Genomic DNA, 57,671 nt, shown 5'->3' with positions numbered 1-57,671 from the left:
GGAATCCCGTTCGCCATATTTGCCCAGCGCTGCGTGCGCTGCCAGTTCATCACCGCATTGAAAACCATGCAGCGTCTGAAGCACCAGCCGCTGAATCAGGCGTATTCTCTGGACAACTCGATCGCCGGCAGTGGCCGGGACTACACCCTGATGGATATTCTGAGCAGCGCGGATGAAACCATCAATCCGGAATACTGTCTGCTCATGAAGGAAGATTACGGGTACTGCCGCAGCATCGTCGAAAAGGAACTCACCCCTTTCGACCTGCGCATCTTCCTGTGCTATATCTGCGGCCGATCCTATCAGGCCATCGCGACCGACACCGGCGTTTCGGTCAAAAGCGTGGACAATGCGCTGCACCGCTCCAAACAGAAATTGCGGCGCCATATTCTGCGACATCAGGACATCCAGCCGGAAATGTTCCGTCACTATCTCATCATCCAGCAGCTCCTGCTCCGCCTGCAGGAGGACGTCGACGAGAACATCCTCCCCCTGCAGCTGCCGGATCTTTTGCAGGATCTGATTGCCTGACGGACTGGGACCGTTTCCCCTTTTCTTTCGGATTGCACGGATGCTTCAATCGAAGTATAATCATATCATGACTAATTTCGTGAATCCAACAGGAAAAGGGGAATTTTTTTGAACAAAAACTGTCCGACTTATCAGACCTATCTGGAAATCCTGCGCCGCGAACTCATCCCGGCCATGGGCTGCACTGAACCAATCGCCATCGCTTACGGCGCCGCAAAAGCAAGAGCCGTACTGGGCGAGCTGCCGGACCGCATCGTCATCGCGGCCAGCGGCAACATCATCAAAAATGTAAAGAGCGTCATCGTCCCGAATACCAACGGCTGCAAGGGCATCGAAGCGGCGGCGGCCATCGGCGCGCTGGCCGGCGATGAAACGGCCGGCCTTCAGGTTCTCGCTCAGGTATCTGCCGCCGAAAAGGAACAGCTTCGCGGCTATCTTGCCCGGACCGACGTCCGGGTCGAAGCGGCGGAAACCGAACACGTTCTCGACATCCGCATCCGGGCAGAACATGGCGCCGATACCGCCGAAGTGCAGATAGCCGGCGAACATACCAACATTGTCCGGATCGCACGAAACGGCAGTCTGCTGTTTCAAAAAGAAATCGAAACGCCGTCCGGCGACAGCCAGCCGGACTACGACTGCATGACCATCGCCGACATCTACGACTTTGCCGAAACCGCCGACCTCGAGGATGTCCGGGAAATCCTCGACCGTCAGATCGCCTGCAACACAGCCATCGCCGACGAAGGACTCCGCCGCGACTACGGCGCCAACATCGGCAAAGTCCTGCTCAAAGCCTACGGCGCCGATATCCGGATCCGGGCCCGCGCACGGGCTGCCGCGGGATCAGACGCCCGCATGAACGGATGCGAAATGCCCGTCGTCATCAACTCCGGCAGCGGCAATCAGGGCATGACCGTTTCCCTGCCGGTCATCGAATACGCCAAAGAGCTGCACGCCTCCAAAGAACAGCTCTATCGCGCCCTGCTCCTCTCCAACCTCGTGACGCTCCACGAAAAAGAAGGCATCGGCCGCCTGTCTGCCTACTGCGGAGCAGTCAGCGCCGGAGCCGGGGCCGGCGCCGGCATCGCCTGGCTCCACGGCGGCGGCTACGATGCCGTCGTCCACACCATCGTCAATGCGCTGGCCATCACATCCGGAATGGTCTGCGACGGAGCAAAAGCCTCCTGCGCGGCGAAAATCTCCGCAGCCGTAGATGCGGGAATCCTCGGATTTGAAATGTACCGCAACGGTCAGCAATTCTACGACGGCGACGGTCTTGTCCGCAAAGGCGTGGAAAACACCATCCGCAACATCAGCCGGCTGGGCCGAATCGGCATGAAGGAAACCGACAAGGAAATCATCCGCATCATGATCGACCAGTAATCAGACGCCAAAAAGCCCCTGAGCCTTCATGCCGATTCGGGTTGCTCTGCTCACCCATCTCCCCCCTTAGGGGGAAAAGCTATTTTGCCGGGAATGGCAAAGCGAAGCGCATATCTTCTTTCCGAAAAGACATCCCCCGGGAGCCTGTAACGGTTCCCGGGGGATGTCTTTTGCTGCCTGACGCAGTCTTATTTCTGTATGATTACCGGACTTCGCCGATGTTGTTTTTGTCGATAATCAGCGGCGTGCAGAGGTAGGCCGGTACGGTGATGACGCCGTTGTTGTAGGATTTGACGTCGTTGATGTCCGGCTGGGTTCCCTCGACCACCGCTTTAATCATGCGGACAGACTTGGCCACGAGCAGTTCCGGATCTTTGTAGATGGTGATCGTCTGCTGCCCGCCGCGGATCGCCTCAAGCGCCTTGCTTTCCGCATCCTGCCCGGTCAAAAGCGGCATCGAGGTGTAGCCGCCCGCGGCCAGCGCCTCGCGGATACCGCCGGCTATGCCGTCGTTCGGCGAGAGGATCACATCCAGATGCTGTCCCGCATCGGGGCCGTTCAGCAAGCGGGTCATGCGCTCACCGGCGCGTTTCGGCTCCCAACCCTTCGTATTGACCTGTTCAAAGGATTGTTCACCGGAAGGGATAATCAGCTGTCCCTTGTCGATATAGGGCTGCAGAACGTCCATCGCCCCGGAGAAGAACAGATGCGCATTGTTGTCGGCGGGATCTCCGGCAAAGACTTCCATGCGAAACGGGCCTGCGCCACTTTTGAGATTCAGCGCGGCTTCGATGTAGTCGCCCATGGCCTCGCCGACGGCTTCGTTGTCAAAGGCCGCATAATACGATACCGCATCGGTGTTCATAATCAGGCGGTCGTAAGCAATCACGGGAATTTTCTTCTCTTTGGCTTCCGCGAGAACATCGGTCAGTGCCTCGCTGTCGACAGCGCCGATCACCAGACATTTCGGATGGGCCGCAATCTGTTTTTTTATCTGTTCAATCTGCTGGTCGGCGGTATCGGCAAACTGCAGATCGACGGTGAAGCCTTCTTTTTCCAGCATCTCCTGAATGGTCTGCCCGTTTTTCTGCCAGCTGGAAGAAGAATTGGCAAACGAAACCGCGACGCTTTTCTCCGCACCGCCGCTGCCGCCGCATCCCGCCAGCAGAAGCAAAACGGCGGCCAATGCGGCCAGACTGAACCATGTGATACATTTTTTCATGATCTGACCTCCTCAAATCCGGAACTTCGCCGTGGATGATGACAATTCCTGCGCCAGATCGGACAGCTTCCGGCTGGCGCCGGCCACCTCATCCATAGAGGCCGACTGTTCCTCCGTCGCAGCCGATACGGATTCGGTTTCCGCAGCGACGTCGCGTCCGGATTTGTCGATGCCTTCCATGACCTTTACCAGCGATTCGGCCCGCCCGGTGGATTCGCGGGCTTCCTGCAGGATCGTATCGGCCTGTGCGGTCAGATCGGTCACGGCTTCGGAAATATGTTCAAAGGCTTCGCCCGCCTCGGCCATGACTTCCCGTCCACTCTGTACGTCCGCGGTTCCTTTTTCCATGCGCTCTACGGCCTGCTCCGTATCCTGACGGATCGTGCGGATGAGCTCCGCGATCTTCTGCGCCGCCGTGTCGGATTCTTCGGCGAGCTTCCGCACCTCTTCCGCGACGACCGAGAAGCCGCGTCCGGCTTCACCGGCGCGGGCCGCTTCGATGGCCGCGTTGAGGGAGAGCAGGTTCGTCTGCTCGGCAATCCCCGAGATCGTGACGGAAATCTGCCCGATCTCCGTCGAGCGGTCCGCGAGTTTGCGGATCACCTCTGCCGAATCGGTCACGGAGTCCGCGATCTCCGCCATCTGTCCGACGGCTCCGTCGATGGCGGTTTTGCCCCGTCCGGCGATCTCCTCGACGCGGCGTGCGGCCTCAGCCGATACCGTCGCTTTATCCTGAAAGCCGTGCATGCTGTCGGACATGTTCTGAATATCGCTCAGGGACTGACTGACGGCCTCGCCCTGCTGGCTTGTATTGCCGGCTACGTTCGTGATGGACACGGCGACCTGCTGCGTCGCCTGCGCGGACTGGCTGGCATTTTCGGTCAGCTGCGCCGCAAAGGAAGATACCTCGGCGGCCGTTTTCTGAATATGCTCGATGAGCGTGCGCAGGTTCCGGATGGTGTCGCCGTACGCCGCAGTGAGCTCGCCGAATTCATCCTGCGTTTTCGGCACGGCTTCGACCGTCAGATTTCCCCCGGCGACTTCCCGGGAAACGTCCATGAGATAGCGCACGGATTTCATGATGCCGGAGCTCAGATAAAATGCCATCCCGCCGGACAGCACGACGACCAGCAGGATGCAGACGATCAGCGTCCACTTCGTTTGCTCGTATTTGGCCGATGCTGCCATACTCTCCTTATGAATGAAGTCCTTGCTGCTGTCGACGACGCGGTTGAGCCGGTTCGTCATGTCGGCATACCGGCTGCCGGACTGGTCAAGCAGCACGGCCGCTTCGGTCTGCTTGCCGTCCTTGGCCAGATGGATAACCTCCCGGGAATTCTTTTTATACGATTCCCAGTCGCCGCGCAGCGCATCGAAGTCCTCCCGAACCTCCGGCGCCACGAAAGCATCCATCGCGTCAAAGGCAATATCCAGCTGATCGGCTTTTTTCTTCGTTTCCTGCGCCGCATGGATGCGGTTCGGCAGCGTCGTCGCCGTGAGCACCGCGTACTCGCCCTGACGATAATCCGAAAGCGTCCGGCTGCTCTCCGCGCCGGTCATCACGCTCGACAGATGCTCCGTCGCGATGCGCAGCGCACCATTGTTGATGCGATTCAAGCTATACCCCGTATACAGCCCGTTTGCCACAAAAATGGCAATAAGCAGCCCGAATACAAGGAACAACTTATTGCGGATAGTCATATGATCCACAATCGTCCCCTCCTTTGTTTCCTAAGACTCTCCCGTAAGAAGAGCCTCTCATCCCTCATTCATCTTCCCAGAACGAATAATTTGATTATAACATAAATGCGCTTCGTCCGAAAGTTTTCCGCCGCAGCTCCGCCAATCCGTTGCCTTTTTTCGTATTTCCCTATAATATAAAGTGAGAAAAGGAAGATTTCGTCCGTTGCCACACGGCGACAGAAAGGATGTCAGGATATGGAAAAACAAACCGGGTTCACCCATTTCGACGAAAAAGGACAGGCCGTCATGGTCGATGTCAGCGGCAAGCATGAAACGAGCCGCACCGCCACGGCCAGCGGCCGCATCGCGGTCAGCCGCGCCGTCTACGAGGCCATCGAGCAGGGTACGGCCAAAAAGGGCGATGTGCTCGGCGTCGCGCGAATTGCGGGCATCATGGCCGCAAAGGCGACCAGCAGCGTCATCCCGCTCTGCCACCCGCTCCCGATCTCAACCTGCCGCATCGAGTTCCGGATGCTGCCTGCCGAGTCCGCAGTCGAAGCGCAGGCCACGGTCAAAGTGACCGGACAGACGGGCGTCGAGATGGAGGCCCTGCATGCCGTCAGCGTCGCCCTGCTCACGATCTACGACATGTGCAAGGCCATCGATAAGCGCATGGAGATTCAGTCCATCCACCTCGACAGGAAAAGCGGCGGGAAAAGCGGCGATTTCGTCCGCTGAACCTCTCCTGTTTCTGTTGCCAAACCGGTTTCTAAACGATATAATGATAATGCGGTCCTGCAAGACCGACGACATGTGAAACGGGAGGTTAAGCTTTTGAACAGGCTGGACGCCGACCGGACCACCAGCTTTGCCCTGCTGGAAGAGGATTTCTTCCTGCTGCAGGCAAAAGCGGAGGATGTCCTCCTGAGTACGGTGGGACTGGGTCAAAAGATGCAGGAAGCGTTCGAACGTCACGGAGACGGTATGAACTCGTCGGTGCTGTGGAAGGCACTGCAGCAAAAGAACTGAACCGCGGCAATCGAAAAAGGAGGCCCGCTGGCTCTTTCGAGTCAGCGGGCCTCCTTCGTTCTTTCGGAAGATGTGCTTTCACATCCCCCTGTGGTAATCGGATAAACGCCTGCTCCTGACGGATCAGATCGTGTATACGCGGATCATGTTCGTATTGTTGCCGACGGTCGTCTTGCTCTGGAGCTTCATGCCGGACGTGATGATCGTCATGTCGCCGCGCTTGACGAAGCCGCCCTTGACGGCTGCCGACGCCGCATTGTTGACCATTTCGTCGACGTCGTTCCAGGACGTGCCGAGGACCGGATAGACGCCCCAGCGGAGATTCAGCTGGCGGACGACCTTTTCATGCGGCGTGTAAGCGACGATCGCCGCTTTCGGACGGTAGCGCGAAACGATTTTCGTCGTGTAGCCGCTGTCGGTCGGCGTGATGATGGCCGGAACATCCAGCTCGTACGCCATCTGTACCGTCGCATGGGCGACGGCGCGCGTGCGGCTCTTGAGGTGCTCGAAGCCGCGCTCGACAAAGAGGTTCTTATATTCCAGCGAAGCCTCGATACGCTGAGCGATGCGGTTCATTGTGGAAACAGCTTCAACCGGATAATCACCCTGTGCCGTTTCGCCGGACAGCATGATCGCATCCGTGCCGTCAAGGATCGCATTGCCGACATCGGAGACTTCGGCGCGCGTCGGGCGCGGGTTGGTCGTCATGGACTCCAGCATCTGCGTCGCGACAATGACCGGCTTGCCCGCCTGATTGCATTTGCGGATGATCTCCTTCTGGATCAGCGGCACGTCCTCAGCCGGAACTTCTACGCCAAGATCGCCGCGGGCTACCATGATTCCGTCCGATACCGCGAGAATCTCGTCGAAGTTTTTGACGCCTTCGAGGTTTTCGATCTTCGGCAGAATCTCCATGTGGCCGTTGTGCTCCTCGATCAGCTTGCGAATGGCCAGAACGTCCTCGGGACGCTGGATAAACGATGCTGCGACAAAGTCCATATCCTGCTCGCAGCCAAAGACGATGTCCTTTGCGTCCTGCTCCGAGATCGGCGGCAGGCCGAGCGATACGCCCGGAGCGGCAACGCGCTTCTTCGTGCTCATCTTGCCGCTGTTCTGGATCGTCGTCAGGATGTCCTTGCCGCGAATCTCGTCGACTTTCAGCGCGACAAGACCATCAGAAAGCAGCAGGGTATCACCCGGCTTGACTTCCGTATAGAGTCCTTTGTGGTTAATGGATACATGCGTTTCATCGCCCGGAATGTCCTCGTAGGTCAGCGTGAACGGCTTTCCCTTTTCCAGCATGACCTTGCCGTCGCGGAACTCGCCAAGGCGCATCTCCGGTCCCTTCGTGTCAAGGATCAGCGAGATGACTTTGCCGGCGCGCTTCGCCGCCTCACGCACCATGTTGATGCGGCCGAGATGCTCCGCATGATCGCCATGAGAGAAATTAAAGCGGGCGCAGTTCATGCCGTTCTCGATGAGCGCATCGACTACTCCCGGTTTCTCCGTTGCAGGTCCCTGCGTGCAGATGATTTTCGTCTTTTTTAACATGTTTGAAATCCCCACCTATTCTGTTACTCCATAATGATCGGACAGCCCGCCTCCGGTCTCCCGGCGTCGCTGCGGCGGCTGTCCGCGGCCTTTGTGGAACAGGGAAAAGGTTCCCTTTGCTAGTTCTTATTCTACACGTTTTGTTTCTATAAGTAAAACAATTTCCACCGGTTCCGGTCAAAATAAATATTTTCAGAAAAGCCATCCATTGTTTTAAATTTATTGTTCGTGTTATTATAAATAAATCGTACTTATTGTTATAGATTGAACGCGTCCGGCGGAAAAAAACTTATCCCCCGGCCTGATTTCGCCGATATATCTTATAGGGAGTATTTGCTGCAAACTCCACATTTTCAGGAAAGGAGGGATAGTCATGACCACAATTTCTTCACTGGCCCGCAATACGTATACCATGTACCGGATGGCATCCGGCGCTTCTTCAGCCGGCAGTGCATCGGACCAGTCGTCAAAAACCGCATCCGACAGCACGGCCGCATCCGGCAGCACAGACCGCTACTCGGCCGCGGCCGATAACATCTCCGCACTGAGCAATCTCGTTCAGGCGTTTTCCGGAGCACACAGCACGAGCCGGAAGAACACGGCACAGGAGAATCTGACGAATCTCTGGTCGGCTTATACGTCATCCACGTCTTCGTCCTCCGGGCTGATGAATCTCAGCGCCATATCGGATCTGCGGACGAGTTCCGCTGCGCTGGTAAACTCGTACAATGAGACGAAAAGCACGTTCCGGACGCAGTATTCTTCTGTCATGAACGATCTCAAGCAGTCCGCGCAGACGGTATCAGGGATGAATTACAGCTTCAGCAGCAGCGATATTCGCACGGAATCCGACGGCAGCAAGACATACAGCGATTCGCTGAAGCAGGCCATCGCCAATGTCAAAGAGCTTGTCTCCGATTACAATGACGCGCTGGATCTCACCAGCGGGTACAGCAGCATCGGCAAGCGCATGAGCCGGCTCTCCTCGGCGTTCTCCGACACGACCTACCGCGCGGATGTTTACGCCAAGGCCGGTATTCAGGTCGACGGCAAGACGGGCGCACTGTCTGTTCAGGAGGATACTCTTGCCAAGGCTCTCGTCGAAAACGGCAGCCGGGTTCAAAACGCGCTGGGCAGCAGCGGTCTGGCCGGCAAAGCGGAAGATCACGCAGATTTTGCCATCCGCCAGCAGGACCGCGTGTTCCCGTCGATGAAGAACATGTTCGGCAAACAGCTGACGACCGCTTCCGCTTACACGGACCCGCGGGTTCTCCACGCGTCCGTACAGGCCAACCTCATCGGCAATCTGCTCAATATGACCCTGTGATTCCTCTGAGGAATCTCCAAGACGGCAGGAACCCGCGCCGCGGGTTCCTGCCGTCTTATTTTATCCGATGCGAAGGGGTGCTGAATAAGTCTCACGTTATTTGCTGCGCTGATCTGAAAATTGACACAAAAACAGGACTTTGGTACTATATATTATGTAGGAAAAATCCAGCCAGACAGAAAGGAACAGCGGTATGACTATGGAATCCGTCGCCCCGGAACAGGTGCTGAAACAGGGGCAGCCCATATCGATCACAGCCCGTTCGGGATGCTGCACGCTGAAACTTTGCGGCACGATCCGGGGCCTGTCCCATCAGGCGCTGACGGTTTCCCTTGCGGTCAGCGACCGCGAGTTCCTGCTGGTTCCGTCCGCGGGGGCGGACGCCGACTGCGCCATCATCGGCAACGGCTGTGTCTATCATTTCGCGTCGACAGCGCGCAGCGCCTCTGCTCTGCCGCTAAAGATCTGGTATCTGGAACGACCGCCCGTCGTATACCGGGTCCAGCAGCGCCGATTTGTACGAGTCCCTCTGGCCCTGCCGATGCAGGTCCGGCTCCCCGGCGCGCACGGTTCTCTTCACAATCCCGCGGACACCATGCTGGTCGACATCAGCGGCGGCGGGCTTTGCTTTGCCAGCGCGTCAGAGGTCCCGCCGGGCTCGCGCATCGCCCTGGATATCCCGGATCTGCCGCTCTACGGGCCTCTGCAGACCACCGCGCTGGTCCGGCGCTGCACCGCTGTCGCCATTCAGTCCGGCACCGTATTCCATGTCGGCGCATCGCTGGAAGACAGCCTGACCATTCGCCAGCAGGACAAACTCATCCAAAGCATCTTCCGCATGCAGCGCGATTATCTGGAAAAAGGGCTCCGCATACCGAACATCCATCATATTCCCGCCCGGAAGTTCCGGCGCTTCCGTTAACTCAGACAGCAAAAACGGTGCATCCCCTTATCACAGGGATGCACCGTCTTTATCGTCTTTATCGTCCGTTTTATTCGGCCGGCTTCATCCGGCGGATGGTGAAGCTTCCCGTCTCCACTTCCCGGCGATGGCAGTGCGGGCATTCATTTTCGATGAGTCCCGTATAGCCGCAGACCGGGTCGCGGTCTACCGGATGATTGATGGAGAAATACCCCATATCGGCATCGTGCATAGCGCGGACGACGCGCTCGAAGGCTTTGACATTTTTCGTCGTATCGCCGTCCATTTCGATGTAAGCGATGTGTCCGGCATTTTCCAAAGCATGATACGGCGCTTCAATGCGAATCTTGTCGATGGCCTTGATCGGATAATAGACCGGCACATGGCTGGAATTCGTCATATAGGAGCGGTCCGTAACGCCCGGGATGATTCCGTACTTCTTCCGGTTCGAACGCTGGAACTGCCCGGCCGTCGACTCAGCCGGCGTACCGAACGTCGACCAGTTCCGATGCTCTTCCTCCGTATATTTGTCGGTGGCCTCGCGCAGATGTCCGACGATTTTCAGACCCAGCTGCTGCGCTTCCTCGCTCTCGCCGTGGTGCTTGCCGATCAGGGCCTTGAGGCACTCCGCCAGACCGCAGAAGCCGATGGAATACGAGGCATGTTTGAGGACGTCCTTGATGCTGTCGTCCGGTTTGAGCTTGTCGCTGTCCATCCATACCCCCTGTCCCATGAGGAACGGATAATTGTAGACATGCTTCTGCTCGATGACATGCAGCCGCGCCAGCAGATAGTCATGCGAAATCCGGATGTATTTGTCGTACAGTTTCCAGAACGTATCCATATCCCCCTTGGACTCGATGGCCAGTTTGGGCAGATTGATGGTCGTAAAGGCGAAGTTGCCGCGGCTGCCAGATTCTTCCGGGCCGTTGACATTGCTCATGACGCGGGTACGGCAGCCCATGGTGGCGACTGTGCTGTTGTAATCGCCCGGCTTATAGTACTGCAGGTTGTACGGCGCATCGATGTTCACGAAATTCGGGAACAGCCGCTTGGCGCTCGTCTTGCAGGCCTGCAGGAAGAGATCGTAGTTCGGATCGCCTTCGTTGTAATTCACGCCGGCCTTCAGCTGGAACACGGAGATCGGGAAAATCGGCGTCTCTCCGTTGCCGAGTCCCGCCCATATCGCGTTGAGAACCTCGCGGACGGCCAGACGGCCCTCCGGCGAGGTGTCCATTCCATAGTTGATGGAGCTGAACGGAACCTGCGCGCCGGCCCGGCTGTGCAGGGTATTGAAGTTGTGGATCAGCGCCTCCATCGCCTGATGCGTCTCCTCCACCACGTCGCTGCAGGCCAGATGATAGATGGTCTGCGCCATGTCCTGCGCCGCTTCTTCCGGTTTCTGATACGTCTCGCGCAGAAGCGCGCTGACCGCTCTGGCAATCGTCCGAACGGACTGATGCGCCGCCTCGTCCGAATCGTGCTCCGCATAGCGGCAGGCATCAAAATCCATCACAGCCCGGAAGGCTTTTTTGAACGCGTCTTCGCTGCCGATTTCCGGACTGCCGAACCGGTAGCAGAGCGCCTTGTAGCTCTCGTCGGCCACCGCCTTGCGGAAGGACTTGCGCACGCCCTCCGCCATGGCGAAATCAAAGGCGTTGATGGACTGGCCGCCGAACATATCGTTCTGATTGGACTGAATCGCAATGCAGGCGAGGCTCGCATAAGCGCGGATGGAATTCGGCTCGCGCAGAAATCCGTGTCCGGTCGAAAAGCCGCCGCGGAACAGCTTCAGCAGATCGATCTGGCAACAGTTGAACGTGATCAGGGAAAAATCTTTATCGTGGATGTGAATCCAGTTCTCTTTGTCCGCCTCGCGGAACTCGTCCGTCAGAACATAGTTGTCCACGAAGTGCTTGGCGCCCTCCGCGCCGAGCTTCAGCATGATGCCCATGGACGCATCCGTATTGATGTTGGCATTGTCGCGCTTGAGGTCGACATCCACCGAATCCGCAAAGAAGATATCCCGATAGGAAGACATCAGATGCTTCTGCGCCGCACGGCGTTCCGCATGTTTCTGGCGGTAGGTGATGTATTTTTTGGCCACATCGTAGAAATCGTACTTCATGAGTTCACGTTCGACGATGTCCTGGATCTCCTCGACGCTGACATTTTCCCGGTCCTGAATATCCCATTCGACCTGACTCGTCACTTCGTCAATATCCCGGTCCGTCATGCGGCTTCCGCCGTCCACATTGGCGCCGGCAATCGCATGAAAAATCTTTTCACGGTTATAGGGCACCGTATGGCCCGAACGTTTCGTAACGGTTTTCAAATTCATAGACTCAATGACCCCCGCATACGGGGCATCATCTCACGCCTCCCCCTATATATTGTGGTTTTTGTATGTCGTGACGGTATATATTGTATCAGAGAAGCGCTTTTCTGGCAATGGGAAAAAATACCCGCCCCGACCTTTTTTCCCGGAAACCGGGCCTCGCCGCCTGTTTTCCCAAGGCCGGCACCGCTTATCGTCTGCCGCGCCGCGCGCTCCGCTGTTCATTGACGAAAAAATGGATTTCATGTAAAATTAGCATGTATTTTACCGGTTTGTTTCCTATAAATGTATAGAAAGAAGACTGACTTTGAATATTTCCACAGAACATCAGGATCATCTGATCCGCTGGCTCACGGCGGCCGCCGTTTATTTTCTCCTCCTGATCGCCTTTTATATTGATATCGGACAGGACATGGGCGCAGAATATTTTCTGCCGCTCCTGCTGCCCATGCTGGCAGCGCTTGTGCTAGTTCAGTACGGCACACGGGTCCCGCTGTTCAGCTGGGCGGCCCTTCCGAACCTGCTGACGGGCGTCGGCTGGTGTGTGACGTTTCCGCTGCTCTATGCCTGGACTTACCAGTCGACCTGGTATCAGTCGAAAATCTGCTTTGACTTCTGCGTGGGCACAGCGCTTTTCCTGCTGCTCACGGCAGTGGAGGGAGCGCTGCACCGGCTGGGACATGTGCGCCTGACGGCGGCGTTCCTGTCTGTCCTGAACTTCCTCGCGCTCATCATTCCGTTCCTGCAGGCCGCCTATTACTGCATCGTCTGGCACTGCCTTTCCCCGGCTTCTGTGATGGCGCTTTACCTGACCAATTACCGGGAGAGCATCGACTTTATCCAGTCCAATGTCGGCCTGATTCCCACGCTGCTGATCGTCGTGGGCTTCGGCCTGTTCCTCTTTCTCTGCTGGCGCGGACATATGGCATTCGCCCGCCGCACTCTGGCGGAAGATACGACGGCAGGCCGCATGGGTGCGATGGCGTTCCTCACCGTAGCCGCCATCGCGGCAGAAGCCTGGTATCTGCCGCAGACTTCCGTGGCGGATCTCTGGAACGATGTGCGTTCCTATGTCAGCCAGACGCAGGAATACAGCGTCGGGCACGATGAGCGTCTGGATAGTCTCATGATCGACAGCCGCACGACACTGGCCGCCAAGGCACCGGGAACCGTCATTCTGGTCATCGGCGAATCGGCTTCGCGCAATTACATGAAAGCCTATACGCCGGATTTTCCCTATGAAGATACGCCATGGCTCAGCCAGAAGCTGGCCTCGGGCGATCCGGGCTTTCTCCCGTTTGACAATGTGTATTCCTCCTGGTCGCAGACCGTCCCGGTCCTGCAGCGCGCCCTGACGGAGCAGAGCCAGTATAACGGCAAGGAGTTTTTCGATTCTGCGTCCATCGTGGATGTCGCCCGGAAGGCCGGCTACGAGACCTGGTGGTTCAGCAATCAGGGCCGCTACGGACAGTACGACAGCGCCATCACGCTGGTGGCCAAGACGGCCGACCATGCGGAATGGACGGATGACTCGTACAATTTCTCCGACAAATACGATGAGACGCTGCTGCAGTATCTCACGCGTCTCGATCCGAATCGGAATAATTTTGTCGTTCTGCACATCATGGGCAGCCATATCTACTACAACAACCGCTATCCGGCCTCCTTCGAGCAGTTCCGGACGGAGGAGGGCGATTCCGTCGTCTCCTCGCTGCCTTCGTATGCCAACAGCATCTTGTATACGGACTACGTTCTGTCTCAGGTCTTTGACTATGCGCAGAAGAACCTGAACCTGCAGGCGATGGTTTATTTCTCCGACCACGGTGAAAATCTGGAGATCTCGCACAATCCGGATGTGTTCAGCTTTGATATGGTCCGCATTCCGATGTGGATTTATCTTTCGCCGGCCTATCGTCAGGCCCTGCCCGGACATACACAGGCGCTTCGCCGGCATCGCAGCCGCTATTTTACCAACGATATGCTTTACGATACCATCTGCGGCCTGCTCAACGCCCCGTCCGGCCGCTACAACCCCGAACAGGATTTCGCCAGTTCCTCTTACGGCTTCTACCGCAAGGACCTGACCACCATGCTCGGCCAGCATCGTCTGACCGAGGATCCTGACGGACTGCCGGAGGAGCCCGCGCCGATGCCCTGACCGCTCTATGAATCCATGAAACATAAGGAGGAGCTTTTTGTGAATTACTTCCGTTCTTTTCCGGCTGTCTGTTTCGCCGCCGCGCTCTGCGCCGCCTTTCCGGCGGGAAGCGAAGCAGCAGCCGCTTCTGCTCCCGCTTCTGTGCCGGCCGCCAGCCGGACCATTGCCGGACGGCCGTCCTTTGCCGCGGAGCTTCCGGGCACGGTCAATCAAAAAGCGGTGCGGGAGGTCCGCTGGCATATCGCGGATGCTCATGATACGCCGATGACGACGCCGCCAGCAGCGCCGGAAACCATCTCCATCCTCGGCCCGGCCGAGGCGACGCAGGAGCAGATGGTGCAGTTCATCCTGCAGCGCAATCCCCAGCCGAAACTGACCTGCTCCGTACAGGAAATCGTCCGTTTCTACTATCAGGAGGCAGGACGCGAGGGCATACGCCCGGATGTCGCGCTTTGCCAGGCGCTCAAGGAAACCGGCTTCTTCGGCTATGGCGGCGATGTCGCCCCGCAGCAGAACAATTTCTGCGGTCTCGGCGCGACGGGCAACCATGAGCCGGGCCACAGCTTCGCGACGGCACAGCTCGGCGTCCGCGCCCATATCCAGCACCTGCTGGCCTATGCCAGCAGGAAGGCCCCGTCCGTACCGATCGTCGATCCCCGCTACCAGCATCTCGTCCGCAACCGCCCCGATCTTCACGGGAAAGTCGATCGCTGGACCGGGCTCAACGGGGCCTGGGCCGTGCCGGGCAAGAACTACGGTCAGGATATTCTGAGATTGTGGCAGCAGGCGCAGGCGCCGGATTCCTCCGATGCCGCCTTAGACGCCGCCGAGCGCAAGGTCCGGAACATGCCGGACGACGCGGGTTCCTACCTTTACCGGGGGATCGTCCGATACAAGCGCGGCGATTATCCATCGGCCCTGAGCGATTTTGAAACGGCGCTTCAGCGCGCGCCCGGAACGGCAGAGGCGCTTTATGACCACGCGCTCGCCGCGGTTCGTCTCGGCAAAGAACGGGAGGCCATGAGCGACTATGATCAGCTGCTGCGCTTCGCGCCGTCCTTCACGCAGGCATGGTACAACCGCGGTCTGCTGCGCTTTGCCCGCCGCGACTATAACGGAGCGATCCGGGATATGGAGCAGCTGCTGTTCATCGAGGACCGCACGGCCGACGCATACAATCTCATCGGCGTCGCGCACATCCGCCAGAAAAAATACCGCGAAGCATGGCATGACTTTTATACGGCTGCGGCCGTAAACTCAGCGAATTGGAATGTACTGGCCAATCAGTTCATCCTCGAAGCCTGCCTGAAATAACGACATGACAACAACCGGGACTGCCGCATGGAAGGTTCTTTCCTCCCTGCGGCAGTCCCGGTTTGCTCTTCTTATTCTTCCTATTCCTCTTCCGATAAAATCAGGCCAAGGTTCTTCATGACCTCGCGGACCTTTTCGGTGTCAATCGGTTTGGAAGCGTATGCATCGCAGCCGAGACGAAACGCCTGATTGATGTGCCCGATATCGTCCAGCGCCGTCATGACGATAACCCTCATATGTTTTTCCGGCGGAACGCTGTACTGCTCTTCCAGACCGCGGATGACCTTGAGCACCTTCAGGCCGTCCACCTTCGGCATCATGATATCGAGACACAGCAGGTCGTAGGGTCTTTCCTGCCGTATCGACTCCAAGCAGCGATCCAGCGTTTCCATGCCGTTGGCTGCCGAATCACATTCGCCATAGTCGCGCATGAACTCCTCCAGAAAGGTTCTGCTCATCCTGTCATCCTCTGCAATCAAGATTCTCATGGCGTTTCTTCCTTTCCCTTTTTCAATTTTTCCCGGCAATAGGCCATCAGATCCGAAACATCCGCCGTGCCGTCCCCGCCGGCCGCAAGACCGGGACAGGGGTTCATCAGCACTTCCTGCCCGCGCGGCTCCCAATCCGCCCGATCCGTCTCGATCAGCGGAATCCAGAAGCAAAACCGGCTGCCCTTTCCCGGAGCGGACTCCACCCGGATCCCGCCGCCCATGGCATCCAGCAGCTTCTGCACAATCATCAGTCCGAGTCCGGAGCCGCCGAAGCGGCGGGTCGGAGAGCTGTCCACCTGAGTGAACGCATGAAACAGCCGCTTCTGCTCCGCTTCGCTGATCCCGATCCCCGTGTCGCCCACGCAGCATTCCAGAACCGGCTGCTTTTCCCGCTCTCCCCGGCAGACCGTCAGGGAAATCTTTCCCTCCGTGGTGAACTTCAAGGCGTTGGACAAAAGATTGTGCAGAATCTGCCGCAGGCGGAGCGCATCTCCCCGGATAAACCGCGGCAGACGCCCCGTATCGGGAAGCTCCATGGCCAGCCCCCTGCTCTCCGCCAGATCCCGATAGATGGCGCAGATCCGCTGCAGCAGCTGCGGCAGGTCGAAGCCGGACTGTTCGAGTTTCATGCGGCCGCTTTCCAGCTTGGAAAAATCCAGAATATCGTTGATCAGGTGAAGCAGGTCCTCGGCGCACTGGCGCGCATTGTCCAGACAGACCTGCTGTTTTCCGGTCAGAGGCTCCCGCCCGGCCAGCTGCAGCATTCCAAGCATACCGTTAAGCGGTGTGCGCAGCTCATGGCTCATATTGGAGAGGAAGCGGGTTTTCGTGCGGCTGGCCTCTTCCGCGGCCTTCCGGGCCCGCTCCTGCTGTGCCTCATACTCCCGCCGGGCGGATTCATCGACGATGCTCACGATAATCTGCTTTCCCTTCAGCGATGTGGTCTGGGAAACGGACAGTTTCAGCCACAGGGCGCCATTGGTACGCATATTCCGCATAGACATGGCAAATTCTCCGCTGAACGAATCGTCGGCGGCCGCCGCTTCGATATGGTTGCGCACCGGGCAGTGACGGCATGCCTTTCCATGTCCGCAGCCATGCTCCAGACTGTTTTCACAGCGAAAGGCATCGCCGAACTGCAGGCCGACACACTCCTCATAGGTGGTCTGCATGACGCTGAGCGCCGCCTCGTTGATATCAACGACCTCACCTTCCGCATTGAGGATGCACAGTCCGGTTCCCGCCGCGGAAAAGACCGCGCGCATGTAGCGCTGATCGCTTTCCACCTTCATTTCCAGCCCGCGCATGCGCGTCACATCGCGCAGAATGACCGACCCGCCGAGCACACGGCCGCTGCCGTCCGGAGCCTTGATCGGGGAGCAGGTGGCGGAAAGAAACACCGGCTGGCCGTCACGCAGAATGCCGATGTTTTTGGCCAGCCCGACCGACCGCTCTTCGGTCACAGCCTGAGCCAGCGGATCGGGAAACGGCTGCCCGGACACCACGTCGACCAGAGGACACAGCTCGCTGAACAGCGGCCGTTCTCCCGGCTTTTCCGCATAGCCGAGAATCTCTTTGGCGGCCCGGTTCCCGTACAGGACCCTGCCCTCCAGATCTGTCAGCATAAATCCATCGCCGATTCCGCCGAGAAATCCCTGCAGGATTTCCGGCGAAAACAGCGTCATATCTTCTTCCATCATTTTGCTCCCCCTATACCGGACAGGCCGGCGCCGGACTGATTCGATTCTGCTGCCGGGCGGCCTGCGGCGCAGCCCGGCCAGATACAGTCAGCGTACCACAAAATTCCTCTTTTGTACAGACGCCGGAGGGCCTGCCGTGATATGACAGGCCCTCCGGCGTCTGTATGGTTTCAGGAAGAACGGACTTTCCCCGCCGACTCCCGCTCGACGAGTACATTTTCCAGCACAATGCGCTTGCTGCATCCGCCCCGGATCCGCTCGATGAGCAGCGATGCCGCATTGCTTCCCAGCTGAAACATATTCTGATCCATCGTGGTCAGCTTCGGCTCGATCATACGGGAAAGCGCAATGTTGTCATAGCCGACGACGGAAATATCCGCCGGCACGCGGCGCCCCAGCCTCTTGCAGGCATTGATGGCTCCGACCGCCATGAGGTCATTGCAGCAAAATATCGCGGTCGGGTCCAGATCGGGGATCACCCGCAAAAGCTGCTGCATGGCCGAATCGGCCGTTTCCGGCCCGTTCCCCTCGCCGATATTGATCAAAAAGCGGGAATCCAGACCGCCGTGCCGCTCCCGGTCGCGGCGGTACACTTCCTCTTTGATGGTATACGAATCGGAATGGTCACCGCGCACAAACAGGATACGCTGATGGCCGAGCCGCTCCAGATAATCCAGCGCCTGCTGCGTCCCCCGCTGCTCATCATTGGTCACATAGGATACGTCGGGGATATGATGATAGCCGTTAATAAAAACAAGCGGGATGCGCCGCGCCAGCTCGGCATAAAAGCTTTCCCGGATGCCGGCCATATTCGGACTGATGAGGATGATGCCCGAAACATTGCGCGAAACCAGCGCCTGTATGCCGCTCATCTCCTGCTGCGGATCGTTCTTCGCACAGTTCAGCAGCAAAGAGAAGCCGTCCTGACGCACCGCTTCTTCGATGCCGTCAATGACCTCCGCGAAAAACATATTGTGCAAGCCGGGGACCACGACGCCCAGAGTAGACGACTGGCGCGTATTGAGCTCCCTTGCCTGTACATTGGGCACATAGCGCAGCGCCTGAATGACCTTCTGCACCCGTTCTTTCGTTTCCAGCTTGACCGGGTAGTTGCCGTTGACCACACGGGACACCGTAGCCACCGACACCCCGGCCTGACGAGCCACATCGACAATCGTCGCCTTTTTCCTGTCTTCCATAATCTCCTGCTTTCTGCGGCAAACTCTCCGCTGCGCCTTGTTACTGCATGGCCTTCGCAGCAAAGCGGTCGAAGGCGGCCATACCCTGCTCATCGCGCTTGAACACGCCCGCATGGGTCAGCACCGTCCGGAATACCTGCCCGATTTCGCTGCGCAGAATCGCATGAACATCCTCCTCCAAAACAGACGGGTATTTCTCCCGCAGCATCCGGTACCATTCCGCATGAACGGCAATATCTTCCATGCCGGAAATATCCTCCGTCCCCCGGACGAGTTCCTCGCCGACGCGATACATCTCCGTTTTGAGACGGGCGGGCAGAACGGCCAGCCCCATGACCTCGATAAGTCCGATATTCTCCTTCTTGATGTGATGCACTTCGGCATGCGGATGAAAGATTCCAAGCGGATGCTCCGGACTGGTCCGATTGTTGCGCAGCACGAGATCCAGCTCGTATTCCTCGCCGCGGCGGCGGGCGATCGGCGTGATCGTGTTGTGCATCTGGCCGCCGCTTTCCGCCAGAATGCCGACCGATTCGTCGCTGTAGGCGCGCCATTCCTCAAGCACTTTGGCCGCCAGCTCCGTCAAGGCCTCGCGGTCTCGTCCGCGCAGCCGCAGCGCAGACATCGGCCACTTCACCCGGCCTGCCCGGACGCCGGGGTACGCCGGGCAGGGATAAACCTTCTCGACCGGCGCCTTGGCCATGGCAAAGGTATAGCGGCCGCCCTGATAATGATCGTGCGACAGAATGGAGCCGCCGACAATCGGCAGATCGGCATTGGAGCCGAGGAAATAATGCGGGAACATCGTGACGAAATCCAGCAGGTTCTCAAACGTCCGGCGCGACACCTTCATCGGGACATGACGCCGGTTCAGCACGATGCAGTGTTCATTGTAATAAGTATACGGGGAATACTGCATAAACCATCGGTGACCGGACAGGCGCAGCGGAATCAGCCGGTGCGTCTGACGGGCCGGATGTCCCGCATGCCCCGCATAGCCCTCGTTCTCACGGCAAAGCAGACATTTCGGATAGGAGCCGGACGGCGCCAGCTTTGCGCGGGCAATATCGCGCGGGTCCTTTTCCGGCTTCGACAAATTGATCGTGATGTCCAGATCGCCGTACTCCGTCGCCGTCTTCCAGACGATATTCCGATCGATCCTATCCTTGCGGATATAATTCGAAGCAATGCTCAGCTTGTAGAATTCATCCGTAGCCGCCTTCGGCGAACGCGCATAATCGTTTTGGAACCGCCGGACCACCTCAGAGGGGCGCGGCATGACACAGTTCATGATGCGCGTATCAAAGAGATCCCGCTCGCTGACGGTATCTTCGATCAGCCCCCGCTTCACCGCATCATCCAGCATGGCCTGCAGAATGGGGGCTGCGGTGTCCAGCTCCTCCTGCACCGGCTCCGGTTCAAACGAATCCGCCTGCAGGACGTCCAGCAGGAGATTCGCCGCATAGTAAAAATCGTCTTCATTGATAAGTCCGTGCTGCTTCGCAAAATGCAGCAGCCGATTGATTTCTGTTTGGATTGACATAATATTTTCCTCCAGCCTTCCCGCATCGGGACGGCTTCCTGAGTCCGTTTCGGCGTTTACTTTTCGTAGCCGTCAGGATGTTTCTGATGCCAGTTCCAGGCCGTGCCGATGACCTGTCTGACATCGGTATAGCGCGGCTTCCAGCCAAGGATGCTGCGCGCCTTCTCGCTGGACGCGATGAGCTGGGCCGGGTCGCCCGCGCGGCGCGCGCCCATCTCCACTTTGATTTCCCGGCCGGTCGCCTCTTTGGCCGCTTCGATCATCTCGCGGACGGAAAAGCCCTGGCCGTTGCCGAGGTTGAAAATATTGCTCTCGCCGCCCCGGCGCAGATACTCCAGCGCCAGCACATGCGCGTCGGCCAGATCTACGACGTGAATATAGTCGCGCAGGCAGGTGCCGTCGGGCGTCGCATAATCATCGCCGAAAATCGTAATATGGTCGCGCTTTCCGAGCGGGACCTGCAGGATAAGCGGGATGAGATGCGTTTCCGGATGATGGTCTTCGCCGATGGATCCATCTTCCAGAGCCCCGGCCGCGTTGAAATAGCGCAGCGATACATAGCGGATGCCGTCGGCGCGGCTGACCCACTTCATCATCTTTTCCATCGTGCGCTTCGTTTCTCCGTAGGTGTTCGTCGGATTCGTCTCATCGTCCTCCATGATGGGAACCCGCTTCGGCTCCCCATAGACCGCGGCCGTCGAGGAGAATACGATCTTGTCGACATGATGGCGCACCATGGCCTCAAGCAGCACCTGCATGCCATATACGTTGTTATTGAAGTATTTCAGCGGCTTTTCCATGCTCTCGCCGACCAGAGAATTTGCCGCGAAATGAATGACGGCCTCAATCGGATTTTCGGTAAAGATCCGGTCGAGAACTGCCGCATCGCGGATGTCGCCCTCGTAAAAGCGCGCGTCCGGATGAAGGGCATCGCGATGTCCCGTCTGCAGATTGTCGACAATGACGACCTGCTCTCCTTTCCCGATCAGCTGATGAACGGCATGCGAACCGATATATCCGGCGCCGCCGCAAACAAGAATGGCCATAATGGAACCTTCCTTTCCTTCGCCTGTTCCAAACAGAAATCTTCTCTATTTTAGCATGCTTTCTGCTTGTTTTTCTATTTATTTTCTATCCGTTTTCTATCAACTGTACCGGTCAGTCAATCCGGTGCGTCCCGTCAGCAATGCCGGCGACGTAGAAGCTCGGCGCATAGCCGATTTTCTCCGTGTAGCCCTGACCGACCCGCTCCTTAAACTCCGGTATCGCATCATTCTTCACCAGACTCACCGTGCAGCCGCCGAAGCCCGCTCCGGTCATGCGGGAGCCGATCACGCCGTCCTGCGCCCAGGCCAGCTCAGCCAGCGTATCAAGCTCCCGGCCCGTCACATCGTAGTCGTCGCGCAGCGAAACATGCGATTCATTCATCAGACGGCCGAACCGCGCCAAATCCTTCTGTTCCAGCGCCTCCACCGCCTGTAGCGTGCGGTTGTTCTCAAAGACGGCATGCCGGGCGCGCTGGCGTTCCAGCTGCTCAAAGATATGACCGGCCAGCCGGCTGTACTCCTCATTCGAAAGCGCGCCGAGAGCAGGCAGATCCGGCCGGACCTCGCGCAGCTCATTCAGCGCGTGCTCGCACTGGGCCCGGCGGACATTGTACGCGCTGGAAGCCAGACTATGCGGCTTATTGGTGTTGGTAATGACGATGCTTGCATCCGGCAGATCAATCCGGCTGTACCGGTAGTCCAGCGTCTGACAGTTCAGCAGGATCGCGCAGTCCTTTTTCCCCATGCCGACCGCAAACTGATCCATGATGCCGCAGTTCACACCGACAAAGGTATTCTCCGCCTTTTGCGACATCCTGACCAGATCCACCATAGAGAGTCCGAAGGAAAACGTTTCATTGAGAATCAGCGCTGTCAGCACTTCCAGCGAAGCCGACGAGGAAAGGCCGGCCCCGTTCGGCAGCGTTCCGTTCACGACAATATCCAGACCATGACTGCACGGATAGCCGGCTTCCTCAAAGACGCGGACAACGCCCGCCGGATAATTGGCCCAGTCCCTCTCCCGATCATAGCTCAGACCGGCCATCGGAAATTCAATGACGCCGCGGTCGGGAAGGTTCATGGAAAAAATCCTCATCCGGTAATCGCTGCGGCCGGCTGCCATCGCATAGGTGCCGAGCGATATCGCACACGGAAAGACATGCCCGCCGTTGTAATCGGTATGCTCGCCGATCAGATTCACGCGCCCCGGCGAAAAATAACTGTGCTGCGGCTCCTGATCGAACTGCCGGACAAAGACCTGCCGCATCTCCTGCAAGATTTCCTGTTCCACACCAAACTCCTCCTTTATTTAGTAAACGTTTTCTATTTTCGGTAAAAATCAGGGGAACAGATCTGGGGATTAAAAATCTGCTCCCCCTTCTTTCTTCAGTTTATCCCAGCGGTACTGACCTGTCAATCCCTTTGAGTAAACGTTTTCGCCATTATTTTACCGGCACCATCTCAAAATTATCAAAGGAACCCCAGTTTCCGGCATTGGCATCCACGGCCACGCCAAGGATGAACTTGCCGCCCTTGATCTCGACATTCTCGATCGTCCAGGTCTGCCACTTATTCCAGCCCGTATTGGCAATGGCCGCTTCTTTCCGCTGGCCGCTCACGTCGACAAACAGCTTGACGCTGTTTTCACCGCCGCCGCCCTGCGTCATCACGGAAATATTGTAAACGCCGTCCGGAACATCGGTGACTTCCTGCTGCGCCGTGAATTTAAACGCCTTGTCGCTCCAATAGTGCATCGCCGCGGTGCCCTGACAATCGCCATTTTTCGTCGCGATGTCCACGCAGCGGTCGCCGGTGATATCCCAGCCAACCGTCTTGCCGCTCTCAAAATCACCGTTCAGAATCGGCGATTCAAACGCGGCCTCCGCCGCCGGCATGGCAGAAACAAACGATGCGGCCAGAAGTCCGGCGCAGATTCCCGCAGTAAACGAACGTATCTTCATGAGTCATCCTCCCCTTTCTTTTGCTTTTTATTATACGTTATTGATTGCGCGCGATGTTTTCAGTTTTTGAAAAGATTTTCAACGCAAAAAACCGCTCCGGACCAAAAAGCCCGAAGCAGTTTTTTCCTCTGCGGGAAATCCGTTATTCCTGACGGTAGAATTCAAAGTTATCGAGCGACCCCCAGGTGCCGGGCGCGGCCTCCATCGTCACGCCGATCGTACACTGTCCGTCCCTGACTTCGACATTCTTGATTTCAAACGTATGCCATTCATTCCACTTCGTATCCTTGATGTCGGCCGTCTGCGTACCGGCTGCGGTTTTGGCGAAGAGCTGATACTTCGTCTGTCCGCCGCCGCCCTGCGTCGAAACGGCGACCGTGTATTTGCCGTCCTTGAGGCCCGTGAATTTCTGGCTGGCCGTGAAATGGAACGCCTTATCGCTCCAATAGTGCATGGCGCTCGTATCGAGTGCGTCGCCGCCCTTGGTCACGACATCGACGACCTTGTCGCCGTCAATCGTCCAGCCGTCCAGCGTCTTTGCGCTTTCAAAATCGCCGTTCTTGATGAGGTTCACCTTATTGACGACCGTCACCGCGCCCTTGACCGGATGCTTCACGCCGTCCACCGTAACCGTTCCTTTGATGGTATACGTGCCGGGCTGGTCAAAGGTCGGCGACGGCGTATCCCAGACGACCGGCAGATCGGCGGTATGATCGTCCGTATAAGTCACGCGCGTCTTGTCCGGCAGTCTCGCCGGCACGCCCCGGCCGGCCTCGGCCAGTACATTGTCAGCCTCCTTAAAGACCGGCTTGATCGTCGGCAGGCTCTGGTTGCTCACATCCTTGAATACCGACCACGACTCAAGGGCCTTGCCGTGATTATCGAACATGACGAGATTGTCCCACTCATCGCCCTGATCCTTGAACGCACCGGCTCCCGGCACGGCGTACCAGTCCGGCTCCCAGTAGAACATGCCGATGCCGCGGCCGTTCGGCACGTCCGCGAGACTCTGCATGACGGTGCGCAGACCCGTCGCCTGTCCCTGCGGCGTCGAGCGGAAGCCGCCGACATGCTCCGCCTGCGCATCGTACGGGTTCTTCGTATCGTCAAAGTTCTCATTCGTATAGCCGAAGGCCGTCTCAACGATGATGACATCTTTGTTGTAGCGCGCGGAAAGATCGTTGATATTCGCCCTCATCTGGTCCATGTTGCCGTGCCAGAACGGATAATACGACAGGCCGATGATATCGAAGTCATTCACGCCGTTGTCTTTGATGAGCTGATCGTAGAACGCCCGCGACGCCGCGTTGTCGCCGCCCTTGTCGATATGAATCATGGTCCGGATGCCCTTGTCCGTATCATGCACGGCCTTGAGGCCGCTCTGCACAAACGAAGCCAGTGTCTTGCCATTGTCGGCGGACGGCAGCTTGCCGAGCGGCCAGATCATGCCGTTTGTGATCTCGTTGCCGACCTGCACCATCTCCGGCAGCGCTCCGGCCTTCTTGAAGTCGCCGAGCACTTTCTTCGTATAGGCATAGACTTTTTTCTGCACTTTCGCGGCATCGTCCTTCGCCCATGCTTTCGGCGCCCACTGCTTGCCCGGATCCGCCCAGAAATCGCTGTAATGGAAATCGATGAGTACCTTCATGCCAAGCGCATGTGCGCGCTTCGTCATCGCCAGAGCGCGCTCCGCCGTCGTATAGCCGCCGCCGTTTTCATGAGATGGATTATTCCAGATTCGCAGACGAATCCAGTTGACGCCGTACTTCTTCATGATGGCCAGCTCGTCCATCTGCGTCCCGTCCATATCATAGAACTTGCCGCCCAGCGACTCCAGCTCCGGCAGCATCGAAACATCCGCGCCCTTGATAAAGTCAGCGGGAAGGTTCCGGATCGGGTTCACCTGCACCGCCGCATCCGCTGTGCCGCCGAAAGCAAACGCCCCCGCCGCAATCGCAGAAAGCACCAGTCCTTTTAACATCGATTTTTTCATAGTCCTTCACCTCATAAAAAGTTCATCGACAATCATTACGGAATTTCCCTTGATTTCTTCTTCTTTATTATTATAACGGATGAAAAAACATTCCTGTTTTCGAAGATTGAAAATCCTTTCAATCTTCCCCGCTCCTTCCGGCAGCGTCAGTTTGCGAACGTCACCGCATCGTCATTGACCTCTCCAGCCTTTTCATCCCTTACAGCAGTACGGGCAGGAACCGGCTGGCGGCTTTGCGGCTCTTCTTTCAGCCGGGCGGCAATCTTCTCTTTCTGCCCGGCATATACCGTCTCCGCCTGCTGCTTTTCTTCCTTCGCCGCCTGCTCGGTCGCCGCTTTTTCCGTCGCCGTCGCCGCAAAGGATTTCAGCCCCAGAGTACCGCCCTCGCTGCCGAGCGTCGCGCTGTCCGCCGCGACAAGCTGCAGATGTCCCTGCGTCCAGACGGGCGCCGTCCCTTCAAGCGTCTTCGTCGGCTCGATGTAAAGGTAGGTGTCCGGCGCGACGGTAACCGTCCTGCCGAGGATGGAAAGCGACCCCGTCGCGAGCACCGCGGACGTCGGCTCCAGACGCGTCGTATCAAAGTTCCCCGCGGCCGCTCGGGTTCCGAAAAAGTATGCCGATGCTCACCGGCTTTGCACATCGGAAAAGACCTTCCAGCTCTCAAGCGCCCGGCCGTTTTTATCGAACAGGGCGAGATTTTCCCAGCCGCTGAGCTGGTTATCCCTTACGGCGTCCGGTATCGCGACCCAATCCGGTTCCCAGTAAAAGACGCCGATTCCCCGGCCGTCCGGGACGGCCGCCACTGCCGCCATCACATCGCGCACAGCCTGTGCCTGCCCCTGCGGCGAGACGCGGTAGCCGCCCATCCCCGCTTCCTTCGCAGTGAACAGATTGCCCTGCCGGTCGTAATTGTCCAGCGTGAAGCCATAGGCCGTCTCCGCCACGCAGACCTCTTTCCCGTAGCGCGCGGAAATATCGGTCAGATTCTCCTCCAAAGCCTTTGTCCTTCCATTCCAGAACGGATAGAACGAAACCCCGATCACATCGAAATCACGAACTCCGTTGCGCGTAATCAGCTGATCGAAGAAACGGTGATAGAGCGCATTGTCGCCGCCGCGGTCGATATGAATCATCGTTTTGACCGCATGAGCCTTGTCCAGCTCATGAACTGCGGACAATCCCGCCTCGACCAGACCGGCAAACGCCCGGCCGTCGTCCTTTGCGGGGAGCTGGCCGACTGGCCATAGCATACCGTTCGTGATCTCGTTGCCGATCTGCACCATCTCCGGCAGTTCATCCTCATCGGCAAAATATTCCAGCGTTTCCCTGGTAAAATCATGAACATCGGCCTTGAGCTGTTCGATGTTATGATTTTTCCAGCTGGTCGGCGTGATCTGATGCCCCGGATCGGCCCATGTGTCGCTGTAGTGAAAGTCCAGCAGCACCTTCATGCCGAGCGCATGCGCCCGCTTCGTGACCCCCAGCGCCTTTTTCGCGTTCATCGCGCCGCCTCCGCCGCCCTGACTCGGATGGTTCCAGATACGCAGACGAATCCAGTTGACTCCATATTTTTTCATGATGGCCAGTTCGTCCATCTGCGTCCCGTCCATATCGTAAAATTTGACGCCGGCTCTCTCCAGATCCGGCAGCATCGAGACATCCGCGCCGCGGATAAAGGAGTCCGTCATGCCCGGCACCGGATCAACGGAGACAGCCGCCTCAGCCGGAGAAGCCGCAGCGGCCAGAACCAGCACAGCCGCTCCGGCCAGCATCTTTTTCCATTCCCGCAATTTCATCCTGCATCTTTCCTTTCTAAAAAAATCCTCGAAGCGCAGTACCCCTCTTCCGCCTCTCTTCGTTCGGCACCTTCCCCCTGAGGGGAAGGCTTAATCCTCGAAGCGCAGCCTTCCCCCTTGGGGGAAGGTGGGTGAGCGCAGCGAGGCCGGATGAGGGGCGTTGCTTTCCGTATTGTCCCATTCGGGGAAGTAACGCCCTGCGCAGTACCCCCTCTTCCGCCTCTCTTCGTTCGGCACCTTCCCCCCTGAGGGGAAGGCTTAATCCTCGAAGCGCAGCCTTCCCCCTTGGGGGAAGGTGGGTGAGCGCAGCGAGGCCGGATGAGGGGCGTTGCTTTCCGTGTTGTCCCATTCGGGGAAATAACGCCCTGCGCAGTCCCCCCTCTTCCGCCTCTCTTCGTTCGGCACCTTCCCCCCTGAGGGGAAGGCTTAAGGGAGGGCTTAGAAAAACGCCGGGGCCAAGAGGCCCCGGCGTATGAATCGTCGTCCGATGTGGAATTAAAAACTGAAAACGAACGCTGCATAGCCCTGATCACGATACGTACCAAAGCTCGTATCATACGGACGCATCTTGTAGTAGGCAAGATCAAGGTTGGTGTTCTTCGCCAGCATATAGGTAAGACCAGCACCCCAGCCGCGCGCACCGCCGTTATCGGAGCCATAGCCATTGCCGCCAGCGAAGTTCAAATGATGAGCCCAGCCGGTGGAATCAACGGCATAGTTGCCAAGAGCGGCATACTCAGCATAAATCTTCCAAGTATTCGCCTTACTCCAATCCTGTTTGCCATAGGAGAGGCGCGTCCAGAAGCCATCCTTGTTCACGCGGCCCGAACCGGCGACATTGTTGCGTACATATTCGGCATTGATGTGCCATTTCGGTGCGAGCTGCGACTCAAAACCAAACGCCATTTGGTTGAGATAATACTTCTGAGTTTTACCCCAGGAATGCAACCAACCATAAGCATCGACCGATGTGACTGTCCCATAGCCATCACTATTCGTTTTAAAGTAGGTTGCAGTCAGCGATGTCGCCTTGCTCAGGTTCAATTTTCCATCCGCGAAGAACGACGGACACCACTTATCATGAGCACTACCGGCGCCCCAGTTTTCCGCTGACATATCGCCCCAGCCAAACTGGACGTTGCCCTTATCGCCGAACCATTTCTTCAGCGAAATACCATCGATCGGGTTTTCCCAATAAACCAGTCCCTGACCGAATCTCTTCTGCATACGGCCGGCTGCGACTTCATAACCATTCTTGGCATGCCAAGTAAATTCGAGCTGGTCGTAACCAAATTTACCGTTGTTATTATCCTCGACGTTGCCGTTATTCCAGCCATCATGATTATCGGTGCTATCTTCAACCTTCAAGCGCCCCTGTACACTGACATTTTTCGCCGGTTCGCCCCACAGGCCCAAACGAATACGCTTATCAATCTTATGAGCAGATTTCTCGTACTCACTACCATCTGACAGTCCGCCCGGAGCTCTGCGCTCCTTAAAGTACATGCCGTTCTTATTATTCATATAGCGGAAACGTGCATCACCGTACCATTTGAAGCTCGACTGGTTTTTCTTGAGGTCCTGCACATCGCTTTCGACGTTGGTCAGGCGGAAGTCCATGTCTTTGAGTTCAGCGGAAAATTCTTTTTTCAGCTTGTTGATCGCGCCTTTGTCTTTTGGCTGAACCGAGCCGTATTTTTCTGCGGCTTTGGCGACGATCTGCGCCATCTCATAGCGGTTCATGAGCTTGTCACCGCTGAACTGCCCATCGCCGTAGCCGTCGATTACGCCGTCTTTGGCAAGCATGCTCACGGCATCATAGGCCCAGTGATCCTTCGGGATGTCCTTGAACGGATTCTGCGCGGCGAAGGCCGGCGCAGCCGACAGGGTCGTTGCGGCGAGAATGGCAGCAGCAAGTGCTTTCTTTTTCATAATGACTCCTCCTGTTTCTCTTTTTCATCTCTTTGCATTATTTTGAAAAATGCTTGTATTGAGAAATCCAAACCGCCATCTGTGTCCGTGTTTCCAGCTGCCGGCCCGGATATCTTCCTTTATAATATGTTCATATGATCTGTTGTCGGTTTGTAAATGGGTGAATAATCGGCTCCGGCCCCCTTTTTGGGGGAGAGGGCCGCAGTCATTATTCTGTTAAGAGGTTGTTAAGGGGTTATATAGGGAAATCGTTACAGGAGAAAGGATAACAGTGTACTGTCTTCTTCCTCCGGGGGAAGCAATTTAATGGGCCATGAGCGCCAGCGCAAAGTCGAGGGCTTTGTCCGGGTCGCGGGTCAGGCTGACGTATTCGCGGCCGCTCGTCGTCGCGCTCTTCACGCCCTGCGCATCGCAGTCGTGCTTGAGCTCGTCGTACATGGAGGCCATCTGCGGCGCCAAGACGATCAGATCAAAATCGTTGATGATGTCTTTGTGCTGACCATAGGCCATGGCGATGGATTCGACCGGCGCATCGTGTTTTTTCGCGCCTTTTTCGATGGCTTTCGCGAGCATGGAGCTGGTCGCGCCGGAGGCGCAGAGCACCAGTACTCGTTTTTCCTCCTTCGGTACGGCCTCCTGCGTAGGAGCAGGTTCTTCTTTTTGGCCGGCCTCTATGGCTTCTGCCGCGAGGACAGCGTCTTCCGGCGTCGCGGTCTCTTCGTCGTCGGCGGCGATTTCGCCATTGGCGATGGCCGTTTCACGGGCGACGAGCTGCGAATCGTAGACGCGGAAGAACGGATAGTACAGGACGGCATCGACGATCAGGAGCAGCGGCGCCAGAATAAAGGCGAGCTTGGCAAAGCCGGTCGCGATGACCAGACCGATCGGCGCCGGCGTCGTCCATGGCAGAATGTAAATCATGGAGTTCATGCCGAGTTCGTCGACGAAAAATTTAAAAATCCAGACATTGGCAATCGGAGCGAGAATGAAGGGGAAGAACAGAACCGGATTCAGTACAATCGGCGCGCCGAAGAGAATCGGTTCGTTGACCGCGAAGCAGACCGGAATGATCGATGCGCGGCCAACCGCTTTGAGCTGTTTGGATTTCGCGATGAAGGCGCACATGGCGCAGAACATCAGCGTAGCTCCGGTGCCGCCGAGCGTGGCGACAAAGTAGGACGTCGGATGTGTAAGGATGTTGGTCGCATGACCGCCGGCACTGACGATCTGCAGGTTTGCTTCGATGTTGGCAATATAGATCGCCGTCACGGCCGGCTCGACGATGGACGGCCCGTGGATGCCGACGAACCAGAACATAGCCATGGCGCCGTAGATGATCGCCACGCCGATGTAGCCGTCCGCCGCGACAAACAGCGGTTTGAATACTTCGAGGATCCATGCGCCGAACAGCATGCCCGTGACGTTCTGGAAGATGATGCTGCCGATCCAGAATACGAACACCGCGACAGAAAGCGGAATGAGGTCGGCAAAGGTCTGCGCGATGTAATGCGGAACTTCTTCCGGCAGTTTGATGGTGATGTTGCGGCTCACAAAGAACTTATAGATGTTCGGAACCGTAAAGGCTACGACAAACGCGGAAAGCAGTCCTTTCGTCCCCATGAATTCCATGGAGATGCCTTTCTCGACCTGCCCGACCGCGAGGAGCAGCAGGCAGATGATCGAGACGATCATGACCGAGACGTCGTTGATCTGACGCAGCTTCGGCAGTTTGTGGTTGATGCTGTCCGTCAGGCTTTTCGCGATGGTCGCCACCATCAGGACGGACAGGATGCCCATCGAATAGTTGTAGGCCTGCCAGAGATGCTTGGCGATATTGTCCGGCACCTTGACGCCGAAAATTTCCGGCACACTGGCCACCAGAATGAATAATGAGGAAAAGAGGATTACCGGTATGCAGCTGACGAAGCCGTCGCGGATAGCCCTCAGGTAGATGTTGTTGGAAACCTTTTCAAAGAACGGTTTCATGGTCTCTACCATTTTGATGAGTTTGTCCATGATGATTCCCTTTCTTTCTCTAAATCAACGTCCCGTTGTTTTCGTTCTATGGTTATAGTATAGGCGAAAATCGTTTGTTCGTGTTTTCATGTTTTGAAAATGTTTTCAGACGGTTTCCGCCTGTTTTCCCGACGAAATAGAAACTGGCAGCCCTCGGCGTATCCGGGCTGCCAGTCTGTTGTCAGGAAAAATATCGGTTCGAAGGATCAGTATGTCACGTCTTCGATCGGCACCAGCTCGCCCCGCTGCGCCATGAGACGGTACCAGTATGCGCTCTTCTTCGGATAGCGCTTCTGATCCTTGTAGTCGACGTAGAAAAGGCCGTAGCGCTTGTTGTAGCCGTTGCTCCATGACAGCACGTCCATGAGGCTCCAGATATAATAGCCCTGTACATTGACCCCTTCGTCAATGGCCTGCAGGATGGCTTCGAGATGGCGGGAAACGTAGTCGATGCGCGGCGTATCGTCAATCCTGCCGTTTTCAAAGGTATCTTTATAGCCCATCCCATTTTCCGAAATGTAAATCTTTTTATAGTTCGGATAGTCGCGCGCAATCCGCCGCAGCTGATCGTGCATGCCCTGCGGGTAGATTGGCCAGTCCCAATCCGTAGTCGGCACGTCGGGATTCGATACGCGGGCGCCGATGCCCTTCAGGGCAAAGACGCTCGTCCCCTTTTCGCCGGTGCTGTTGTTGAACACCTTGCTCTCGCCGTCCCATGCCTGCAGGAAATGGCTCGAATAATAATTCATGCCGAGGAAGTCGATCTGGCCGGCCGCAGCGGAAAAGTCTTCAAAATCCGACGGCTCTGTGACCAGCGTGCCGTGGTTCTTTTCCAATATTTCGCCGATCAGCGCCATCGTTTCGTCCGAATAATGTCCCAGGAAGCAGGCGTCGAGCATGAAGCGGTTGGAAATCGCGTCGTCCAGATCGCGGGCATGGCGGTCTTCCGGCTTGTCGGAAATCGGCACCTTGCCCTCAAGGGTATGGACGATGCCAATCTCGCCGGGCAGATTCATACTCTTGTAAAGGGAGAGCGCCCGTGCATGAGCGACCATGAGATTGTGCTCGATCTGGATGGCCTTGGCGATCTGGAACGTCTCATTCGGCGGGAAATTGCCCGCGATATAGCCGTTCTGCGCAATCGACCACGGTTCGTTGAAAGTCGCCCACTTCTTCACGCGGTCGCCGAACGCTTCAAAGCAGATTTTGGCATAGTCGACGAATTTGTCAATGAGCTTCCGGTTCAGCCAGTGCCCGTCCTGAAAATACGGCAGCGGCGTATCGAAATGATGCAGGGTCACGAAAGGTTCCACGCCCTGACGGATGCACTCGTCGATGAGGCTGTTGTAATAGTCGATGCCGGCCGGATTGACCTTGCCCTCGCCGTCCGGCAGGATCCGCGTCCACGAAATGGATATGCGGATGCCGTTGACGCCGAAATCATGGCAGAGCTGCAGGTCGTTCTTATACTGATGATAGAAATCGCTGGCCGGATCCGCCTGAAAGCGGCTGCCCGGACGATTCATATACTCATCCCATACGCAGGGGCCCCGTCCATCCTCGCACGTCGCTCCCTCGACCTGATACGCCGCGGTAGCGCCGCCGAAGATGAAGCCCTGCGGAAATTTCTTTGCCATACAAAACGCTCCTTATTGATCCCGGAACATCCGGAGAAACCGCTTGTCCATATCCGACAGCAGCATGGCCGTCATCAAATGATCCTGTGCATGCACCGTGAGGAATCCGATCTCGATATCCTCGCCGGCCGCTTCCTTCGTGATGAGCTCCGTCTGCTGGTTATGCGCGCCGAGGATCAGCTCATCGCCTTCCTTGATCAAGGCTTCTGCCTTATCAAAGTCTTTCTTGCCGATCGCGTCCATCGCATCGAGGAATTTCGTGCGGGCGTCGCCGGAGTAGGCGACGATCTCCATCGCGACCATCGCCATATCGTCCTTTGTCATTGCCATATCTATTCACCCTTTTTATTGTTTTCTATTATGTAATCGTTTTATATAGTATAACACGTTCAAGGATTGCGAGCAATTACGCAAATTCGTTCCGTTTCCGTCAGATTCCGTCATCTCAGTCGTGATAGAATCCTTCATCCCATTTTTTCAGGCATTCGTCAAAGAGATGATCGTTTTCGATGCAGTCATTTTCCGGAATCATCGCGTCAATTTTTGCGATCAGCGCGTCTTTTTCCGGCGTCGGCTTGTACTCCGCCTTGAGGAACGCGTCGAGAATGTATTCGATCGTGCCGATGCCGACCACGCGCCCGCCGCAGCCGATCACGTTGGCGTTGAGGTTTTCTTTGGCGGCTACGGCCGTCTGCACATCCGTCACACAGGCCGCGCGGACGCCGCTGACCTTCTGCGCGGCGTTGTTGATGCCGATGCCCGTACCGCAGATGCAGACGCCGAGGTCTGCCTCGCCGGTAGCGACCAGCTTGCCGACTTTGCGCCCGTAAATCGGGTAATGCGTGCGGATGAAGTCGTGCGTCCCGACGTCGATGACCTCATGGCCCTGTTTTTTCAGAAACTCGGCAGCCTTTATCTTGATATCCGTGACAATATGGTCACAGCCGATTGCGATTTTCATAGTCTTTTTCCTCCTCTGTCTTCCGATCAAAGCTCACGGTTCAGCATGTCGATGCGAATCTGATGGCGGCCGCCGTCGTATTCCGTCTTGACGAAGTTCTCGGCCAGCTGGCAGGAAAGCGCGTCCGCCGTGATGTTTGCGCCCAGCGCGATGATCTGCGTACTGTTGTGATGGCGCGTCATGGACGAGGTATAGTCCTCATAGGTCGGCGCGCAGACGATGCCGTGGTTCTTCGACGCGATCATAAACGGCGCTACGCCGTAATCATCGATGACGATGCCGCGCGTGGTGCCGCCGTCCTGGATGGCATGGACGACATTCATCGTCGCCGTGAAAATATCCGCATCGGAAAGATCTTCCATTTCATAGCCCTTGCCGGACAGATATTCCTTTACCGTATCTTTGAGTTTTGCACCAGCCTGATTGGCTGCAATCGCTACTTTCATCTTCTCCGTCTCCTTTATCGATCATGGATTTGCCGTAGATTCAGCTTATGGTTTTATTATAGGGCTGCCCGAAGGCCTTTTGTTTTCATGTTTTGAAAACGTTTTCGGGACAGACATCCCGCCCTGATGTCAGGCGCCGGAAAAACGTGATATAATAGCGGTAAGGGATTGTTTTATCATCAGGGAACCGCCTTTTGCAGGCGTCCCGCCGGGCGAGGGGAGATTTGGCCCGGTCATCAAGGGGAGAAAATGTCTATGCTGATTAAAATCGACCATGACTTTCACGAGCATCTGACCGATACGGAAAAGAAGGTCATCAATTTCATCAACATGAACACGGACAAGATTTCGTCCATGTCCATCAGCGATGTCGCCGAAGCGACGTATTCCTCGCCGGCTACGGTATCGCGCACGATCAAAAAATGCGGCATATCCGGCTTCGCGGAGCTGCGCTATCTGCTGACCCGTCAGCCGGAAACCGAGCGGGACGATATCGAGGTCAATGAAATTTTCAACAAGTCGCTGATGGAGGTGTCCAACACCATCGATCATCTGAACATCGACACCATCCTGTCCGTCGTGCGGGAGATTCGCGGCGCTAACCGGATCTATCTGCTCAGCCGCGGCCTTACGGAGCATGTTGCACAGGAATTCGCGCTGAAGCTCCAGATCCTCGGCATCAATGTCTTTTCCAATTCCGATCCGTCCATCATGCAGGAGATCACCAGTCATGTCAAGCGCCGGGAGCTGGTCATCATTTTCACCTTGTCCGGCAAGACGCCGGAGCTGGTGCAGGCCGCGGAAAACGCCGCTTCGCTCGGCGCCCGCATCATCACGATCACCTGCGGAGCGCCGGACACCCCGCTCGCGCGCCTTGCTCAGGTCACGGTATTCGGCTATAAGCATCAGCATGTGTCGATCAAGAGCGTCGATGCGACTTCGCGTCTGCCGCTCTACGTCATCAGCCGCATCATCATCGATTATCTGACCATGCAGCAGCAGCAGGAAAAAGAAAAGGCCGCCCGCAAGGAAGCCGCCTATCGCAAAGAGCACTATTTCTGAGGCCGCCGGACGTCACCGCGGCACATTCCGATAAACAAAACATGGGCTGTGGAATCAGGCCAACTGGTTTCCACAGCCCATGTTTTGTTTATCGGATTTTTTCCACGCGAATCCGCGGCAGAAGCGATTCGACGGTTTCTCTGCGCACAAAGCCGCTCTCTTCCTCCATGGCGTTGGCGGTGCCGCAGGCCGCGCCGAGGCGCAAAACCTCCTCCACCGAAAGATGGCGGGCCAGACCGGCGGCCACGCCGGCTACATAGGAGTCCCCGGAGCCTACCGGATTGCGGCAGGAAACGGCGGGAACGGTCACCCGGTAAAGCCTGCCGCCGGCGCCGGCGATCGATCCCTGCGCGCCGAGCGAGACGACAGCCAGCGAAATCCCTTCGTCCAGAAACTCGCGCACCGCGCGGAGGATGTCTTCTTCATCCTCTGCCGCGCAGCCGCGCAGCGCCTGAATCTCATCCTTGTTCGGCTTGATGAAATACGGGGCCGCCTCAATGCCGCGCGCCAGAAGGCTGCCGCTGGTATCCAGAAGGAAAGGCTTTCCCGCGTCCTTCGCTGCGCGGATCAGGCCGGCGTAAAAATCGTCCGACACGCCGCGCGGAACGCTGCCCGAGGCAACGACGACATCGGCCTGCGGCAAAAGCTGCCGGTACTTTTCCGAAAAGAGGTCCAGCTCCCGGGCGCAGATTTCAGGCCCCGGCTCGAGGATCTCCGTCTGAGCGCCGTCCGGGGTCAGAATGGCCAGACAGGAGCGCGTCTCGCCGGCCACGGGGACAAAATCTCCCCGGATGCCGTATTCCTTGGTCTTTTCCGCGATAAATTCGCCGGATTTTCCGCCCAAAAAGCCGGTGACCAGCACATCCTCGCCCAATATCGTCGCGACATTGGCGACATGAAGGCCTTTGCCGCCCGGCGTGTTGTCGACGGACTGCGCGCGCATGACCGTTCCTTTCGTCAGCGACGCAAGCTGATACCGCTTGTCCACCGAGGCGTTCAGATTAATGACCAGTATCATAAGATGTCCTCCGCAGTCAGCAGCGGTTCTGGCTGCCGCAGACTTCAATCTTATGGCGCACGATGGCTTTCATGGCCTCTTTGCCCGGCGTCATGTATTTGCGCGGATCGTTGGCCTCTGGGTTTTCCTTAAAGAAGGATTTGACGGCGTTCGAGAACGGAATCTTGAGGTCGGTCGCGACATTTACCTTGCAGATGCCCAGCGAGATGGCTTTCTGCACCAGTTCATCGGGGACGTCCGAGGCGCCGTGCAGGACCAGCGGAATGTCTACGCGGCTGCGAATCTCCTTCAGGCGCTCAAAGTCCAGTTTTGGCCGCCCCTTGTACAGGCCATGCGCTGTGCCGATCGCCACGGCAAGGCTGTCAATGCCCGTGTCCGCCACATAGCGGACGGCATCATCGGGGTTCGTATAGGCGCTGTCTGCATCCGCCACGACCAGATCGTCCTCCTGCCCGACCAGCTTGCCAAGCTCCGCTTCGACCGAAGCGCCGCAGGTATGCGCGAAGGCCACGACCTGCTTTACCTTGGCGACATTTTCCTCATAGGGGAGGCGGGACGCATCGATCATCACGCTGCGGCAGCCCGCTGCCACCGTCGTCTCGATTTCCTTTACATCCTCATGATGATCCAGATGGAACGACATCGGAATGTCATATTTTTCCATGGCCGTGCCGGTCAGGGCGATCAGGTAATCCTTGTCGGCATAGCGGACCGTCGACGGAGTCGCCGCAATGATGACCGGCGAACGCATCTCATGACAGGTATCCACGACGACCTGAAAGGTTTCCAGATTGTGAATATTGAACGCCGGTACCGCGTAATGATTGCTTTGCGCGTCGCGCAGCATCGCATTGGTGTTATGTAATTTCATGACAATCTCTCCTTTGAGAAACAGATAGAGCCGTATCAGTGCGCCAGCACGCTGGCGCGGAGCGCATCAACGGTGAGCATGATGCGCCGCGCAGAAAGGTCGCGGAACCAGAATGCGCTCTTCTTGGGGAAGCGCCGTCCCGATTCATCCACATAGAACAGGCCGTAGCGCTTATCGTAGCCGCCGGTCCATGACATGGCATCCAGCATCGACCAGACGAAGCAGCCGCGTACATCGACGCCTTCTTCCATGGCGTCCAGCACCGCGCTCAGGTGCTGACGCAGGTAATCGATCCGGTCGTCGTCCTCGATCATGCGCTGGCCATCCGGCCCGGGAGCCGGCAGGCTTTCATGAAGCCCCAGCCCGTTTTCCGTCACATAGATCGGCCGGTGCGGATATTCTTCATGGATGCGCAGCAGCATATCGTAGAGCCCATGCGGAAAAATGGACCAGCCCCAGTCCGTCGTCGGTACATCCGCCCGCCCCAGACGGCGGCTGATTCCCTTCAGCGCATAGCTACCGGTATCGGCCGGCTGAGCCGCTCCGTCCCGCCATGCCTCGCAGAAATGGCTGGCATAATAATTGACGCCAAGAAAATCCAGCTGGCCGGCCGCCTTATCCAGCGCGGCCAGATCGTCCGGCGCGGGATCAAAGAACTCCGGTTCCTGACTCAGAATCGCGCGGATCCCCGCCATCGTCTCCGCGGAATATCCACCGGCCAGTACGCCGTCCAGCAAAAACCGGTTGGTCAGCGTATCGTCCAGAGACGCCGCCCTCTCGCTGCCCGGCGAACCGGCCAGCGGATAAACGGACTCCGCGCGATGGACGATGCCGATTTTCCCCGGCAGTCCCATTTCTTTATACCGGATGACAGCCCGGCTGTGCGCCGTCAGCATGCTGTGCAGGGCAAGGACGGCCTTGCCGGCAGCAAAGCGCTCCGCCGGAGGGAACTGCCCGGCAACATACTCGTTCATGACGAGGGAAACCGGGTCCTTCATGGTAATCCAGTACCGCACCATACCGCCGAAGCGCTCAAAGCATACCTGAGCATAATGAAGAAACTGCTCGGCAGTCTCAGGCGCCAGCCATTCCCCGCGGTCAAAGAGAAAGAGCGGCGTATCAAAGTGATACAGCGCAACATACGGCTCAATCCCATTCTCCCGGCAGCACCGAATGACATCCTGATAAAAGCGGACTCCTTCTTCATTGACCGTTCCCTGCTCATCCCGGATGATGCGCGTCCAGGCAAGGGAAATCCCCAGCGCCCGGATATTGAACGCGCGGCAGCGGGCAATGTCCTCCCGGTAAGAGGTATAGAATCCGCTGGCGTTCCTGGCATCAAAGGTACTGTCCGGACGCGCATACCAGCGGTCCCATGCACAGGGAATCCGGCCCGCCGCATCGACCGCACCTTCGGTCTGATAGGCGGAAATCGTCGCGCCCAGCACGAAATCACGGGGCAGCATGCGTATCATAGACGTCCTCTCCTTTCCACAGTTTTCATTATAGGGATTGTGCCGCCCGGTTTGTTTTCGGCTTTTGAAAATGTTTTCAGCACGCAAAAAAGGCCTGCCGCATGATATGCTCATGCGGCAGGCCTTACGTTTTCTTCTGCCTTAAATGCCTTAAAATTGGAATTTCTGCAGCGTCTCCTGCAGCTGGCCAGCTAAATGGGCCAGCGCCTCACTGGCCGTCGCGATCTCGCTGGCCGAAGCGGACTGCTCTTCGGACGCGGCCGAAACCGTCTGCATCTCGTCCGCGACCTTCCGCCCTTGCTGCTCAATGACCGCCATCTGCTTTGTGATGCGCTCCGTATCTTCACCGGCTGACTGCACCAAAGCCTGCATGGTTTTCACCGCCTCGCCGACCTCCTGAACCAGCGTCCGGATTTCCCGGAATACAGCGCGCAGCTCATTGACGGACTGTGCACCGGCATCCACAGCGTCGCGCCCCGTCTTCATCGAAGCTACCGCCTCTTCCGTATCCGTCTGAATCCCCGTGATCAGTCCGGTGATCTGCTGTGCTGCTTCGCCCGACTGCTCCGCCAGCTTGCGGACTTCCTCCGCCACCACAGCGAAACCGCGGCCATGCTCGCCAGCCCGGGCAGCCTCGATTGCGGCATTCAGCGCGAGCAGATTTGTCTGTTCGGCAATGCCGGAAATCGTTTCGACAATCGTGCCGATTTCCTGTGAACGCTCCCCGAGCTTGTCCACGATCTGTGCGGATTCCTGCACATTCTGCACGGCGCTCTGAATCTGCCGCACGGTGCTGTCTACCGAATGAGCACCCGTACCGGCCTGTTTCTCGGCCGAATCCGCCCGGTCCGAAACGCGGCCGGCCTGTTCGCGGATCGAAGCCACCGACTCCGTAATCTGCCGCACGGCCTCATTGCTGCGGTTGACCGACTCCTGCTGGTTCTCTGCCGCGCCGGCAGCATCTGTCACCGATTGCGCGACCTGCGCCGAAGCCTGTGCGGACTGCTGCGAGTTCGCGGTCAGTTCCTCGCTGGAGGCAGCCATCTGCTGCGTGGATTCATTGGTCTGCCGCATCAGATGATTCAGTTTTTCCCTCATATCCGCCACGACATCCGCCATTTCGCCAAACTCATCGCCGCGCGTCACTTCCCGCTCTACGATGCGGAAATCCCCGTCTCCCATACGGCGGCACGAATCCATCATCTTATGAAGCGGATTCGTGATCTCACGGGAAATCCAGAATGCTCCGCCAAAGAGCAGAAGAAGGGCCAGCAGACTATAGATCAGCATCGCCCGTCCGGCCGCCTGCTCCGTCTCTTCAATCTGTTCATAGAGGGATGCGGCATCCTGCTGGACCGTCTGCTGCTCTGCTTCCAGCGATTTCCGGAAGTCCGTGGTCGCATCTGCCGCGTCCTTGCGCAGATACGCCTCCGCACCGGTCATGTCGCCGGCCTTTGCCAGATCCATGACATGATGCTGCGCCGCATAAAACGCCTTCCAGTTCTTCTGTATCAGCTGGCTGGCCGCCTGAGACTCTGCCGAGCCGTCCAGGACCTGATCGAACGCCTTCTGATTGTCCTCAAAGCGCTGCTGAATCTCCGCCGCATCCTTGTTCAGATCCGCAAACCGTGCCTCATCATGCGCCGACATAGCCAGCGCCGCCCTCGACTGCATATCGCGCATCATAAACTTGGCCTCGCCGATATAGTATAGCTGCTGCATATTTTGCTGATACATCGAGTTCAGCATCTGCCGGGACTCCTGAATCGTAGAGTACCCTCGCCAGCCGATGACGGCCATGCCCACCGCGGCGATGACCACCAAAATCAGAATCTTGAAAGCCACCCGGATATTGTTAACAAACTGCATACGTTTACACTCCTTCCCTTTCTGTTCCTTTCATTACATTCTTTTCTATTCTTCCGCAGCGAATAAAATCCTTTCCCATCGAAAAAAATGATGAAACAGATTCTTTCTCCATTCCAAAAAATCTGCTAAAAATGGATAAAATGGGAAAAATCACTCGAGCAAAACGCGCTGCCCGGCAACGCGCCGGCCATGCAGCTGCGCATGTCGGCTGCCCAGCCGTCTCTCAGCCGAACCTGACCGTATGGATTACCTTATATCCTTTGGCCTCGATTTCCTTCGTGACCTTCTCCACATCGGGAATATCGCCGCGGACGACAATCTCATAAGTTCCGTCCTTCTGGCGGCAGGTGACCAGACTGTCAATCGACAACCCGTTCGCCGTGAACACGCCTGAGATGTCGTTGACCACGCCGACCTTGTTGTCGGTCATGACCGTCAGGCGCGTTTTGCCCGCGGTCAGATCCATAACATCCACAAACGTCTTAAAGATATCGGTTTCCGTGATGACGCCGACCACAGCGCCGACACGCGAGACGACCGGCAGGCCGCCGATCTTCTTGTCATACATGATGAGCGCCGCTTCTTCAATCGTCGCGTCCTCGCTTACCGAAATGACGTCCTTCTGCATGATGTCGGCTACCTTCATCCGGGCCAGCAGCGATTTCTCCTCGTAACGGGACAGCGTAGTGGCCGGCGAGGGAGAAACACGCATGAGATCCTTATCGCTGAAAAAACCGACCAGTCTGCCATTCTCAACGACCGGCAGGCGGCGGAAATGCCCCTTCTTCATGGCCAGAGCCGCATCATCCAATGAGGTGTCCGGCGTGACCGTAACGGGATTTTTGGCCATTCGATTTGCTACAAACATGGTATTTTCCTCCGTTTCGCGCACAATATTTCCTGATATAGAAGGGATTCGCCAAAATACGGCGAATCCCTTTTTTCTCAACCGCCCAGATAGGCTTTGCGCACTTCCTCGCTCGCCGCCAGTTTTGCGGCATCGCCGGACAGGGTGATGCGCCCCGTTTCCAGCACATAGGCGCGGCTGGCGATGGAAAGCGCCATATTGGCATTCTGCTCGACCAGCAGCACCGTTGTTCCCGCCCGGTTGATGTCTTCAATGATATGGAAGATTTCCCGGATGAGCAATGGCGCCAGTCCCATGGACGGCTCATCGAGCAGCAGCAGCTTCGGACGGCTCATGAGCGCACGGCCCATGGCGAGCATCTGCTGTTCGCCGCCCGAGAGCGTACCGGCGACCTGACTTTTGCGCTCCTCCAGACGCGGGAATAGCTCGAACACCCGCTTGAGGTCCGCCCGTATCCCATCCTTGTCCTTGCGCGTAAAAGCGCCCATATCCAGATTTTCCATCACGGTCATCTCGGCAAAGATACGGCGTCCCTCGGGGACCTGCGAGATGCCCTGCCGCACGATCTCATGCGCCTTGACCCCCGCGATCTCTTTTCCCTCGAAGGAAATCGAGCCGCTTTTCGGCCGCAGCAGTCCCGAAATCGTGCGCAGCGTCGTCGATTTGCCCGCGCCGTTGGCGCCGATCAGCGTGACGATCTCGCCCTGATTGACCGTGAGACTGATATCCTTGACGGCATGGATGGCGCCATAATAGACGTTCACGCCTTTGAGTTCCAACATGCTGCCCATTATGCTTCGCCTCCCAAATATGCGCGGATAACTTCCGGATCCTTCCGAATCTCCTCCGGCGTGCCCTGCGCGATGATCGTGCCGTATTCCAATACATAAATGCGCTCACAGATCCCCATGACCAGACTCATATCGTGCTCAATGAGCAGAATCGTCAGCCCGAATTCCCGGCGTATCCAGGAAATCATTTCCATGAGTTCCTTCGTCTCCTGCGGATTCATGCCGGCCGCCGGTTCATCGAGCAGCAAAAGCTTCGGCTTCGCCGCCAGCGCCCGCGCGATTTCCAGACGGCGCTGTGCGCCATACGGAAGGTTTTTCGCCAGTTCGCCGGCCTGCTTTTCCAGATGGAAAATCTCCAGCAGCTTCATGCTTTCGGCTTCGATCTCTTCCTCCTCCCGGAAATAACGGCCGGCCCGGCATACCGCTTCAAGCAGGCCGTACTTCACATGGAAATGAAACGCGATTTTGACGTTGTCCAGCACCGTCAGTTCCGAGAACAGCCGAATGTTCTGGAACGTGCGCGCAATGCCGCGCTGCGTGATCTGATAAGGTTTGAGTCCGACGATGCTCTTGCCGTCAAAAACGATTTCGCCCGTCGTCGGCTGGTAAACGCCGGTGAACAGGTTGAACGCCGTCGTCTTGCCCGCGCCGTTCGGGCCGATCAGGCCGACCAGTTCGCCGCGGTCGATATGGACATTGAAATCCGAAACCGCCTTCAGGCCGCCGAATACCTCCGAAACGTCCGTTGCTTTTAATAATTCGCTGGCCATCAGTTATGACCTCCCTTCCGGAAAATCCTGCGGAATATGCCCATATTCGTAACCTCCATGTAGCCGAAGAGTCCCTGCGGACGATAGAACATCAGCAGGATCAGCGCGAGCGCATAGATAATCATGCGGAATTCGGGCCAGCTGGCCAGTGCCGCCGAAATAAAGGTGACGACAAAGGCGCCGGCGATGGATCCGGTGATCGATCCCAGACCGCCCAGTACGACCATGATGAGATAGTTGAAGGACTGCATAAAGGTAAACGAGGCCGGATTGATGATATAGAAGCAGTGGGCAAACAGTCCGCCGGCCACTCCGGCAAAGGCCGCGCCGATGGTAAAAGCCATGACCTTGTATTTCGTCGTATTGATGCCCATGGACTCCGCCGCGATCTCATTTTCCCGGATGGCCAGGCAGGCGCGTCCATGCGTGGAATTTACGAAATTCTTGATAAAGAACAGCGCGAACAGCATGAGGAAAAAGACCCAGGCGAAATTCGTATGATGCGGGATGCCCTTGAATCCTGCCGCACCGCCGACATACTGGATATTCATGATAACGATGCGGATGATCTCGCCGAGGCCCAGCGTCGCGATGGCGAGGTAATCGCCGCGCAGACGAAGGGTCGGAATCCCGATGAGAAAGCCGAGGAACCCGGCCGCCGCGGCGCCGGCCAGCAGGGCAGCGGCGAACGGCGCATGAAAATTCGTCGTCAGCACTACGCCCACATAGGCGCCGACCGCCATGAATCCCGCATGGCCCAGCGAAAACTGGCCGGTATAGCCGTTGATGAGATTCAGGCTCACGGACATGATGACATTGATGCCGACGATCAGCAGGTTGAGCTGCCAGAAAGAATTCAGCACGCGCCCGGAGATCAGCCCCTGCAGCACAGCGAACAGGACGACGGCAAAGCCCAGCATGATGAAGTCATTTTTGCGTAAATATTTCATGATGCGCCCTCCTCAGACCTTTTCCTTGGTATTCTTGCCGAACAACCCGGTCGGCTTGAACAGCAGGACGAGAATCAGGATGGCGAACGCCGCAGCATCGCGGAACGTCGACGAGACGAAACCCGAGACAAAAGCCTCGACTACGCCGAGAATCAGTCCGCCGACCACGGCGCCCGGCAGGATGCCGATACCGCCCAGCACCGCCGCGACAAAAGCCTTGAGGCCCGGCATGATGCCCATGAGCGGATCGATTGAGTTGTAGTATACGCCGACCAGTACGCCCGCGACGGCCGCCAGCGCCGAGCCGATGCCGAACGTGATCGAAATGATGCGGTCCGAATCGATGCCCATGAGCTGCGCCGTTTCCGTATCAAACGAAGCGGCCCGCATGGCTTTGCCGGTTTTGGTTTTCTGCACGACATAGGTCAGGATGACCATGAGCACGGCCGTAATGCCGAGAATCAGCATCTGCTGGCCGTTGATGACGATGCCGCCGACCGTCACCGCCACATCGCCGAACATCGCGGGGAACGTCCGCGGCGTCGGCGATACGAAATACATGCTCGTATATTCCAGAAAAAAGGATACGCCGATAGCGGTGATGAGTACGGAGATGCGCGGCGCATGGCGCAGCGGCTTATAAGCCAGCTTCTCCACCACCATGCCGAGAATACCCGTAACCACAAAAGAAATCAGGAGCGCCGGCACAATCGAAAGATGCGCCTGCGTAATAGCAAAAAAGCCGATATAGGCGCCGACCATATAAATATCGCCATGCGCGAAATTGATGAGCTTGATGATGCCGTAGATCATCGTATAGCCCAGCGCGATCAGCGCGTAGATGCTGCCCAGCGATATGCCGTTCACCAGCTGCTGCAGGATCTGCTGCGTCACTTCCATAATTTGTCCTCCTCAAAGCGTCCGTCTGCAATGGACAGGCTTTCATAGTACAAGAGGCCGCATTCCTGCGGCCCCCTGAATGTTTCTTATTCCATCAGTTTCCGGCATCCGGCATGATCTTTGCCACCATGACGCGGTCGCCGTTCTTGTTCTCCAGAATCACTGCCTGCTTGATCGGATTATGATCTTTATCCATCGTGATCGTACCCGTGCCGACTTTCAGATCCTTCGTCTCCTCCAGTGCTTTCTGGATCTTCTCCGGATCGTCGCTGCCCGCACGCTTGATCGCGTCAGCAAGCATCTTGCCAGCATCATAGCCCAGCGCGGCGAATACGTTCGGAGCATGGCCGTATTCCTTCGTGAAGGCATCGACGAAGCCCTTTACCTCTTCGTCCTTATCGGAATAATGCGTGCTGAAATATGTGTTGTTCAGGGCGTCCGCACCGGCGATATCCGCTACTTTCGGATCATCCCAGCCGTCCGTACCGAGGAACGGCTGCGTAAAGCCGAGCTCGCGGGCCTGTTTGACGATCTTGCCGACCTCTTCATAGTAAGCCGGAACGAATACGACATCCGCGTTGGCGGTCTTGAGCTTCGTCAGCGCCGCCTTGAAGTCCTGATCCTTGGCCAGGAACGCTTCTTCCATGACGACCTTGCCGCCGGCCGCCTCAAACTTCTCTTTGAACACTTTGCCGAGGCTCTTGGAATAGTCCGAGCTGTTGTCTACATAGATGACCGCCGTCTTTGCCTTGAGTTTTTCCACGGCGAATTTCGCCATGACGGAACCCTGCTGCGGATCGATGAAGCAGCTGCGGAACACGAACGGCTTGACGCTGCCGTTTTCCACCGTCACATCCGGGCTCGTGGCACACGGAGCGATGATCGGCACTTTGTTGTCCGTCGCAACCTGCGTTTCCGCGATGACATTTGCCGTTACGGCCGGTCCGACCAATACCTTGACCTTATCGTCCGAAATCAGCTTCGTCGCAGCGTTGACGGCCTCGGAAGCCTCTGATTTGTTATCCGCCTCGACCACCTTGATTTTCTTGCCATTGATGCCGCCGGCATCATTGATTTCCTTGATGGCCAGATTGAATCCGTCCAGCGTGGCCTGTCCGTAGTTCGCGACATTGCCGGTGCGCTCGAAGTTGGCGCCCACCTTGATCTCATTCTCGTTTTCGCTGCTGCCGCAGCCAGCCAGTACGCCGCCCATGAGCATCGTGCCAGCCAGCACGCTCATGAGCTTCAGACTTTTCCTGCTGAAATTCATACGAAATCCTCCTCTGCATTCTCCTGCTTCGTGTCTGTCAAACGATTCAATGATGAACTTTATTATAGGTTACAGGTTTACATAAGTCAATACCTTTCCGGCAAGATATCCTGTATTCTTTATCCATTTGTTCCCGCGAGGCAGACTTTCCTGCCATTTTTATGCGTTTTGTATCGTTTATATAATATTTCCCTGATAAAAGTGCATGGCCGGCGGGCAGCCCCGCCGGTCCGGAAATGCGAAACAGCACGGCGGTCACTCCAGAATATACACCTCGATGTTTCTGCGGCCGAATGCCAGCGCCTCGCCGTGCGTATCGAACGCGACATCGATATGATGGCCCCGGATCGCTCCGCCGGTATCTTCCGCCACCGCTTCTCCATAGCCGGGAATATAGACGCGCGTCCCCATCGGAATGACCTCGGGATCCACGGCGATTACGCCGCGCCGCACCAGCGTCCCCGCCGCCGTATAGCAGGAATTGCCGGGGTCCTGGGCACTGTACGCCGTAGCGGAAACGTAAAGAACCCGCCCGACAGCGCCGCGGGGCGTCTCCGGCTCATAGCTGCGCCCGCCGGAAAGCACCCGGTAAGTTGCATCGCCGCAAATCCCGTCAGCCGTCAGTCCGTTGGACTGCTGAAAGCTGCGGATGGCAGCCACGGTTTTCGGGCCGCATATGCCATCCGCCCCGCCGTCAAGATACCCCTGATCGATCAGAAGATTCTGTACATGGCGCACCGAATCGCCCCGCGAGCCGTCCCGGACAAGAATGGAGGCCAGCGCTGCGGAGGAGTGCATACAGATAAGGAGAAATACAGTCACCAGAAAAAAGAGGATACGCCTGTTCAATAAAACCACCTCACCAAAGCTTCTGTTGTTCTGCTTACATCTATGGATTCTACGCCTGCCGTATCATACTCTCTTACTTTATCACAAACCGGCTTATTTCGTCAAACTGGACAAATGGCTTTCGTCCACATACAAAAAGCGGATGCGTGAGACTTGCTCACCCATCCGCTTTCGCTCAAAGATGATCCCGAAGCATGCCGCCGACCGTGTCATAAACGCCGCAGGCGGCATCCTGCATGAACGGGCGGGCCGTTTTGACCGTAAAGCCGTGAAACCGGCGGATCATTTTCAGATCGTTTTTGTCATCGCCGATAACCAGCAGCTCACGGCCGCGCCACGGACCGTCCTCCATCATTTTCATCAGGCCCCAGCCCTTGTCCGCTTCGACCCGGTTGATATCGAGATAGCTCCGGTTGATATTGCCCCCCAGCATAGGAAAGCGGGCATGAATATCGTCCGAGACCTGCTGCGCCTCTTCGGGCGTATTCAGCTTCATGCTGACCTGTACGACGTCCGAAAGCAGCGGCGCGGCCTCAATGGTCAGCGGCCGGACCAGCGCCATGCTCATAGCGGGATTCGGCCGGATGCTGTACGCCTCCCGGGCCGTAAAAACCAGCAGAGGCAGATCGTTTTCCCGCACCGCCGGAAGATCCAGCAGCTGCTTCACCACAGACGGCGGAATCGGCAGACAGTGAATCATGCGGCGATCCGCATCGACCGACACCGCGCCGTTGTTGCAGACCAGAAAATCCACCCGGATATCATACGGCGCGAGGCCCTCCTCGATCAGGGGCAGCCCCCTTCCCGTGGCGATGCCGAATTTATGTCCGGCCGCCTGCCAGGCCCGCACCGCCGCCAGATTTTCCTCGGGAACCGGCTGATCGATGGGACGGAACGTCCCGTCAAAATCCGTCGCGGCGATCTTCATGCCCATATCGCCCCGCTCAATAGTTTTCCGCATGAAGTTCAAAGAAGCTCTGCGGATGAGCGCACACAGGGCATACATCCGGCGCCTTCGTCCCGACGACGATATGGCCGCAGTTCCGGCATTCCCAGATCTTGACTTCACTACGCGCAAAGACCTCGTCCTGTTTCAGATTCTTCAGCAGGGCGCGGTAGCGCTCCTCATGGTGCTTCTCGATCTCCGCCACCATGCGGAATTTTTTCGCCAGTTCCGGAAAGCCTTCCTTATCCGCCGTCTCAGCAAAGCCGGCATACATATCCGTCCACTCATAATTTTCACCGGCAGCGGCAGCTTCCAGATTGGCCGCCGTATCGCCAATGCCTTCCAGTTCCTTGAACCACAGCTTCGCATGTTCTTTTTCATTGTCCGCCGTTTTCAAAAACAGCGCGGCCATCTGCTCAAAGCCGTCCTTTTTCGCCCGCGACGCAAAGTAGGTATACTTGTTGCGTGCCTGACTCTCGCCAGCAAAGGCGGCTTCCAGATTCTTCTCGGTCTGAGTTCCTGCGTACTTGCTCATAACTTCCCCTCCTGTATCGTCAAAACCTTTATTCCTCCCTATTGTATCACATTTCTTCCGACCCTGCCATATTTCCCGAAGCGCTCTTCCGGGCAAAAAGAAAACAGCCACCTGCCTGCGCCCGGTGGCTGTTTTCGTGAATCCTTTCCATATTTCATATTGTGCTGATTCCTTTCCCGTTTTCTGTGCTTATACGCAAAAGCACATCTCTTCTCCGGCCTTATGCCCGGCCGCATCAAATCGATGCGCTGAACAGCGACCCTTTCGGCACTTCCGTCCCCGACGCATAAGCCAGCCGGTACGGCTCCGCCGGCGCCAGCAGATTTTGCTGCTGCCGGATGCTCGATCCGCTCAGCTTCGTCTCCGAGACGACCCGGTTTCCCTCCATCTTCGTCAGCAGCAGCGAACCATCCGGCAGAATCTTCGTCAAGGTCACGGTCTGCCCGTCTTTCTGCCCGCTTTCTCCTGATGTATCAGCTTCCGTCGCAGCGCTGACGCGCTCAAACATCTCGCTGAAATCCCCGGCTGCCGCGCCGACTTTCGAATGATGCGAAGAATCTGCCGATTCATCCCAAAAGGAAAGGCCGCGGATCCCGCTAATGGCACGAATACTCATGGTATTTCCCCCTTCTGTCCATCGTCAGGAAAATTCCTGCATGTTTATTATCACGCAAATCCATTAAAATTCGCTGGGAGAAGGGGATTTGTAATGGAAATATAATCTGACTTCACGTTCCGCCATGACCGGACAGGCAGGCGCCGCCCTCGTCCCAGTCATCCGGCATTCCCTTGCACAGGAGTACCGGACACGGCGCCTGCTGCAGCACCGCATTGGACACGCTGCCGATCAGCAAGCTGTGAAAAGCGCCGAAGCCGCGCGACCCCATGACGATCAGCCCGCTTTCTTCCTCGGCGGCCACGGCAGGGATGATCTCCCGCGGATCGCCGGACTCCACCCGCGTATGCGCGCGAATCTCCTCCGGCACCACATGCATGAGATCGGCCAGAAAACGATAGGCGGCAATCTTCAGCTCCGCCGGAACATAGCCGCTCAGACTGACCCGTTCAAAAGCAGAAACCGTCTTGTCGTAATCCACGACCATGAGCAAGGTAAGCTCCGCCCCGGTCGCCGCGGCCAGACGGATCGCTTCACGAAACGCGCGAAAAGCCTGCCCGGATCCGTCGGTCGGAACCAGAATGCGCTCGCACCGAATCTCTGTTTTCGGCCGTGTTTTGATCTGTTCGATGAGTTCTTCGGTCGACATACCTCTTTCCTCCTCACTGCACGGCATCCGCCTTCATCTGCTGCAGATGCTCCCTCTGCCATTCCTCCTGCGCAAGATGCCGGATAAGCGCTTTGCGCGCCGTATAAAAACGGAGACAGAAAAGAATGGCCACCGCCCCCATATAGATCAGAAACGCGCCGAAAAGCTGCAACACATCCGCCAGCCCCGCGCCGCGCGCAATGACATCGCGCTGAAAATGGAACGTCCAGGTCAGCGGAAACACATGGCTGAGCTGCACGACCCATGGTGAATAAAAGGTCACCGGGCCGGTCATGCCGCCCAGAATAAAACCGCCGGGGATGAAGAGAATCATACGGCTCGACGCAATGCCCGGATTGGCCGCCGTCCAGCCGAAAAACAAACTCAGCGTGCCCGTCGTCAGGATGAGGAAAATCTGCAGAAACAGAAACGTCAGCAGGCTGCCGGAAAAAATCAGATCGCCCCAGATGCGGAGCACCGCCATGCCCAGCACCCAGGAGACGAGCAGACAGCCGCCGTACGGCAGCAGACGAATCACGAGATCCCACGGCGTCCCGTTCAGCAGAATGTCATCGAGCTGATGCGTCAGCCGGAGGCGCGGCACCATGCCGATCGTCGCGAAGGTGAAAAACATCGACCCGAAAAAGAACAGGAATCCCAGCGTCTCGCCATTGCTGGTCGAGCCCTGAGGATTGAACAGATTGCGCGCCGCCAGCTGCACCTGTCCCTGAACTGTATCGTTCGTGCTGCCGATATCGCCATGCGCCTCCGCCTGATCCAGTCCGACGATTTCATTCAGTGCCGCTTTGATGTCGCTGGTCTGCGCCGTATTGGTATTGTCGTAGAACACGCCGATATGCGCGGCCTGCCCCGTATAGCGGTCCTTTTCCAGCCCCGGCGGGAAATAGAGGACCGCTACGGCGCGATCCTGAAAAAAGAGCGACTTCGGATCCGCCGCCGTATGCAGGACGGCGGTCACGTCCATATATTCTGACGCATCGATTTCACTGATCAGCTCGCGCGAATAAGCCGAATGATCCAGATCGATGACCGCGACCCTGGCCTCCCGGGCAATATTGCCGGAAAGCAATACGGAAAGAATCACCGTAATGACCATCGCGACCATGATGCTTACCTTCTCATAGGGCATGCCCTGTCCGGAGAACAGAAATTTTACCTCATCTCTCAGCGAATGCACTGTCCTTCACTCCAATCGTCATGCCCGGCAGGATTCCTTCCTGCGGTTCCACATAAATCCGAACCTGAAAGGAGGACAGATCCGCCTGACCCTTTTCCCGCGACTGCTTCAGATCCGCAAACCCCGGCGCCTGCGACAGCAGACGAATCGTCCCCCGGACCTTCCGGTTCCCGGCCACCGTAACGCCGATGATTTCCTGCCCCTCGCTGAGTCCCGCCGCCTGCTTCTCACTGATGTAAATATCGTAATAGCTGCGGCTGCTTTCCAGCAGGACAACCGGAACAGACGGGGACACCATCTCGCCTTCCTTGGCCAGCACCTTGAGAATCTTGCCGTCCTCCGGCGCGCGCAGGGTCAGACGCTCCTTCGCCACTTCCAGCTCCCGGAGCTGTACCGTCAGCGCCTGCCGCTGCCGCATCAGGGCGTCCGCCTCATTGCCCATATTCGCCGCGGCCTGCCGCTCCTGAGCGATCGTATCCGTCGGGCTGCCGTTTGAACCGGCCAGAAGCTTCTGCAGCAGCTCCTGCTGCTGCGCCACATTGGCCTGCGCCACGTTCCAGTTCATTTCCGCCTCATCCATCTGCGACTGGGCGATGGCTCCGACCGACAGCAGCGATGCCTTGCGGTCGTAATCCAGCCGGGCATTCCGGAGCGTCGCCGAAGCTGCGGCGACGGCAGAACGCTGCTGTTCAATCTGACGCCCGCTCTGCTGCTCATCCGTATCCGCCTTCTGATAGCTGATTCCCTGCTCTCCGTTCTTCGCCCGAATCTGCGCGTCGACCTGCGCGATCTGAGCTTCCACCTTTTTTATCGCCAGATCGGTATCCGTAGAGTCCAGCCGCATGATGACATCGCCCTTTTTCACGACATCGCCCTCTTTGACCGCCTCTTCCGCCAGACGCCCGCTGACGGAATCAAAGGACATCCTGACCTGCTCGGCCGTCAAAATGCCCTCCTTTTTTTCCGTAGCCAGCGCCAGCGCGTCGTTTCCCTTATACATCAGGGCGATTCCGCCCAGAATCAGCAGGGCGATAAAGGCGATGCCAGCCCTCACAGCTCTCTGTTTCGTCGTCATAATTCTACACTCCTTATTAAAAATTAGTTTGATTACTAACTATATGAAGAAAGCACGGCGCAGCCCGCCGTTTTCCCTATCAGTCGCCCGCCATTTTTCGCAGCAGCCGGATCAGTTCCTTCTGCTCCGCCTCCGTCAGCTTCTCCATCAGACGGGTAACGCGCAGATAATGCGGCGGAAGAATCTCTTCCATGAAGGCGCGGCCCTGTTCCGTCATAACGGCCAGCTTGCTGCGCCCATCGGTTTCCGCCGGCTTCATGACGACCAGACCGTCGCGCTCCATCCTCTGAAGCATATTGCTGATGGTCGCCCGGGTCACGCCGACCTTGCGGGCCAGAACAGAGGGCGCCACGCCTTCTTTGCCATGCTGGTGCAGGACGATCAGTGTGCAGAACTTCCCCTCCGAAAGATGGTATTCCCGCTGCAGGACATCCAGAATGGACTGCTGAATCTCCTCGCCCACCGCCTTGATGCCCAGCATGGCGATCACGGATGCCGGATCGATCTCCGGAATGATGGTTTTATGATATTCCAGTTCCTCCCATGTCGGGATCATTTCTCGTTTCATCCTGCATCTCCTCAGTTAATTAGCTTGCTAATTAACAATTATAAATGGTTTTCCCGGAAAGTCAACGGATATACAGAGAGAAAGTATTTTCTGAATTTCAATAAATCACAAACAAATTCTTTACGCTAAACGGAAAATGTTCTATACTGAAGGGAGTAAGGGCTTACATCGAAAAAGGGAGTGGTTACATGCAGACTATCGCACTGATTGCCCATGACAAGAAAAAGCAGGAGATGCTGGACTTTGTCGACCATCACAAGGATCTTCTCCGTCACTTTCATCTGATCGCCACGCGCACGACAGGTACGCTGATCAATGAACACTTTCATCTGAATGTCGAAACCATGATGTCCGGGCCGCTGGGCGGCGACCAGCAGATCGGCGCCCGCGTCGCTACTGAGCAGGTGGATTACGTCATCTTCCTGCGCGATCCGCTCACCTCTCAGCCGCATGAGCCGGACATCAACGCGCTGCTCCGCCTGTGCGATGTTCACAACATCCCGCTGGCCACCAACCGCCGCAGCGCGCATATCCTGCTGCAGTACGCGGATCAAAAGCTGAACAAAGCACAGTCCTAAGCTGGACGTCCTATGAAAAAAGCGGGACTTTGCAGAGTTTTTCCTCTCTGCAAAGTCCCGCTTTTTGCGTTCGTTTCTTCTTCCGCCCGGTCACTTCAGCACGACCAGCTCATAGGCACGCGAGCCCATGCCGATTTTTTCCGCATGTTCCAGCGTCTCCTTCCAATGCACGTTGGGATTGCTGTCCAAAAAGACATCATGATGATGATGCCAGTCCGGCTGATCCAGATGATCCGACAGCTGGCTGTTCGCCAGCGGAGCCGCCTTCTGGCAGGCGTCTGCGCAGGCCTGATCCAGCGCGACCGGGTCAAAGGACGCAAACATCCCCAGATTTGGGAGAATCGGCGCATCATTTTCCCCATGGCAGTCGCAGTTCGGCGAAATGTCCATGGCCAGATTCACATGGAAGCAAGGACGGTCCTGTACCACGGCCTGCGCGTATTCTGCCATCTTTTTATCGAGCAGATCGCCGGCATCCCATTGCTCATTGCGGATCGCAGAGAAGCTGCAGGCTCCGATGCAGCGCCCGCAGCCCTTGCACAGATCCTTGTGGATATGCGCCTTGTTGTTCTCATAAGTAATCGCCTGAGAGCCGCATTCCTTCGCGCACTTCCGGCAGCCGCGGCACAGCTCTTCATCGACCACGCATTTTCCGGAGGAGTGCTGCTCCATCTTTCCGGCGCGGCTGCCGCAGCCCATGCCGATATTCTTGATCGCGCCGCCAAATCCCGTCATTTCGTGTCCCTTGAAATGCGCCAGACTGATGAAGACATCGGCATCCATGACCGCGCGTCCGATCTTGGCGGCCTTGACGTATTCGCCGTTCTTTACGGGGACCTCGACATCATCCGTCCCCTTGAGGCCGTCGCCGATGATGATCTGGCAGCCCGTCGTCGTCGGATTGAATCCATTGAGATTCGCGCAGTCCATATGCTCCAGCGCATGTTTGCGGCTGCCCGGATACAGCGTATTGCAGTCCGTCAGAAACGGGACGCCGCCCTGCTCCTTCACGAGATCAGCAAGGACTTTGGCATACTGCGGCCGCAAAAAGGCCATATTGCCCAGCTCCCCGAAGTGCATCTTGATCGCCACAAACTTCCCGTCCATATCGATTCTCCGGAATCCGGCGGCCAGACAAAGAGTCCGAAGCTTCTGCAACAGACTCGTTCCCACCTGAACCCGGAAATCCGTAAAATAAACCTTTGCTTTCTCCATTGCTTCCCCTCCCAATAATACACTACAAGAATTATACCATACCAGCCTGATGCTTGTCCTGAAAGGATTTCAACCATACGAAAATAACCGTCAGCGGCTTTCTCGTCACCAGCTGACGGCTATTTCCCTTGTTCTGTTGTTTGTTCCATGTAGCTTGTTCCATGGGATTTACCGGCCCATTGGAATCTCCTCCCTTTCCTTCACTTCCATGTCGGCTGCCATCGGATTGCTGAACTCTTTCCTTTGGCTTACTTATACTATACACGATTCCCGCCGGAATGTCAATAAGTTTTCAGAACTTTTATTGTATTCTGTATGCAATATGCGGCAAGGGATTGTCTCAGCGCTGCGCCTGTTCTTCCGCCCCGGCTGCCGCCTGTTTCAAATGCGCATCGCGCTGCTCCGCGGCCTTCATCTGCAGATACGCAGTCCCCTCCAACGGAGTCAGATTGCGGGCCGTCGTGCTCAGCACCTGCATGGTCAGCAGATTTCCCCGCACATCGTACAGGGACTCCTCCAGCGACACGCGGAAATTATACTTTTCCTGGCGGATGCGCACGGCCTGATAGCGCTGCGTGAGAATATACGCACAGCCCGAAGCGGCGGCCTGACGGCGCAGTTCCCGCATATTCCCGGCGTCCGCCGCAGCAAAGACGATAGGCTGATACGAAAGTTTGAGCATATCCCGCACCGCTCTTTCCATATACGGCTGATCTTCCCGGATATGCGCATCGAGATCAAAACGGGCCGGGGCGGCCAGTATTCCACCGTCCAGTTCAGCGGGCCTGCTGCCCAAAAGCAAGGGCTTTGCCCCGCTCTCGGGACGCGCCTCCTGATCGCTGCGTATCGCCTGATCCAGATACACCACCATCTCGTGCGCAAAGCGCTCGGTATTCCGGTTCGGTTTCCAGCTCACACGGTTCCCATACTGGACGAAAGCGCCGCCGGACAAGGTCTGAAGAACGCCCTGAACCGGATCTCCCTCCATCGTGATCCGGGTGAGCTGCATCCGCTTTTCATAAGCGCGGGCAAAAGCCTCGTTCCCCACAGCCGGCGCGCCAAAGGTAATGACCTGCAGCTGTTCCGGGCGCACGCCCATATCGGCCAAACGCGCCGCAGCCAGCGTAGCGGCCGCACCGCCCAGACTATGACCGGTCAGATAAAGCACTTCCGCCGGATGCGCGCGAAGCTCCTCCGCCATCACCTCGCCGGCCGTTCGCCCGCCAAAAGCCGGCAGTGCCTGATGAAACAGCGCCGTCTGCGTATAATCATTGAAGCCCTGATGGACCAGCGGACGGGAAGCGTCCCTCACACCGGAGGCGGCCATCGCGCGAAATTCTTCCGGCGTCTTCCCGCCAAACGGGACGCGGCCAACGCGAAGATCGATCTCTGCATCCTTAAGCCGCTCCGTTCCCGGAAAAGCCAGCAAATAGAAACCGTTCCCATCAGCCAGACGCCGGGAAACCAGATGGAACCGGCCGTCAGCCGCCCGGTTGATCGTCTCATTGGAATCAAAATGCCAGCCGGACTTTATCAGCCACTGCCGGGTCAGAAGATTCAATTCTTCACTATAGGAAGCCATCGATACCAGCCCTGCGGCGACATAAAGCTCCGACGGAGGAATCGCCGCCTGAACCATCCTCAGCGGGAAAAAGAACATCATCGTCAGCAGAAACAAACCAGCAGCACGCATCACACCGCGCCTCCTTTCAATCTTTAAACAGAATAACAGGAAAGCGCCGATCTGTAAACGCCATCCAAAACGTTCATCAAGAAAAATCTCCGCGCCGAACGAAAAGAAAAAAAAGAGCCGATACACAGCTCCTGATTCCAAAATGGTGCGGTCGATGGGACTTGAACCCATACGTCTTGTGAACACTACCCCCTCAAAGTAGCGCGTCTGCCAATTCCGCCACGACCGCAATATTCGATTGAACAAAAAAATGGTGCGGACGAGAGGACTTGAACCTCCACGGTATCACTACCACTAGTACCTGAAACTAGCGCGTCTGCCGATTCCGCCACGTCCGCATGATATGAAAAACGAAGAAAATGGTGCGGTCGATGGGACTTGAACCCATACGTCTTGTGAACACTACCCCCTCAAAGTAGCGCGTCTGCCAATTCCGCCACGACCGCAATATTCTGTTGAAAAAAAATGGTGCGGACGAGAGGACTTGAACCTCCACGATATCACTATCACTAGTACCTGAAACTAGCGCGTCTGCCGATTCCGCCACGTCCGCATGATATGAAATTATATACAGATACTAAAGGTGGTGCCGAGGACCGGAATCGAACCGGTACGGTTGTTTCCAACCGACGGATTTTAAGTCCGTTGCGTCTGCCAGTTCCGCCACCCCGGCAGTATCTTTATGTCAAAATGGAGCGGGTGATGGGAATCGAACCCACGTGATCAGCTTGGAAGGCTGGAGCTCTACCATTGAGCTACACCCGCAAAGCAAGTGGAGCTGGCGAGAGGAATTGAACCCCCAACCTGCTGATTACAAGTCAGCTGCTCTACCAATTGAGCTACACCAGCTTGAAAAATGGTGCCTCAGAGCGGAATCGAACCACTGACACGGGGATTTTCAGTCCCCTGCTCTACCGACTGAGCTACCGAGGCATATTTACCAAGTCGCAATATATTATAACACATCGCTGTGCAATAATCAAAGTGGCGACCCGAATGGGACTTGAACCCATGACCTCCGCCGTGACAGGGCGGCATTCTAACCAACTAAACTACCGGGCCGTATAAAAAGAAATGGTGGGCGATAACAGGATCGAACTGCTGACATCTTGCTTGTAAGGCAAGCGCTCTCCCAGCTGAGCTAATCGCCCATAAAATGGTGACCCACCACGGAATCGAACCGTGAACCTACTGATTAAGAGTCAGTTGCTCTGCCAGTTGAGCTAGTGAGTCATGAAAAATGGTGACGCGTATGGGATTCGAACCCATGAAGCCGCCGTGAAAGGGCGGTGTCTTAACCGCTTGACCAACGCGCCATACTATCAAGTGGATGATAAAATGGTGGCTCACCCGGGATTCGAACCCGGGACACCCTGATTAAAAGTCAGGTGCTCTGCCAACTGAGCTAGTGAACCAATATATGGCTGGGGTAGCTGGACTCGAACCAGCGGATGCGGGAGTCAAAGTCCCGTGCCTTAACCGACTTGGCTATACCCCAATCACCCCAGGGTATGAACAAAATGGCTCCTCGAGCAGGATTCGAACCTGCGACAGCCTGATTAACAGTCAGGTGCTCTACCGGCTGAGCTATCGAGGAATGAAACCGGCAACTTCCTATCCTCCCAGCCCGTCTCCAGACAAGTACTTTCGGCCTCTGAATGCTTAACTACTGTGTTCGGTATGGGAACAGGTGGAACCATTCAGGCATCGTCACCGGATATTC

51 protein-coding genes, 15 tRNA genes and 1 rRNA gene (1 of these 67 running past the window's edge) are annotated in these 57,671 nt (G+C 57.0%); 10 read left to right on the top strand and 57 right to left on the bottom strand.

Annotation, left to right across the window (positions count from 1 at the left end; genetic code table 11):
- Both FYJ78_RS10505 and FYJ78_RS10500 read left to right on the top strand, forming a co-directional pair.
- Positions 1-531: the 3' portion of a sigma-70 family RNA polymerase sigma factor gene (locus tag FYJ78_RS10505; RefSeq protein WP_154621334.1), read on the top strand. The gene continues 225 nt to the left of window position 1, outside the view; only the last 531 of its 756 coding nucleotides appear in the window; the start codon falls outside the window, past its left edge; it ends in the stop codon at positions 529-531.
- Positions 532-639: 108 nt separating this feature from the next.
- Entirely contained in the window at positions 640-1,917 is a 1,278-nt protein-coding gene (locus FYJ78_RS10500) for an L-cysteine desulfidase family protein (RefSeq protein ID WP_235900007.1), read from the top strand.
- A gap of 202 nt (positions 1,918-2,119) precedes the next feature.
- Here the strand turns inward: FYJ78_RS10500 and FYJ78_RS10495 are convergent, their stop codons facing one another.
- Positions 2,120-3,139: a substrate-binding domain-containing protein gene (locus FYJ78_RS10495; RefSeq protein ID WP_154621333.1), complete on the bottom strand. Its 1,020-nt coding sequence runs from the start codon at positions 3,137-3,139 to the stop codon at positions 2,120-2,122.
- A gap of 12 nt (positions 3,140-3,151) precedes the next feature.
- Positions 3,152-4,840 carry a methyl-accepting chemotaxis protein gene (locus FYJ78_RS10490; RefSeq protein WP_235900010.1) on the bottom strand — a complete coding sequence of 563 codons (1,689 nt, stop codon included), beginning with the start codon at positions 4,838-4,840 and terminating at the stop codon, positions 3,152-3,154.
- Between the two features lie 237 nt (positions 4,841-5,077).
- Between FYJ78_RS10490 and moaC the strand changes: the two genes are divergently transcribed.
- Entirely contained in the window at positions 5,078-5,560 is a 483-nt protein-coding gene (gene moaC / locus FYJ78_RS10485) for a cyclic pyranopterin monophosphate synthase MoaC (protein ID WP_154621331.1), read from the top strand.
- A 96-nt stretch (positions 5,561-5,656) separates the two neighbouring features.
- Positions 5,657-5,851 (top strand): hypothetical protein, encoded by a 195-nt coding sequence (locus tag FYJ78_RS10480; protein WP_154621330.1) that lies wholly within the window; start codon positions 5,657-5,659, stop codon positions 5,849-5,851.
- Between the two features lie 123 nt (positions 5,852-5,974).
- Here the strand turns inward: FYJ78_RS10480 and pyk are convergent, their stop codons facing one another.
- A complete protein-coding gene (gene pyk, locus FYJ78_RS10475; RefSeq protein ID WP_154621329.1) occupies positions 5,975-7,402 on the bottom strand; it encodes a pyruvate kinase in 1,428 nt (475 codons plus the stop codon).
- A gap of 373 nt (positions 7,403-7,775) precedes the next feature.
- Between pyk and FYJ78_RS10470 the strand changes: the two genes are divergently transcribed.
- Together FYJ78_RS10470 and FYJ78_RS10465 are read left to right on the top strand one after the other, a co-directional pair.
- Positions 7,776-8,729 (top strand): hypothetical protein, encoded by a 954-nt coding sequence (locus tag FYJ78_RS10470; protein WP_154621328.1) that lies wholly within the window; start codon positions 7,776-7,778, stop codon positions 8,727-8,729.
- Between the two features lie 193 nt (positions 8,730-8,922).
- Positions 8,923-9,651, top strand: coding sequence for a flagellar brake protein (locus tag FYJ78_RS10465; RefSeq protein ID WP_154621327.1), 729 nt, complete (start codon positions 8,923-8,925; stop codon positions 9,649-9,651).
- 70 nt (positions 9,652-9,721) lie between these two features.
- Here the strand turns inward: FYJ78_RS10465 and FYJ78_RS10460 are convergent, their stop codons facing one another.
- Complete coding sequence (locus FYJ78_RS10460; protein ID WP_154621326.1) at positions 9,722-11,992, bottom strand: anaerobic ribonucleoside triphosphate reductase; 2,271 nt, start codon at positions 11,990-11,992, stop codon at positions 9,722-9,724.
- A gap of 304 nt (positions 11,993-12,296) precedes the next feature.
- On the opposite strand from FYJ78_RS10460, the gene FYJ78_RS10455 reads away from it, so the two are divergent.
- Both FYJ78_RS10455 and FYJ78_RS10450 read left to right on the top strand, forming a co-directional pair.
- A complete protein-coding gene (locus FYJ78_RS10455) occupies positions 12,297-14,147 on the top strand; it encodes a phosphoethanolamine transferase (RefSeq protein WP_154621325.1) in 1,851 nt (616 codons plus the stop codon).
- 39 nt (positions 14,148-14,186) lie between these two features.
- A complete protein-coding gene (locus FYJ78_RS10450; RefSeq protein ID WP_328597709.1) occupies positions 14,187-15,461 on the top strand; it encodes a tetratricopeptide repeat protein in 1,275 nt (424 codons plus the stop codon).
- Positions 15,462-15,541: 80 nt separating this feature from the next.
- Here the strand turns inward: FYJ78_RS10450 and FYJ78_RS10445 are convergent, their stop codons facing one another.
- The 16 genes from FYJ78_RS10445 to FYJ78_RS10370 form a co-directional block, all read right to left on the bottom strand.
- Complete coding sequence (locus FYJ78_RS10445) at positions 15,542-15,949, bottom strand: response regulator (RefSeq protein ID WP_154621323.1); 408 nt, start codon at positions 15,947-15,949, stop codon at positions 15,542-15,544.
- Positions 15,946-17,652, bottom strand: a complete 1,707-nt coding sequence (locus tag FYJ78_RS10440; RefSeq protein ID WP_154621322.1) for a PAS domain-containing sensor histidine kinase — start codon at positions 17,650-17,652, stop codon at positions 15,946-15,948. Before FYJ78_RS10440 ends, FYJ78_RS10445 begins: the two co-directional genes overlap by 4 nt.
- Positions 17,653-17,822: 170 nt before the next feature.
- Positions 17,823-18,851 (bottom strand): LacI family DNA-binding transcriptional regulator, encoded by a 1,029-nt coding sequence (locus FYJ78_RS10435; protein ID WP_154621321.1) that lies wholly within the window; start codon positions 18,849-18,851, stop codon positions 17,823-17,825.
- 40 nt (positions 18,852-18,891) lie between these two features.
- Entirely contained in the window at positions 18,892-20,394 is a 1,503-nt protein-coding gene (gene galT / locus FYJ78_RS10430) for a UDP-glucose--hexose-1-phosphate uridylyltransferase (protein WP_154621320.1), read from the bottom strand.
- Between the two features lie 56 nt (positions 20,395-20,450).
- Entirely contained in the window at positions 20,451-21,440 is a 990-nt protein-coding gene (gene galE / locus FYJ78_RS10425; protein WP_154621319.1) for a UDP-glucose 4-epimerase GalE, read from the bottom strand.
- 112 nt (positions 21,441-21,552) lie between these two features.
- Positions 21,553-22,707, bottom strand: a complete 1,155-nt coding sequence (locus FYJ78_RS10420; RefSeq protein ID WP_154621361.1) for a galactokinase — start codon at positions 22,705-22,707, stop codon at positions 21,553-21,555.
- Between the two features lie 175 nt (positions 22,708-22,882).
- On the bottom strand, positions 22,883-23,401 hold the full coding sequence (locus FYJ78_RS10415) for a carbohydrate-binding protein (RefSeq protein WP_154621318.1): 519 nt from the start codon (positions 23,399-23,401) through the stop codon (positions 22,883-22,885).
- A 142-nt stretch (positions 23,402-23,543) separates the two neighbouring features.
- Entirely contained in the window at positions 23,544-25,394 is a 1,851-nt protein-coding gene (locus tag FYJ78_RS10410) for a glycosyl hydrolase 53 family protein (protein ID WP_154621317.1), read from the bottom strand.
- 146 nt (positions 25,395-25,540) lie between these two features.
- Positions 25,541-25,942, bottom strand: coding sequence for a hypothetical protein (locus FYJ78_RS10405; RefSeq protein ID WP_154621316.1), 402 nt, complete (start codon positions 25,940-25,942; stop codon positions 25,541-25,543).
- Positions 25,943-26,017: 75 nt separating this feature from the next.
- A complete protein-coding gene (locus FYJ78_RS10400) occupies positions 26,018-27,190 on the bottom strand; it encodes a glycoside hydrolase family 53 protein (RefSeq protein ID WP_154621315.1) in 1,173 nt (390 codons plus the stop codon).
- Positions 27,191-27,685: 495 nt separating this feature from the next.
- The gene (locus FYJ78_RS10395) at positions 27,686-29,122 is read right to left on the bottom strand and encodes an S-layer homology domain-containing protein (RefSeq protein ID WP_154621314.1); all 1,437 of its coding nucleotides are present in this window, start codon (positions 29,120-29,122) and stop codon (positions 27,686-27,688) included.
- Positions 29,123-29,425: 303 nt separating this feature from the next.
- Complete coding sequence (locus FYJ78_RS10390) at positions 29,426-31,138, bottom strand: PTS lactose transporter subunit IIBC (RefSeq protein WP_154621313.1); 1,713 nt, start codon at positions 31,136-31,138, stop codon at positions 29,426-29,428.
- A 206-nt stretch (positions 31,139-31,344) separates the two neighbouring features.
- A complete protein-coding gene (lacG, locus tag FYJ78_RS10385; protein ID WP_154621312.1) occupies positions 31,345-32,775 on the bottom strand; it encodes a 6-phospho-beta-galactosidase in 1,431 nt (476 codons plus the stop codon).
- Between the two features lie 12 nt (positions 32,776-32,787).
- A complete protein-coding gene (locus FYJ78_RS10380) occupies positions 32,788-33,105 on the bottom strand; it encodes a PTS sugar transporter subunit IIA (RefSeq protein ID WP_154621311.1) in 318 nt (105 codons plus the stop codon).
- A 115-nt stretch (positions 33,106-33,220) separates the two neighbouring features.
- Complete coding sequence (gene lacB, locus FYJ78_RS10375) at positions 33,221-33,736, bottom strand: galactose-6-phosphate isomerase subunit LacB (RefSeq protein ID WP_154621310.1); 516 nt, start codon at positions 33,734-33,736, stop codon at positions 33,221-33,223.
- A 26-nt stretch (positions 33,737-33,762) separates the two neighbouring features.
- Positions 33,763-34,182 carry an RpiB/LacA/LacB family sugar-phosphate isomerase gene (locus FYJ78_RS10370; RefSeq protein WP_154621309.1) on the bottom strand — a complete coding sequence of 140 codons (420 nt, stop codon included), beginning with the start codon at positions 34,180-34,182 and terminating at the stop codon, positions 33,763-33,765.
- Positions 34,183-34,437: 255 nt separating this feature from the next.
- Here FYJ78_RS10370 and FYJ78_RS10365 point away from each other — a divergent pair, with 255 nt between their 5' ends.
- Complete coding sequence (locus FYJ78_RS10365) at positions 34,438-35,244, top strand: MurR/RpiR family transcriptional regulator (RefSeq protein WP_154621308.1); 807 nt, start codon at positions 34,438-34,440, stop codon at positions 35,242-35,244.
- 88 nt (positions 35,245-35,332) lie between these two features.
- Here the strand turns inward: FYJ78_RS10365 and FYJ78_RS10360 are convergent, their stop codons facing one another.
- The 18 genes from FYJ78_RS10360 to FYJ78_RS10275 all read right to left on the bottom strand — a co-directional run bounded on the left by FYJ78_RS10360 (position 35,333) and on the right by FYJ78_RS10275 (position 52,462).
- Complete coding sequence (locus tag FYJ78_RS10360) at positions 35,333-36,262, bottom strand: 1-phosphofructokinase family hexose kinase (protein ID WP_154621307.1); 930 nt, start codon at positions 36,260-36,262, stop codon at positions 35,333-35,335.
- Positions 36,263-36,278: 16 nt separating this feature from the next.
- On the bottom strand, positions 36,279-37,133 hold the full coding sequence (locus FYJ78_RS10355) for a tagatose bisphosphate family class II aldolase (protein WP_154621306.1): 855 nt from the start codon (positions 37,131-37,133) through the stop codon (positions 36,279-36,281).
- Positions 37,134-37,168: 35 nt separating this feature from the next.
- Positions 37,169-38,608 (bottom strand): family 1 glycosylhydrolase, encoded by a 1,440-nt coding sequence (locus FYJ78_RS10350; protein ID WP_195847945.1) that lies wholly within the window; start codon positions 38,606-38,608, stop codon positions 37,169-37,171.
- 150 nt (positions 38,609-38,758) lie between these two features.
- Positions 38,759-40,477, bottom strand: a complete 1,719-nt coding sequence (locus FYJ78_RS10345; protein WP_154621304.1) for a methyl-accepting chemotaxis protein — start codon at positions 40,475-40,477, stop codon at positions 38,759-38,761.
- Between the two features lie 223 nt (positions 40,478-40,700).
- The gene (locus FYJ78_RS10340; RefSeq protein WP_154621303.1) at positions 40,701-41,345 is read right to left on the bottom strand and encodes a CBS domain-containing protein; all 645 of its coding nucleotides are present in this window, start codon (positions 41,343-41,345) and stop codon (positions 40,701-40,703) included.
- A gap of 77 nt (positions 41,346-41,422) precedes the next feature.
- A complete protein-coding gene (locus tag FYJ78_RS10335; RefSeq protein WP_408014454.1) occupies positions 41,423-42,136 on the bottom strand; it encodes an ABC transporter ATP-binding protein in 714 nt (237 codons plus the stop codon).
- Positions 42,136-42,906, bottom strand: a complete 771-nt coding sequence (locus FYJ78_RS10330) for an ABC transporter ATP-binding protein (protein WP_154621302.1) — start codon at positions 42,904-42,906, stop codon at positions 42,136-42,138. The genes FYJ78_RS10335 and FYJ78_RS10330 overlap by 1 nt, the downstream gene beginning before the upstream one ends.
- Entirely contained in the window at positions 42,906-43,856 is a 951-nt protein-coding gene (locus FYJ78_RS10325) for a branched-chain amino acid ABC transporter permease (RefSeq protein WP_154621301.1), read from the bottom strand. Before FYJ78_RS10325 ends, FYJ78_RS10330 begins: the two co-directional genes overlap by 1 nt.
- 12 nt (positions 43,857-43,868) lie before the next feature.
- Complete coding sequence (locus FYJ78_RS10320) at positions 43,869-44,756, bottom strand: branched-chain amino acid ABC transporter permease (RefSeq protein ID WP_154621300.1); 888 nt, start codon at positions 44,754-44,756, stop codon at positions 43,869-43,871.
- A 94-nt stretch (positions 44,757-44,850) separates the two neighbouring features.
- Complete coding sequence (locus tag FYJ78_RS10315) at positions 44,851-46,026, bottom strand: ABC transporter substrate-binding protein (protein ID WP_154621299.1); 1,176 nt, start codon at positions 46,024-46,026, stop codon at positions 44,851-44,853.
- 255 nt (positions 46,027-46,281) lie between these two features.
- Positions 46,282-46,824, bottom strand: a complete 543-nt coding sequence (locus FYJ78_RS10310) for a 3D domain-containing protein (protein ID WP_154621359.1) — start codon at positions 46,822-46,824, stop codon at positions 46,282-46,284.
- A gap of 226 nt (positions 46,825-47,050) precedes the next feature.
- The gene (locus FYJ78_RS10305) at positions 47,051-47,836 is read right to left on the bottom strand and encodes an HAD hydrolase family protein (protein WP_235900004.1); all 786 of its coding nucleotides are present in this window, start codon (positions 47,834-47,836) and stop codon (positions 47,051-47,053) included.
- On the bottom strand, positions 47,820-48,356 hold the full coding sequence (gene rbr, locus FYJ78_RS10300; RefSeq protein WP_154621298.1) for a rubrerythrin: 537 nt from the start codon (positions 48,354-48,356) through the stop codon (positions 47,820-47,822). The genes FYJ78_RS10305 and rbr overlap by 17 nt, the downstream gene beginning before the upstream one ends.
- 235 nt (positions 48,357-48,591) lie before the next feature.
- Positions 48,592-48,972 (bottom strand): hypothetical protein, encoded by a 381-nt coding sequence (locus FYJ78_RS10295; RefSeq protein ID WP_154621297.1) that lies wholly within the window; start codon positions 48,970-48,972, stop codon positions 48,592-48,594.
- A 112-nt stretch (positions 48,973-49,084) separates the two neighbouring features.
- Positions 49,085-49,621, bottom strand: a complete 537-nt coding sequence (locus tag FYJ78_RS10290; protein ID WP_154621296.1) for a universal stress protein — start codon at positions 49,619-49,621, stop codon at positions 49,085-49,087.
- Between the two features lie 13 nt (positions 49,622-49,634).
- A complete protein-coding gene (locus FYJ78_RS10285; RefSeq protein ID WP_328597708.1) occupies positions 49,635-50,819 on the bottom strand; it encodes an ABC transporter permease in 1,185 nt (394 codons plus the stop codon).
- Positions 50,800-51,894, bottom strand: a complete 1,095-nt coding sequence (locus tag FYJ78_RS10280) for an HlyD family secretion protein (RefSeq protein ID WP_154621295.1) — start codon at positions 51,892-51,894, stop codon at positions 50,800-50,802. Before FYJ78_RS10280 ends, FYJ78_RS10285 begins: the two co-directional genes overlap by 20 nt.
- Before the next feature lie 79 nt (positions 51,895-51,973).
- The gene (locus tag FYJ78_RS10275; RefSeq protein WP_154621294.1) at positions 51,974-52,462 is read right to left on the bottom strand and encodes a MarR family winged helix-turn-helix transcriptional regulator; all 489 of its coding nucleotides are present in this window, start codon (positions 52,460-52,462) and stop codon (positions 51,974-51,976) included.
- A 188-nt stretch (positions 52,463-52,650) separates the two neighbouring features.
- Between FYJ78_RS10275 and FYJ78_RS10270 the strand changes: the two genes are divergently transcribed.
- A complete protein-coding gene (locus tag FYJ78_RS10270) occupies positions 52,651-53,040 on the top strand; it encodes a methylglyoxal synthase (RefSeq protein WP_154621293.1) in 390 nt (129 codons plus the stop codon).
- Between the two features lie 90 nt (positions 53,041-53,130).
- On the opposite strand, the gene FYJ78_RS10265 is transcribed toward FYJ78_RS10270, so the two are convergent.
- From FYJ78_RS10265 to rrf, 19 genes are all read right to left on the bottom strand, one after another.
- Entirely contained in the window at positions 53,131-54,255 is a 1,125-nt protein-coding gene (locus tag FYJ78_RS10265; RefSeq protein WP_154621292.1) for a DUF362 domain-containing protein, read from the bottom strand.
- A 31-nt stretch (positions 54,256-54,286) separates the two neighbouring features.
- Positions 54,287-54,418 carry a hypothetical protein gene (locus FYJ78_RS13100; protein ID WP_268878437.1) on the bottom strand — a complete coding sequence of 44 codons (132 nt, stop codon included), beginning with the start codon at positions 54,416-54,418 and terminating at the stop codon, positions 54,287-54,289.
- Between the two features lie 177 nt (positions 54,419-54,595).
- Positions 54,596-55,948, bottom strand: a complete 1,353-nt coding sequence (locus FYJ78_RS10260; RefSeq protein ID WP_195847944.1) for a lipase family protein — start codon at positions 55,946-55,948, stop codon at positions 54,596-54,598.
- Positions 55,949-56,091: 143 nt separating this feature from the next.
- Positions 56,092-56,177: transfer RNA gene (locus FYJ78_RS10255), tRNA-Leu, on the bottom strand.
- Between the two features lie 22 nt (positions 56,178-56,199).
- A tRNA-Leu gene (locus FYJ78_RS10250) sits at positions 56,200-56,286 on the bottom strand.
- 22 nt (positions 56,287-56,308) lie between these two features.
- Positions 56,309-56,394: transfer RNA gene (locus tag FYJ78_RS10245), tRNA-Leu, on the bottom strand.
- Positions 56,395-56,414: 20 nt separating this feature from the next.
- Positions 56,415-56,501: transfer RNA gene (locus FYJ78_RS10240), tRNA-Leu, on the bottom strand.
- 31 nt (positions 56,502-56,532) lie between these two features.
- A tRNA-Leu gene (locus tag FYJ78_RS10235) sits at positions 56,533-56,621 on the bottom strand.
- Positions 56,622-56,639: 18 nt separating this feature from the next.
- Positions 56,640-56,713: transfer RNA gene (locus FYJ78_RS10230), tRNA-Gly, on the bottom strand.
- 8 nt (positions 56,714-56,721) lie between these two features.
- Positions 56,722-56,797, bottom strand: a tRNA-Thr gene (locus tag FYJ78_RS10225).
- Positions 56,798-56,805: 8 nt separating this feature from the next.
- Positions 56,806-56,881: transfer RNA gene (locus FYJ78_RS10220), tRNA-Phe, on the bottom strand.
- Positions 56,882-56,933: 52 nt separating this feature from the next.
- Positions 56,934-57,010 (bottom strand) — tRNA-Asp (locus FYJ78_RS10215).
- A 13-nt stretch (positions 57,011-57,023) separates the two neighbouring features.
- Positions 57,024-57,099 (bottom strand) — tRNA-Val (locus FYJ78_RS10210).
- Between the two features lie 6 nt (positions 57,100-57,105).
- Positions 57,106-57,181: transfer RNA gene (locus tag FYJ78_RS10205), tRNA-Lys, on the bottom strand.
- 8 nt (positions 57,182-57,189) lie between these two features.
- A tRNA-Glu gene (locus tag FYJ78_RS10200) sits at positions 57,190-57,264 on the bottom strand.
- Positions 57,265-57,287: 23 nt separating this feature from the next.
- Positions 57,288-57,363, bottom strand: a tRNA-Lys gene (locus FYJ78_RS10195).
- A 6-nt stretch (positions 57,364-57,369) separates the two neighbouring features.
- Positions 57,370-57,446, bottom strand: a tRNA-Gln gene (locus FYJ78_RS10190).
- A gap of 23 nt (positions 57,447-57,469) precedes the next feature.
- Positions 57,470-57,545 (bottom strand) — tRNA-Asn (locus FYJ78_RS10185).
- Between the two features lie 4 nt (positions 57,546-57,549).
- Positions 57,550-57,666 (bottom strand): 5S ribosomal RNA (rrf, locus tag FYJ78_RS10180).
- Positions 57,667-57,671 lie beyond the last annotated feature (5 nt).

The sequence above is a fragment of the Wylensekiella montiformis genome, assembly GCF_009697385.1.
Lineage (GTDB): Bacteria > Bacillota > Negativicutes > Selenomonadales > Selenomonadaceae > Selenomonas_A > Selenomonas_A montiformis.
The sequence above is the reverse complement of the archived record's forward strand: the minus strand, read 5'-3'. Positions and strand labels throughout refer to the sequence as shown.

Bases quoted from the DNA above. Each gene is read 5' to 3' on its own strand.
- FYJ78_RS10495 (WP_154621333.1), bottom strand. From the start codon at position 3,139: ATGAAAAAATGTATCACATGGTTCAGTCTGGCCGCATTGGCCGCCGTT.
- FYJ78_RS10490 (WP_235900010.1), bottom strand. From the start codon at position 4,840: ATGACTATCCGCAATAAGTTGTTCCTTGTATTCGGGCTGCTTATTGCC.
- moaC (WP_154621331.1), top strand. From the start codon at position 5,078: ATGGAAAAACAAACCGGGTTCACCCATTTCGACGAAAAAGGACAGGCC.
- pyk (WP_154621329.1), bottom strand. From the start codon at position 7,402: ATGTTAAAAAAGACGAAAATCATCTGCACGCAGGGACCTGCAACGGAG.
- FYJ78_RS10470 (WP_154621328.1), top strand. From the start codon at position 7,776: ATGACCACAATTTCTTCACTGGCCCGCAATACGTATACCATGTACCGG.
- FYJ78_RS10465 (WP_154621327.1), top strand. From the start codon at position 8,923: ATGACTATGGAATCCGTCGCCCCGGAACAGGTGCTGAAACAGGGGCAG.
- FYJ78_RS10460 (WP_154621326.1), bottom strand. From the start codon at position 11,992: ATGAATTTGAAAACCGTTACGAAACGTTCGGGCCATACGGTGCCCTAT.
- FYJ78_RS10445 (WP_154621323.1), bottom strand. From the start codon at position 15,949: ATGAGAATCTTGATTGCAGAGGATGACAGGATGAGCAGAACCTTTCTG.
- FYJ78_RS10440 (WP_154621322.1), bottom strand. From the start codon at position 17,652: ATGATGGAAGAAGATATGACGCTGTTTTCGCCGGAAATCCTGCAGGGA.
- FYJ78_RS10435 (WP_154621321.1), bottom strand. From the start codon at position 18,851: ATGGAAGACAGGAAAAAGGCGACGATTGTCGATGTGGCTCGTCAGGCC.
- galT (WP_154621320.1), bottom strand. From the start codon at position 20,394: ATGTCAATCCAAACAGAAATCAATCGGCTGCTGCATTTTGCGAAGCAG.
- galE (WP_154621319.1), bottom strand. From the start codon at position 21,440: ATGGCCATTCTTGTTTGCGGCGGCGCCGGATATATCGGTTCGCATGCC.
- FYJ78_RS10420 (WP_154621361.1), bottom strand. From the start codon at position 22,707: ATGCGGCAGGTCTTTGTCCGGCAGTTCGATCAGGAGCCGCAGCACAGT.
- FYJ78_RS10415 (WP_154621318.1), bottom strand. From the start codon at position 23,401: ATGAAGATACGTTCGTTTACTGCGGGAATCTGCGCCGGACTTCTGGCC.
- FYJ78_RS10410 (WP_154621317.1), bottom strand. From the start codon at position 25,394: ATGAAAAAATCGATGTTAAAAGGACTGGTGCTTTCTGCGATTGCGGCG.
- FYJ78_RS10400 (WP_154621315.1), bottom strand. From the start codon at position 27,190: ATGAAATTGCGGGAATGGAAAAAGATGCTGGCCGGAGCGGCTGTGCTG.
- FYJ78_RS10395 (WP_154621314.1), bottom strand. From the start codon at position 29,122: ATGAAAAAGAAAGCACTTGCTGCTGCCATTCTCGCCGCAACGACCCTG.
- FYJ78_RS10390 (WP_154621313.1), bottom strand. From the start codon at position 31,138: ATGGACAAACTCATCAAAATGGTAGAGACCATGAAACCGTTCTTTGAA.
- lacG (WP_154621312.1), bottom strand. From the start codon at position 32,775: ATGGCAAAGAAATTTCCGCAGGGCTTCATCTTCGGCGGCGCTACCGCG.
- FYJ78_RS10380 (WP_154621311.1), bottom strand. From the start codon at position 33,105: ATGGCAATGACAAAGGACGATATGGCGATGGTCGCGATGGAGATCGTC.
- lacB (WP_154621310.1), bottom strand. From the start codon at position 33,736: ATGAAAATCGCAATCGGCTGTGACCATATTGTCACGGATATCAAGATA.
- FYJ78_RS10370 (WP_154621309.1), bottom strand. From the start codon at position 34,182: ATGAAAGTAGCGATTGCAGCCAATCAGGCTGGTGCAAAACTCAAAGAT.
- FYJ78_RS10365 (WP_154621308.1), top strand. From the start codon at position 34,438: ATGCTGATTAAAATCGACCATGACTTTCACGAGCATCTGACCGATACG.
- FYJ78_RS10360 (WP_154621307.1), bottom strand. From the start codon at position 36,262: ATGATACTGGTCATTAATCTGAACGCCTCGGTGGACAAGCGGTATCAG.
- FYJ78_RS10355 (WP_154621306.1), bottom strand. From the start codon at position 37,133: ATGAAATTACATAACACCAATGCGATGCTGCGCGACGCGCAAAGCAAT.
- FYJ78_RS10350 (WP_195847945.1), bottom strand. From the start codon at position 38,608: ATGATACGCATGCTGCCCCGTGATTTCGTGCTGGGCGCGACGATTTCC.
- FYJ78_RS10345 (WP_154621304.1), bottom strand. From the start codon at position 40,477: ATGCAGTTTGTTAACAATATCCGGGTGGCTTTCAAGATTCTGATTTTG.
- FYJ78_RS10340 (WP_154621303.1), bottom strand. From the start codon at position 41,345: ATGTTTGTAGCAAATCGAATGGCCAAAAATCCCGTTACGGTCACGCCG.
- FYJ78_RS10335 (WP_408014454.1), bottom strand. From the start codon at position 42,136: ATGGGCAGCATGTTGGAACTCAAAGGCGTGAACGTCTATTATGGCGCC.
- FYJ78_RS10330 (WP_154621302.1), bottom strand. From the start codon at position 42,906: ATGGCCAGCGAATTATTAAAAGCAACGGACGTTTCGGAGGTATTCGGC.
- FYJ78_RS10325 (WP_154621301.1), bottom strand. From the start codon at position 43,856: ATGAAATATTTACGCAAAAATGACTTCATCATGCTGGGCTTTGCCGTC.
- FYJ78_RS10320 (WP_154621300.1), bottom strand. From the start codon at position 44,756: ATGGAAGTGACGCAGCAGATCCTGCAGCAGCTGGTGAACGGCATATCG.
- FYJ78_RS10315 (WP_154621299.1), bottom strand. From the start codon at position 46,026: ATGAATTTCAGCAGGAAAAGTCTGAAGCTCATGAGCGTGCTGGCTGGC.
- FYJ78_RS10310 (WP_154621359.1), bottom strand. From the start codon at position 46,824: ATGCACTCCTCCGCAGCGCTGGCCTCCATTCTTGTCCGGGACGGCTCG.
- FYJ78_RS10305 (WP_235900004.1), bottom strand. From the start codon at position 47,836: ATGCGGAAAACTATTGAGCGGGGCGATATGGGCATGAAGATCGCCGCG.
- rbr (WP_154621298.1), bottom strand. From the start codon at position 48,356: ATGAGCAAGTACGCAGGAACTCAGACCGAGAAGAATCTGGAAGCCGCC.
- FYJ78_RS10295 (WP_154621297.1), bottom strand. From the start codon at position 48,972: ATGAGTATTCGTGCCATTAGCGGGATCCGCGGCCTTTCCTTTTGGGAT.
- FYJ78_RS10290 (WP_154621296.1), bottom strand. From the start codon at position 49,621: ATGTCGACCGAAGAACTCATCGAACAGATCAAAACACGGCCGAAAACA.
- FYJ78_RS10280 (WP_154621295.1), bottom strand. From the start codon at position 51,894: ATGACGACGAAACAGAGAGCTGTGAGGGCTGGCATCGCCTTTATCGCC.
- FYJ78_RS10275 (WP_154621294.1), bottom strand. From the start codon at position 52,462: ATGAAACGAGAAATGATCCCGACATGGGAGGAACTGGAATATCATAAA.
- FYJ78_RS10270 (WP_154621293.1), top strand. From the start codon at position 52,651: ATGCAGACTATCGCACTGATTGCCCATGACAAGAAAAAGCAGGAGATG.
- FYJ78_RS10265 (WP_154621292.1), bottom strand. From the start codon at position 54,255: ATGGAGAAAGCAAAGGTTTATTTTACGGATTTCCGGGTTCAGGTGGGA.
- FYJ78_RS13100 (WP_268878437.1), bottom strand. From the start codon at position 54,418: ATGGAACAAGCTACATGGAACAAACAACAGAACAAGGGAAATAGCCGT.
- FYJ78_RS10260 (WP_195847944.1), bottom strand. From the start codon at position 55,948: ATGCGTGCTGCTGGTTTGTTTCTGCTGACGATGATGTTCTTTTTCCCG.